The sequence below is a fragment of the Cupriavidus alkaliphilus genome (assembly GCF_900094595.1).
In the GTDB taxonomy this organism is placed as follows: domain Bacteria; phylum Pseudomonadota; class Gammaproteobacteria; order Burkholderiales; family Burkholderiaceae; genus Cupriavidus; species Cupriavidus alkaliphilus.
The window spans coordinates 1-56,599 of the sequence record NZ_FMAD01000016.1 but is presented as its reverse complement, the minus strand read 5'-3'; the positions used below and the strand labels follow the sequence as shown (position 1 = coordinate 56,599).

The 56,599-nt window shown below is 68.4% G+C and carries 49 protein-coding genes, 1 tRNA gene and 1 pseudogene (1 of these 51 cut by a window edge); 25 read left to right on the top strand and 26 right to left on the bottom strand.

Going from position 1 to position 56,599, the window contains the following annotated elements; genetic code table 11:
- The 4 genes from clpX to mnmC form a co-directional block, all read right to left on the bottom strand.
- Positions 1–870: the 5' portion of an ATP-dependent Clp protease ATP-binding subunit ClpX gene (gene clpX, locus GA0116996_RS25515; RefSeq protein WP_012352668.1), read on the bottom strand. 408 nt of this gene lie to the left of the window's left edge; only the first 870 of its 1,278 coding nucleotides appear in the window; its start codon is at positions 868–870; its stop codon lies off the left edge, out of view.
- Between the two features lie 252 nt (positions 871–1,122).
- Positions 1,123–1,773, bottom strand: a complete 651-nt coding sequence (clpP, locus tag GA0116996_RS25510) for an ATP-dependent Clp endopeptidase proteolytic subunit ClpP (RefSeq protein ID WP_011615108.1) — start codon at positions 1,771–1,773, stop codon at positions 1,123–1,125.
- Positions 1,774–1,872: 99 nt separating this feature from the next.
- Complete coding sequence (gene tig, locus GA0116996_RS25505; protein WP_092317265.1) at positions 1,873–3,228, bottom strand: trigger factor; 1,356 nt, start codon at positions 3,226–3,228, stop codon at positions 1,873–1,875.
- 230 nt (positions 3,229–3,458) lie between these two features.
- Positions 3,459–5,432, bottom strand: coding sequence for a bifunctional tRNA (5-methylaminomethyl-2-thiouridine)(34)-methyltransferase MnmC2/FAD-dependent 5-carboxymethylaminomethyl-2-thiouridine(34) oxidoreductase MnmC1 (mnmC, locus tag GA0116996_RS25500; protein ID WP_092317262.1), 1,974 nt, complete (start codon positions 5,430–5,432; stop codon positions 3,459–3,461).
- 161 nt (positions 5,433–5,593) lie between these two features.
- On the opposite strand from mnmC, the gene GA0116996_RS25495 reads away from it, so the two are divergent.
- Positions 5,594–6,451 carry a 23S rRNA (adenine(2030)-N(6))-methyltransferase RlmJ gene (locus GA0116996_RS25495; RefSeq protein WP_092317259.1) on the top strand — a complete coding sequence of 286 codons (858 nt, stop codon included), beginning with the start codon at positions 5,594–5,596 and terminating at the stop codon, positions 6,449–6,451.
- On the opposite strand, the gene GA0116996_RS25490 is transcribed toward GA0116996_RS25495, so the two are convergent.
- Positions 6,426–6,710 carry a VanZ family protein gene (locus tag GA0116996_RS25490; protein WP_167355550.1) on the bottom strand — a complete coding sequence of 95 codons (285 nt, stop codon included), beginning with the start codon at positions 6,708–6,710 and terminating at the stop codon, positions 6,426–6,428. The two genes, GA0116996_RS25495 and GA0116996_RS25490, sit on opposite strands and share 26 nt — an antisense overlap.
- A gap of 324 nt (positions 6,711–7,034) precedes the next feature.
- Between GA0116996_RS25490 and GA0116996_RS25485 the strand changes: the two genes are divergently transcribed.
- Positions 7,035–7,121 (top strand) — tRNA-Leu (locus GA0116996_RS25485).
- Between the two features lie 252 nt (positions 7,122–7,373).
- Entirely contained in the window at positions 7,374–7,826 is a 453-nt protein-coding gene (locus GA0116996_RS25480) for a hypothetical protein (protein ID WP_092317256.1), read from the top strand.
- Between the two features lie 42 nt (positions 7,827–7,868).
- Here GA0116996_RS25480 and GA0116996_RS25475 read toward each other — a convergent pair whose 3' ends face one another.
- On the bottom strand, positions 7,869–10,982 hold the full coding sequence (locus tag GA0116996_RS25475) for an efflux RND transporter permease subunit (protein ID WP_092317253.1): 3,114 nt from the start codon (positions 10,980–10,982) through the stop codon (positions 7,869–7,871).
- A gap of 4 nt (positions 10,983–10,986) precedes the next feature.
- Positions 10,987–12,195 carry an efflux RND transporter periplasmic adaptor subunit gene (locus GA0116996_RS25470; protein ID WP_141693768.1) on the bottom strand — a complete coding sequence of 403 codons (1,209 nt, stop codon included), beginning with the start codon at positions 12,193–12,195 and terminating at the stop codon, positions 10,987–10,989.
- 410 nt (positions 12,196–12,605) lie between these two features.
- Between GA0116996_RS25470 and hpnD the strand changes: the two genes are divergently transcribed.
- Together hpnD and GA0116996_RS25460 are read left to right on the top strand one after the other, a co-directional pair.
- On the top strand, positions 12,606–13,442 hold the full coding sequence (gene hpnD / locus GA0116996_RS25465) for a presqualene diphosphate synthase HpnD (protein ID WP_092317250.1): 837 nt from the start codon (positions 12,606–12,608) through the stop codon (positions 13,440–13,442).
- A 50-nt stretch (positions 13,443–13,492) separates the two neighbouring features.
- Positions 13,493–14,755: a Zn-dependent hydrolase gene (locus GA0116996_RS25460; protein WP_092317247.1), complete on the top strand. Its 1,263-nt coding sequence runs from the start codon at positions 13,493–13,495 to the stop codon at positions 14,753–14,755.
- Here GA0116996_RS25460 and GA0116996_RS25455 read toward each other — a convergent pair.
- Entirely contained in the window at positions 14,752–15,099 is a 348-nt protein-coding gene (locus GA0116996_RS25455; RefSeq protein ID WP_092317244.1) for a hypothetical protein, read from the bottom strand. The genes GA0116996_RS25460 and GA0116996_RS25455 overlap by 4 nt on opposite strands.
- A gap of 302 nt (positions 15,100–15,401) precedes the next feature.
- Here GA0116996_RS25455 and ompR point away from each other — a divergent pair, with 302 nt between their 5' ends.
- The 5 genes from ompR to GA0116996_RS25430 all read left to right on the top strand — a co-directional run bounded on the left by ompR (position 15,402) and on the right by GA0116996_RS25430 (position 19,735).
- The gene (ompR, locus tag GA0116996_RS25450; RefSeq protein WP_010810107.1) at positions 15,402–16,124 is read left to right on the top strand and encodes an osmolarity response regulator transcription factor OmpR; all 723 of its coding nucleotides are present in this window, start codon (positions 15,402–15,404) and stop codon (positions 16,122–16,124) included.
- 24 nt (positions 16,125–16,148) lie between these two features.
- Complete coding sequence (locus GA0116996_RS25445; RefSeq protein WP_018004459.1) at positions 16,149–17,498, top strand: ATP-binding protein; 1,350 nt, start codon at positions 16,149–16,151, stop codon at positions 17,496–17,498.
- A 308-nt stretch (positions 17,499–17,806) separates the two neighbouring features.
- On the top strand, positions 17,807–18,355 hold the full coding sequence (locus GA0116996_RS25440; protein ID WP_092317241.1) for a peroxiredoxin: 549 nt from the start codon (positions 17,807–17,809) through the stop codon (positions 18,353–18,355).
- A 105-nt stretch (positions 18,356–18,460) separates the two neighbouring features.
- Positions 18,461–18,982 (top strand): carboxymuconolactone decarboxylase family protein, encoded by a 522-nt coding sequence (locus GA0116996_RS25435; protein ID WP_018004462.1) that lies wholly within the window; start codon positions 18,461–18,463, stop codon positions 18,980–18,982.
- 180 nt (positions 18,983–19,162) lie between these two features.
- Positions 19,163–19,735 carry a GNAT family N-acetyltransferase gene (locus GA0116996_RS25430; RefSeq protein ID WP_092317238.1) on the top strand — a complete coding sequence of 191 codons (573 nt, stop codon included), beginning with the start codon at positions 19,163–19,165 and terminating at the stop codon, positions 19,733–19,735.
- A 2-nt stretch (positions 19,736–19,737) separates the two neighbouring features.
- Here the strand turns inward: GA0116996_RS25430 and ispF are convergent, their stop codons facing one another.
- Together ispF and ispD are read right to left on the bottom strand one after the other, a co-directional pair.
- Complete coding sequence (gene ispF, locus GA0116996_RS25425) at positions 19,738–20,247, bottom strand: 2-C-methyl-D-erythritol 2,4-cyclodiphosphate synthase (RefSeq protein ID WP_012352652.1); 510 nt, start codon at positions 20,245–20,247, stop codon at positions 19,738–19,740.
- Between the two features lie 4 nt (positions 20,248–20,251).
- Positions 20,252–20,992 (bottom strand): 2-C-methyl-D-erythritol 4-phosphate cytidylyltransferase, encoded by a 741-nt coding sequence (gene ispD / locus GA0116996_RS25420; protein ID WP_183299438.1) that lies wholly within the window; start codon positions 20,990–20,992, stop codon positions 20,252–20,254.
- A gap of 230 nt (positions 20,993–21,222) precedes the next feature.
- Here ispD and mfd point away from each other — a divergent pair, with 230 nt between their 5' ends.
- From mfd to GA0116996_RS25380, 8 genes are all read left to right on the top strand, one after another.
- Positions 21,223–24,672 (top strand): transcription-repair coupling factor, encoded by a 3,450-nt coding sequence (mfd, locus tag GA0116996_RS25415; protein ID WP_092317232.1) that lies wholly within the window; start codon positions 21,223–21,225, stop codon positions 24,670–24,672.
- A gap of 79 nt (positions 24,673–24,751) precedes the next feature.
- Positions 24,752–25,978, top strand: a complete 1,227-nt coding sequence (argE, locus tag GA0116996_RS25410; protein WP_092317229.1) for an acetylornithine deacetylase — start codon at positions 24,752–24,754, stop codon at positions 25,976–25,978.
- 180 nt (positions 25,979–26,158) lie between these two features.
- Positions 26,159–27,526 carry an amidohydrolase gene (locus GA0116996_RS25405; protein WP_092317226.1) on the top strand — a complete coding sequence of 456 codons (1,368 nt, stop codon included), beginning with the start codon at positions 26,159–26,161 and terminating at the stop codon, positions 27,524–27,526.
- A 98-nt stretch (positions 27,527–27,624) separates the two neighbouring features.
- A complete protein-coding gene (serB, locus tag GA0116996_RS25400; RefSeq protein ID WP_092317223.1) occupies positions 27,625–28,479 on the top strand; it encodes a phosphoserine phosphatase SerB in 855 nt (284 codons plus the stop codon).
- 177 nt (positions 28,480–28,656) lie between these two features.
- Positions 28,657–28,944: a hypothetical protein gene (locus GA0116996_RS25395; protein ID WP_092317220.1), complete on the top strand. Its 288-nt coding sequence runs from the start codon at positions 28,657–28,659 to the stop codon at positions 28,942–28,944.
- Positions 28,941–29,252 (top strand): hypothetical protein, encoded by a 312-nt coding sequence (locus GA0116996_RS25390; RefSeq protein ID WP_092317217.1) that lies wholly within the window; start codon positions 28,941–28,943, stop codon positions 29,250–29,252. Before GA0116996_RS25395 ends, GA0116996_RS25390 begins: the two co-directional genes overlap by 4 nt.
- A gap of 10 nt (positions 29,253–29,262) precedes the next feature.
- The gene (locus GA0116996_RS25385) at positions 29,263–30,912 is read left to right on the top strand and encodes a PepSY-associated TM helix domain-containing protein (RefSeq protein ID WP_092317214.1); all 1,650 of its coding nucleotides are present in this window, start codon (positions 29,263–29,265) and stop codon (positions 30,910–30,912) included.
- Positions 30,913–31,016: 104 nt separating this feature from the next.
- Complete coding sequence (locus tag GA0116996_RS25380) at positions 31,017–31,256, top strand: DUF2789 domain-containing protein (protein ID WP_092317211.1); 240 nt, start codon at positions 31,017–31,019, stop codon at positions 31,254–31,256.
- A gap of 13 nt (positions 31,257–31,269) precedes the next feature.
- Here GA0116996_RS25380 and GA0116996_RS25375 read toward each other — a convergent pair whose 3' ends face one another.
- The 5 genes from GA0116996_RS25375 to GA0116996_RS25355 all read right to left on the bottom strand — a co-directional run bounded on the left by GA0116996_RS25375 (position 31,270) and on the right by GA0116996_RS25355 (position 37,081).
- On the bottom strand, positions 31,270–32,493 hold the full coding sequence (locus tag GA0116996_RS25375) for a cystathionine beta-lyase (RefSeq protein WP_092317422.1): 1,224 nt from the start codon (positions 32,491–32,493) through the stop codon (positions 31,270–31,272).
- A gap of 153 nt (positions 32,494–32,646) precedes the next feature.
- Positions 32,647–33,276, bottom strand: coding sequence for a hypothetical protein (locus GA0116996_RS25370; protein ID WP_092317208.1), 630 nt, complete (start codon positions 33,274–33,276; stop codon positions 32,647–32,649).
- Between the two features lie 8 nt (positions 33,277–33,284).
- Complete coding sequence (gene bktB, locus GA0116996_RS25365; RefSeq protein ID WP_092317205.1) at positions 33,285–34,469, bottom strand: beta-ketothiolase BktB; 1,185 nt, start codon at positions 34,467–34,469, stop codon at positions 33,285–33,287.
- Between the two features lie 115 nt (positions 34,470–34,584).
- Entirely contained in the window at positions 34,585–35,964 is a 1,380-nt protein-coding gene (gene rimO, locus GA0116996_RS25360; protein ID WP_092317202.1) for a 30S ribosomal protein S12 methylthiotransferase RimO, read from the bottom strand.
- 160 nt (positions 35,965–36,124) lie between these two features.
- Positions 36,125–37,081: a tRNA dihydrouridine synthase gene (locus GA0116996_RS25355; RefSeq protein ID WP_092317199.1), complete on the bottom strand. Its 957-nt coding sequence runs from the start codon at positions 37,079–37,081 to the stop codon at positions 36,125–36,127.
- A gap of 180 nt (positions 37,082–37,261) precedes the next feature.
- On the opposite strand from GA0116996_RS25355, the pseudogene GA0116996_RS25350 reads away from it, so the two are divergent.
- Both GA0116996_RS25350 and GA0116996_RS25345 read left to right on the top strand, forming a co-directional pair.
- A pseudogene (locus GA0116996_RS25350) lies at positions 37,262–37,604 on the top strand (type II toxin-antitoxin system RelE/ParE family toxin).
- A 3-nt stretch (positions 37,605–37,607) separates the two neighbouring features.
- Positions 37,608–37,898 (top strand): addiction module antidote protein, encoded by a 291-nt coding sequence (locus tag GA0116996_RS25345; RefSeq protein ID WP_012352636.1) that lies wholly within the window; start codon positions 37,608–37,610, stop codon positions 37,896–37,898.
- Between the two features lie 52 nt (positions 37,899–37,950).
- Here GA0116996_RS25345 and phaR read toward each other — a convergent pair whose 3' ends face one another.
- The 4 genes from phaR to phaC all read right to left on the bottom strand — a co-directional run bounded on the left by phaR (position 37,951) and on the right by phaC (position 42,779).
- On the bottom strand, positions 37,951–38,502 hold the full coding sequence (phaR, locus tag GA0116996_RS25340) for a polyhydroxyalkanoate synthesis repressor PhaR (RefSeq protein ID WP_018004481.1): 552 nt from the start codon (positions 38,500–38,502) through the stop codon (positions 37,951–37,953).
- Positions 38,503–38,923: 421 nt separating this feature from the next.
- Entirely contained in the window at positions 38,924–39,664 is a 741-nt protein-coding gene (locus tag GA0116996_RS25335; RefSeq protein ID WP_012352634.1) for a 3-ketoacyl-ACP reductase, read from the bottom strand.
- 71 nt (positions 39,665–39,735) lie between these two features.
- Entirely contained in the window at positions 39,736–40,917 is a 1,182-nt protein-coding gene (locus tag GA0116996_RS25330) for an acetyl-CoA C-acetyltransferase (RefSeq protein WP_092317196.1), read from the bottom strand.
- 80 nt (positions 40,918–40,997) lie between these two features.
- Positions 40,998–42,779, bottom strand: coding sequence for a class I poly(R)-hydroxyalkanoic acid synthase (gene phaC / locus GA0116996_RS25325; protein WP_092317193.1), 1,782 nt, complete (start codon positions 42,777–42,779; stop codon positions 40,998–41,000).
- A gap of 448 nt (positions 42,780–43,227) precedes the next feature.
- On the opposite strand from phaC, the gene GA0116996_RS25320 reads away from it, so the two are divergent.
- Complete coding sequence (locus GA0116996_RS25320; RefSeq protein ID WP_092317190.1) at positions 43,228–43,455, top strand: hypothetical protein; 228 nt, start codon at positions 43,228–43,230, stop codon at positions 43,453–43,455.
- Positions 43,456–43,468: 13 nt separating this feature from the next.
- Here the strand turns inward: GA0116996_RS25320 and pgeF are convergent, their stop codons facing one another.
- Both pgeF and GA0116996_RS25310 read right to left on the bottom strand, forming a co-directional pair.
- Complete coding sequence (gene pgeF, locus GA0116996_RS25315) at positions 43,469–44,272, bottom strand: peptidoglycan editing factor PgeF (RefSeq protein ID WP_092317187.1); 804 nt, start codon at positions 44,270–44,272, stop codon at positions 43,469–43,471.
- Positions 44,256–45,518, bottom strand: a complete 1,263-nt coding sequence (locus tag GA0116996_RS25310; RefSeq protein WP_092317185.1) for an RluA family pseudouridine synthase — start codon at positions 45,516–45,518, stop codon at positions 44,256–44,258. The genes pgeF and GA0116996_RS25310 overlap by 17 nt, the downstream gene beginning before the upstream one ends.
- 17 nt (positions 45,519–45,535) lie before the next feature.
- Between GA0116996_RS25310 and GA0116996_RS25305 the strand changes: the two genes are divergently transcribed.
- Positions 45,536–46,366 carry an outer membrane protein assembly factor BamD gene (locus tag GA0116996_RS25305; RefSeq protein ID WP_082818907.1) on the top strand — a complete coding sequence of 277 codons (831 nt, stop codon included), beginning with the start codon at positions 45,536–45,538 and terminating at the stop codon, positions 46,364–46,366.
- Positions 46,367–46,455: 89 nt separating this feature from the next.
- On the opposite strand, the gene yoaA is transcribed toward GA0116996_RS25305, so the two are convergent.
- The 3 genes from yoaA to GA0116996_RS25290 all read right to left on the bottom strand — a co-directional run bounded on the left by yoaA (position 46,456) and on the right by GA0116996_RS25290 (position 49,736).
- On the bottom strand, positions 46,456–48,633 hold the full coding sequence (gene yoaA / locus GA0116996_RS25300; protein ID WP_092317183.1) for a DNA repair helicase YoaA: 2,178 nt from the start codon (positions 48,631–48,633) through the stop codon (positions 46,456–46,458).
- Positions 48,634–48,708: 75 nt separating this feature from the next.
- Positions 48,709–48,912, bottom strand: coding sequence for a DUF465 domain-containing protein (locus GA0116996_RS25295; RefSeq protein WP_092317180.1), 204 nt, complete (start codon positions 48,910–48,912; stop codon positions 48,709–48,711).
- Between the two features lie 26 nt (positions 48,913–48,938).
- Positions 48,939–49,736, bottom strand: a complete 798-nt coding sequence (locus GA0116996_RS25290; protein ID WP_092317177.1) for a hypothetical protein — start codon at positions 49,734–49,736, stop codon at positions 48,939–48,941.
- 166 nt (positions 49,737–49,902) lie between these two features.
- Here GA0116996_RS25290 and GA0116996_RS25285 point away from each other — a divergent pair, with 166 nt between their 5' ends.
- Positions 49,903–52,251, top strand: a complete 2,349-nt coding sequence (locus GA0116996_RS25285) for a Tex family protein (RefSeq protein ID WP_092317174.1) — start codon at positions 49,903–49,905, stop codon at positions 52,249–52,251.
- 57 nt (positions 52,252–52,308) lie between these two features.
- Here GA0116996_RS25285 and GA0116996_RS25280 read toward each other — a convergent pair whose 3' ends face one another.
- Together GA0116996_RS25280 and GA0116996_RS25275 are read right to left on the bottom strand one after the other, a co-directional pair.
- On the bottom strand, positions 52,309–53,679 hold the full coding sequence (locus tag GA0116996_RS25280; RefSeq protein ID WP_092317171.1) for an ATP-binding protein: 1,371 nt from the start codon (positions 53,677–53,679) through the stop codon (positions 52,309–52,311).
- A complete protein-coding gene (locus GA0116996_RS25275; RefSeq protein ID WP_092317169.1) occupies positions 53,676–54,347 on the bottom strand; it encodes a response regulator in 672 nt (223 codons plus the stop codon). The genes GA0116996_RS25280 and GA0116996_RS25275 overlap by 4 nt, the downstream gene beginning before the upstream one ends.
- A gap of 213 nt (positions 54,348–54,560) precedes the next feature.
- On the opposite strand from GA0116996_RS25275, the gene GA0116996_RS25270 reads away from it, so the two are divergent.
- On the top strand, positions 54,561–56,339 hold the full coding sequence (locus GA0116996_RS25270) for a glycosyltransferase family 39 protein (protein WP_092317166.1): 1,779 nt from the start codon (positions 54,561–54,563) through the stop codon (positions 56,337–56,339).
- Positions 56,340–56,342: 3 nt separating this feature from the next.
- The coding region (locus GA0116996_RS25265; protein WP_141693767.1) for an NAD-dependent epimerase/dehydratase family protein at positions 56,343–56,599 on the top strand (257 nt) is incomplete at its 3' end.

The following is a 56,599-nucleotide window of genomic DNA, read 5'->3' as shown; positions in this document are numbered from 1 at the left end:
CTGCGGCAGCACTTCGCTGACGTCGCGCTCTTCCTTGCTCTTGACCTGCGCGGCAAAGCCGATGCCGGTCTTGTCCGAGCGCTGCATGATGACCTTCTCCAGGCCATCGAAGGCGCCGCCGCAGATGAACAGGATGTTGGTGGTATCCACCTGCAGGAAGTCCTGGTTCGGATGCTTGCGGCCACCCTGCGGCGGCACCGATGCCATGGTGCCTTCGATCAGCTTGAGCAGGGCCTGCTGCACGCCTTCGCCGGACACGTCGCGGGTAATCGACGGGTTGTCCGACTTGCGCGAGATCTTGTCGATCTCGTCGATGTAGACAATGCCGCGCTGCGCCTTCTCGACTTCGTAATTGCAGTTCTGCAGCAGCTTCTGGATGATGTTCTCGACGTCCTCGCCCACGTAGCCGGCTTCGGTCAGCGTGGTCGCGTCGGCGATCACGAACGGAACGTTGAGCAGGCGCGCCAGCGTCTGCGCGAGCAGCGTCTTGCCCGAGCCGGTGGGCCCGATCAGCAGGATGTTGCTCTTGGACAGCTCGACGTCATCCTTCTTGCCGAGGTGCTTGAGGCGCTTGTAGTGGTTGTAGACCGCCACGGCCAGGATCTTCTTGGCCTGTTCCTGGCCGATCACATACTGGTCCAGGCTTTCGCGGATCTCGTGGGGCGTGGGCAGGTCGGAGCGCGCGGCCGCGGCGGCGTCTTTCTCGGATGCCGTGGCCTCGTCGCGAATGATCTCGTTGCACAGGTCGATGCATTCGTCGCAAATGAACACCGACGGGCCGGCAATCAGCTTCTTGACCTCATGCTGGCTCTTGCCGCAGAAGGAACAGTACAGAAGCTTTTCGCTGGATGAACCTTTTTTGTCCGCCATAGGAATCAGTCACTTTTGCAGTGCGCACACCGCGGGGCGACAGGCTCCTCGGCGATACGCTTCAAACGCATCATACGCCAAAACAATTGGCACCACCGGCGGTTCCCCCCGGCTGTGGGGCCAAGGCCCGGTTTCACAGGTTCTGATGCAAAAAACGAGGCACGGGGCCTCGTTCCGGTGTAGCCTTCGCCATTTGAGCCGAGCCGCAGTGGCTGGCCGCCCTCGCACCAGAGGCCACGGCGGCGCGCCGCATCAGCCGCGGCGGGCGAGCACCTTGTCGATCAGGCCGTAGTCGACCGCCTGGTCGCCGCTCATGAAATTGTCGCGATCGGTGTCGCGCGCAATCTTCTCGACCGGCTGGCCCGTCACTTCCGACAGGATGGTGTTGAGCCGCTCGCGCAGGTACAGGATCTCGCGCGCCTGGATCTCGATGTCCGAGGCCTGGCCGCGCGCGCCGCCCAGCGGCTGGTGGATCATGATGCGCGAGTTGGGCAGCGCCGAACGCTTGCCCTTGGCACCCGCCGCCAGCAGGAAGGCGCCCATGCTGGCCGCCATGCCCATGCACAGCGTCGACACGTCCGGCTTGATGAACTGCATGGTGTCGTAGATGGCCAGCCCCGCCGACACCGAACCGCCCGGCGAATTAATGTACAGGGACACGTCCTTGTCGGGGTTCTCGCTTTCCAGGAACAGCAGCTGTGCCACCACCAGGTTGGCGGTCTGGTCGTTGACCTCGCCCACCATGAACACCACGCGCTCCTTCAGCAGGCGCGAGTAGATGTCATAGGCGCGCTCGCCCCGGCCGGACTGCTCGACGACCATCGGCACCAGCCCCAGGCCCTGGGTTTCCAGTGCCGAAGCCTGCGTGGTGGCGAGACGGTCAAGCAAATCATTGCGGGTCATGCATGTTCTCCATGGATTCGTCGGATCGCAAGGCAATCCGGGTAACTCGGGAAGTCCCGGCCCCGCACCGTGGCGCGGGGCTGCCGGTCACTTCCGGCCTCAGGCCTGCTGCTGGTTGCCTTCGGCGGTGAGTTCCTCGAAGGACACCTTCTTGTCGGTGACCTTGGCCTTGCCGCACACGAAATTTACCACGTTGTTTTCGAGCACGTAGGCTTCCATTTCGGCCAGGCGCTGCTGGTCGCCGTAGTACCAGCGCATGACTTCCTTCGGGTCCTCGTAGCTCTTGGCGAAGTCCTCGATCTCGGCCTTGATCTGGTCGGCCTTGGCTTCCAGGCCGTTGGCCTTGACGATCTCGGCCAGGATCAGGCCCAGCTTGACGCGGCGCTCGGCCTGCTGCGCGAACATCTCGGCCGGGATCGGCATGTCCTTGGCGTTGGGCATGCCACGCTGTTCCAGGTCGCGGCGGGCCATTTCCACCAGGCGCTCCTGGTCCTGCTCGATCAGGGCCTTGGGCACGTCCAGCTCGCTTGCCTTCAGCAGCGCTTCCATGACCTGGTCCTTCAGCATGGCGTGCGTGCGGCGCTTCACTTCGCGCTCGAGGTTCTCGCGGATGTCGGCGCGCATCTTGTCGACGCTGCCGTCGGCGATGCCCAGCGACTTGGCGAAGGCTTCATTCACTTCCGGCAGGTGGGCCCACTCGATCTTCTTCAGGGTCACGGTGAACTCGGCGGTCTTGCCGGCCACTTCCTTGCCGTGGTAGTCGGCCGGGAAGGCCAGCGGGAAGGTCTTGCTTTCGCCGACCTTCAGGCCCAGCGCGGCCTGCTCGAACTCGGGCAGCATGCGGCCCTCGCCCAGCACGAACGGGAAGTCCTCGGCCTTGCCGCCGGCGAACTCTTCGCCGTCGATCTTGCCGACGAAGTCCAGCGTCACGCGGTCGCCGTTCTGGGCGGTGACGTCGGCGCCGCCGTCGCCATGCTCGCCGGCTTCGCCGCGGGCGTGGTAGTGCACGCGCTGCTTGCGCAGGATGTCGATGGTCTTGTCGACTTCGGCGTCGGTGATCTCGGTGCCGGTGCGGGTGACTTCGGCAGCCGACAGGTCGCCGATGGTCACTTCGGGGTACACCTCGAAGGTGGCGTCGAACGCCACTTCATCCTCGCCCACGCCTTCGCTCTTGATCTCGAACTTGGGCTGGCCGGCAACCTTGACGTCCTGTTCCTTGGTGATGTCGAAGAACTTGCGCGCGGCCTTGTCGAAGCGGACTTCGAACTCGACCTGCTGGCCGTACTGCTTCTCGACCATCTTCATCGGCACCTTGCCCGGACGGAAGCCCGACATCTTCACGGTCTTCGACAGGCGAACCAGGCGCTCCTGCTTTTCCTTTTCCACTTCGGCCTTGGGGATGGCCAGGGTCACCTTGCGGTCCAGCTTGCCGAGGTTCTCAATCACGTTCGACATGGTCGTAGATCCAATCCAGAAATGTAGTTGTGTTCGTAGGTGCTGCCGTCTTGTACGCGTACCGCCCGCTTTACCGCCACGGCGCCGTCGCTACAGGACGGCCAGGGCAGCGCACCGGCGAACGGAAAGCTCCGCGCAAACGGAAAACGGGGATTATCGCACGGTTTTGATTCGCTTCCGGCAGATTTTGCCCGGATCGCGCCGCAACCCTGCAGTGCGGCCGCGCCGCGCTACGCTGCCTGCCCATGGCGCAGCGCGCGCAGCAGCAGGCGTGCCGGATCCACCGCATCGGCCAGGTCTGACTCCAGCGGCAGCGGCTCGCCTTCGATCTGGCTGGCAAGCAGTTCCGCGCCCAGCGCGGCCCAGGTAAGGCCGCGCGAGGCATAGGCAAGCGCCGCATAGAGCCCTGGCAGGCGCGGCAGGTCGCGCAGGTGCGCGCCGCGCAGCGACGCCGCCTGCGCCACCGCGGCGGCCTCGTCAGGCACTTGCCCGATCAGCGGCAGCCGGTTGTGCGTGACCGTGCGCACGCCGACATAGCCCGACACATCGGCGGGATCGATTGCGGCCACCGCGCCAGCCTGGTCGGGCAGCAGCCCGGCCAACCGGGCCAGGTTGGCCGCGTGGACCGCCGGCTGCGCCACTAGCGGACCGGTGTCTTCGTCATAGCTGGAGCCGACGCGGCCGCTGCCGTCGGCCGCACGCGGCAGCAGGTAGCCGGCACCGGTCACCACGCAGTCGGGCCAGCCGCCGAGCGCATCGACCTGCGCAGCCGCCAGCGTGGTCAGCTGCCCGCGCACGCGGCGCAGGGTCCAGTGCTGCTGCGGCAGCAGTTGCTGCGCTTCATGTGCGTTGGCCAACACCAGCACCGGTGCCGACGCCAGCACAGCGCCGTCCTGCGCAAGTGCCCGCCATTGTCCGTCGACGCGCGCGATCGCGCCGACCCGGCAGCCGAAGCGCGCCGTGACAGCATCGCCGGCACGTGCTAGCTGCGCCGCGCAGATATCCGGCGGCGCGACCCAACCGCCCTGCTGGAACCACAGGCCGCCGCGCGGCACGCCGGCGTGGTGCGCCGAGGCCGCCTCGGCGGCGCTCATCCAGCGCACGAAATCCTGCGGCAAGCCCATGGCATCCAGCGCGGCGCGCTGGGCCTCGGCTTCGGCCTCGTCCTCGCCGATCTGCAGCACGCCGCAGCCGTGCCAGCCGACCCGATGCCCGGCGTCCGCCAGCGCCGCCCAGGCGCGCAGAGCATACTGGTTGCCGGCCCGCGACAGCCGCGACAGCAGGCTGTCGTCGGCCGACACATGCGCATGCATGGCCGCGGCGCGATGCGCCGAGGTCTGCCGCGCCGGACCTTCGTGCGCGTCGAACAGCGTCACGCGCCAGCCGCGGGCGGCCAGCCGCTCGGTCACGGCGCAGCCGGCCAGTCCGGCGCCCACCACGATGGCATGGCGTTCCGGCCATTGCGCCGGCAGCGGCGGCACGTGGCGGCGCGATTTCCATTGCGGGCGAAAGCGCGCGACCGTCATGTCGCGCTTGCCGCCGAAGCCGGGCACCTTGCCGACCTCGAAGCCGACCTCCTTCAGCCCGCGCCGCACAAAGCCCGCGGCGGTATACGTCGCCAGCGTGGCGCCGGGACGCGCCAGCCGCGCCAGGCCGCGGAACACCGGCACCGACCACATCTCGGCATTGCGCGCCGGCGAGAAGCCGTCAAGGTAGAAGGCGTCGGCACCGGCGGCCAGCCGCGGCAGCATCGCTTCGGCATCGCCCAGCGCCAGCGTCAGCACCACGCGGCCCTGGTCGAACGCGAGCCGGTGCAAGCCCGGCAGCGCCAGCGGCCATTGCGCCTGCAGCGCCTGTGCCAGCGGCTGCAGCCCGTCCAGGCTGGCATGCAGTTGCGCCAGCCCATCGCGCGTGAACGGATGCTTTTCGATCGAGACGAAATGCAGCGTGCCGCAGCGCTGCGGATCGTCGCGCCACGCCTGCCAGGTCGCCAGGAAATTCAGCCCCTGGCCGAAGCCGGTCTCGACGATGACAAAGTGCCGCTGGCCGGCCCACGCCCCGGGCAAGCCATTGCCGCCGAGGAAGACGTGGGCGGCCTGCGCCAGGCCGCCTTCGGTGCTGTGGTAGACGTCGTCGTAGCGGGGCGAATACGGAGTGCCCTCGGCCGACAGGATCGGCTCGGCGGGTTCGAGTGCGCGCGGCATGGATGGAAAACTCAGTGGAAGCGAATTGCCCCGGCCGGAGCACCACGTGCGTGGGAGGGACCAGGAAAAGCAACTGGCGCCGGATGGTAGCATAGCGGCCTTGCCGCGGACCGCCTCGCCGTCCGCCTCCGATCTTGCGCCGCCAGGGCGCCCTGCTCCACATGCTCAGCTATCGTCACGCCTTCCATGCCGGCAATCACGCCGATGTCCTCAAGCACGCCGTCGTGGTGCAACTGCTCGAGCACCTGACGCAGAAGGACAAGGCGTTCTGGTACATCGACACCCATGCCGGCGCCGGCCTCTATGCGCTGGACCACGCCTACGCGCAGAAGAAGTCCGAATTCGAAACCGGCATCGCGCCGCTGTGGCGCGCCGCGGCAAGCGGCACCCAGCTGCCGCCGATGCTGGACGACTACCTTGACCAGGTGCGCGCGCTCAACCCTGACGGCAACCTGCGCCACTACCCCGGCTCGCCCTGGCTGGCCTGGCAGATGCTGCGCGAACACGACCGCTTGCGCCTGTTCGAACTGCACAGCACCGAGATCCAGGTCCTGCGCGACAACTTCCGCGGCGCCGGGCGCCGCGTGATGCTGTACGACGGCGACGGCTTCGGCGGCATCAAGGCGATCCTGCCGCCGCCGCCGCGGCGCGCGCTGGTGCTGGTCGATCCGTCGTACGAAGACAAGCAGGACTACGCGCGCACCGTGCAGACCGTGCGCGACGGGCTGGAGCGCTTTGCCACCGGCGTCTACGCGGTCTGGTACCCGCAGGTGCAGCGGCGCGAAGCGCTGCAGTTGCCGGTGCAGTTGAAGGGCCTGCCGCTCAAGAGCTGGCTGCACGTGACCCTGACGGTCAAGCGCCCGGTCGAGGGCGGCCTGGGCCTGCACGGCAGCGGCATGTTCATCGTCAACCCGCCGTGGCGCCTGCAGGAATCGCTGCAGCAGGCCCTGCCCGTGCTGGTCGACCTCCTCGGGCAGGACGACGGAGCAGGGTTCACGCTCGAAGCCGAGGAGCGCTGAGCCGGCGCACCAGCCAGTTTAGCGCCATGGCCGCGCCCACGCCGACCGTGTCGGCGAGCAGGTCGAGCCAGTCGGCCTCGCGGTAGCCGGTCTGCCCTTGCAGCAGCTCGATCACGCCGCCATACACAACCAGGCCCAGCCATAGCGGCCAGCCGCGCGCGGCGTAGGCGCGTGCGCCCAGCAGGCCCAGCAGCGCAAACCCGAGCGCATGGTTGGCCTTGTCCCAGCCGGTGGTCGGCAGCGGCTGCGTCGGCGGCATCAGCGACAGCGCCAGCACGCAGCGGCAGCCCAGAACAGCAGGCGCCAGCGCAGCGGGGTCAGGGTCGGAATGGCAATCATGGGCGGGGACGGACGTTTGGAAAGCCGACAATATAGCCGCACGGGCCCGCCGGGGCGCGCTGTCGCCACGGGGCTGGATTCCCCCCGCGCCTTGCGCTACAATCCGCAACCTCGTTGCACTGCGGGCTGCCGGCGGCAGATCCGGCAAGAAGACGGCAAAGGCGGGCACTTCCAGCCGCCTTTTTTGCTTTCGTCTCCGGCAACGAGCATCGCGGCCGCCCGCCCGGGCAGCGCCGCAAGGACCGCGAGGGTGGCGAAATTGGTAGACGCACCAGGTTTAGGTCCTGACGCCAGCAATGGTGTAGGGGTTCGAGTCCCCTCCCTCGCACCACCCGCCTTCCAAGTGGCGGGCTGACAACCTCCCCCCTGAAGACTTCGATCGGCTTTGATCGGCCATGCGGCAACCGCTGCGTGTCGAAGCGATGACGCACGCGTTCGCGGCGCTTGCCGCAGGTGGTAGAACACCTGAGTGGCACCGCCTTTCGCGGACCCCTGCGGCGATCTATGCTGAAGATGTTGGCGCCGCCGCGCGCACTGCGCAGCCGGTGCCCAATATCATCGCTCAGCCCTGATCGGAGGGCATATGAAATTCCATGCCTTGCTGTTGGCAGCGTCGATGGCCGCTGGCTGGACATCGTTCGCACAGGCCGCCGGATGCCAGTACGACATGCAGTGCAAAGGTGAGCGGATCTGCCACCACGGGCAATGCGTCTATCCCGAAGTGGAAGAGTCGGCTGAAGCGGGCGGTCCACCAAAGGCCGGTGCTGCCGCAGCGGCTGCCGCGCCGGCGGCGGAGGTGACCCCGGTGCCGACCACTTCGGTTGCCCCGATCGCCCCTGCCACGATAACCGGCACCACGGCCGGCACCACGGTCAAACGCAGCCCCAACCCGCCACCGCCGCGCGGTTGCTGCACCGTGGCCGGCAAGCTGAAGCTGTCGCCGGCCTCGGCGTCGGACACCAGCCTGGCCAGCGGCGATGCCTGCCAGGGGCTGACTGCCTCCGGCAAGCCGGTTCCCGGCACGATCTGCAACTAGGCGCAGGCCTGTTGCAGTGGCGCAGGACCCTGGCGCCGGCCGTCACATGGCCACGGCGCCCGGTCCGTCCTCGGGCCGCCGCACGCGGAACCATGCCGCGTACAGCGCCGGCAGGAACAGCAGCGTCAGCACCGTGGCGATGATCAGTCCGCCCATGATGGCCACCGCCATCGGCCCCCAGAACATCGAGCGCGACAGCGGGATCATCGCCAGCACGGCCGCGGCGGCCGTCAGGATGATCGGGCGGAAGCGGCGCACCGCGGCTTCGACGATGGCGGTCCACTGCGGCACGCCGGCGCGGATGTCCTGCTCGATCTGGTCGACCAGGATCACCGAGTTGCGGATGATCATGCCCAGCAGCGCGGTGATGCCCAGTTGCGCCACGAAGCCCATCGGCGCGCGCAGCAGCAACAGCGTGGCGGCGGCGCCGATCAGCCCCAGCGGGCCGGTCAGGAACACCATGGCCGCGCGCGAGAAGCTGTGCAGCTGCAGCATCAGCAGCGTGAAGATGATGAAGATGCACAGCGGCAGCTGCGCCGCGATGGAAGCCCCGGCCTTGCCGCTTTCTTCTTCCGCGCCGGCCACGGTGATGCGGTAGCCCGGCGGCAATTGCGCGCGCAGCGGGTCCAGTTTTGGATTGATCTGCGCGGTGACGGTCGGACCCTGGATGCCGTCGACCACGTCGGCTTGCACGGTCACGCCGAAGTCGCGGTTCTCGCGCCAGACCACGCCGGGCTCGGAGCGCAGCGTCACGCGCGCCACCTGCGTCAGCGGCACCACGCGCCCGCTGCTGGTCGGCACCAGCATGTTGTTCAGGTCCGAGATCGCGTCGCGCTCATTGCGCGGCGTGCGCATCAGGATGTCGATCAGCTTGTCGCCATCACGGTACTGCCCCACCGGCACCCCGCTCAGCACCGTCTGCGTGACGCGGGCGATGGCCTGGGTGGTCACGCCCAGCGCGCGCGCCTTGTCCTGGTCGATCTCCAGGCGCAGCATCTTCACATTCTCGTTCCAGTTGTCGTTGACGCCGACGGTGTTGGGGTTGGCGCGCATCTCGGTCTTGACCTGGTCGGCCAGCCGGCGCACGGCGGCGGCATCCGGGCCGATCACGCGGAACTGCACCGGATAGGCCACCGGCGGTCCGTTGGGCAGCAGCTTGACGCGCCCGCGCAGGTACGGAAACTCGGCATCGAGCAGCTGGATGATGCGCCGGCGCAGCGCGTCGCGCACTTCGGTGCTGGCCGGCATCACGATCACCTGCGCCACGTTGGTCTGCGGGAAGATCTGGTCCAGCGGCAGGTAGAAGCGCGGCGCGCCGGTGCCGACGAAGGTGGTCAGGCTGGCGACCTCCTTGTCCTTGCCGATCCGTTGCTCGAAGCGTTTCGCTTCGGTTTCCATCTGCGCAAAGCTGGTGCCCTCCGGCATCCACAGCTCCACCATCAGCTCCGGGCGGCTGGAATCCGGGAAGAACTGCTTTTCGACGAACTTGAAGGCGTAGATGCCCAGCGCGAATGCCACCAGCGTGATCGCGATCACCAGCTTGCGCCAGGTGACGCACCAGTCCACCAGCCGGCGGAAGCGCGCGTAGAACGGCGTGTCGAAGACCTCGTGGGCCTCGCCCGCGCCCGGGCCGCGCGTCTTCAGCAGCAGGTAGCCCAGGTAGGGCGTGAAGTAGACCGCGGCCAGCCACGACAGCACCAGCGCCAGCGCCGTCACCGCGAAAATGGCGAAGGTGTACTCGCCCACCGTCGAACGTGCCAGCCCCACCGGCAGGAAGCCGGCCGCGGTGATCAGCGTGCCGGTCAGCATCGGCATCGCGGTCGAGGTATAGGCGAAGGTGGCGGCCTCCATCTTGGAAAAGCCCTCTTCCAGCTTGCGTACCATCATCTCGACCGCGATGATGGCGTCGTCGACCAGCAGCCCCAGCGCCACGATCAGCGCGCCCAGCGAAATCTTGTGCAGGCCGATGCCAAAGATGTTCATGAACAGGAACGTCACCGCCAGCACCAGCGGGATGGTCAGCGCCACCACCAGCCCGGGGCGCACGTCGAGCCGCAGCGGCCGCGTGTGCAGGCCGAGCGAGACAAAGCTGACCGCCAGCACGATCACCACCGCCTCGATCAGCACCCGCACGAACTCGCCCACCGAGCGCTGCACCGCCTCGGGCTGGTCCTGCACCTGGTCCATCTCGATGCCCACCGGCAGCTGGCCGCGCAGCCGCTCGAAGGCGCTGCGCAGGTTCTTGCCCAGCTCGATGATGTCGCCGCCCTTCTGCATTGAAATGCCCAGCCCGATCACGTCCTTGCCGTTGAAGCGCATGCGCTGCTGGGTGGGGTCGACATAGCCGCGGTAGACGTGGGCGATGTCGCCCAGGCGGATATTGGCGATGCCGTTGGGCCCGCGCAGCACCAGGTTTTCCAGGTCTTCGACGCTGGCGAACTGGCCCGACAGGCGCACTTGCAGGTTGTCGCTCGGGGTCACCAGCACGCCGCTGCCGGTCAGGTTGTTCTGCTGCGAGATCTGGTCGGCGATGGCGTTGATGTCCAGCCCCAGCTGGGCAAAGCGCGCCTGGTTGAATTCGATGTAGACCTTCTCGTCCTGCAGCCCGATCAGCGACACCTTGGCCACCGACGGAACGCGCAGCAGTTCCTGGCGCACCAGGTCGGCATATTCGCGCAGCTCCTTGTAATTGAAGCCATCGGCCGAGAGCGCGTAGATGGTGCCGTAGACGTCGCCGAACTCGTCGTTGAAGAAAGGCCCGCGCACGCCGGTCGGCAGGGTCTGCTGGATGTCGCCGATCTTCTTGCGCACGGTGTACCAGACCTGCGCGGTCTCCCGCGCGGGCGAGGTGTCCTTGAGCTGGAAGATCACCGTAGTTTCGCCGGGCTTGGAGAAGCTGCGGATCTTGTCCGCATAGGGCACTTCCTGCAGCTGGCGCTCAATCTTGTCGGTGACCTGGACCGCGATCTGCTCGGCGGTGGCGCCGGGCCAGAAGGCCTGCACCACCATCACGCGGAAGGTAAATGGCGGATCCTCGTCCTGGCCCAGCTGGAAGAACGCCAGCAGGCCGCCAAGCAGCAGCACCACCAGCAGGTAGCGGGTCAGGGGCTGGTGTTCAAGCGCCCAGCGCGACAGGTTGAAGCGGGAATGGTCCATCCGCTCACCCCTGCTTCGGGGTGGCGGCCGCCGCCGACGCCGGCGCGACGGTCTGCAGCGGGCGTACCTTCTGGCCCGGGCGCAGCAGGTGCACGCCCGCGGTGACGATGGTCTGCCCCGGCGCCAGGCCCTGGCGCACTTCGATCTCATTGCCGAAGGCCTCGCCCAGCGTCACCGCCACCGGCTTGACCGTGCCGGAGGGGGCATCGTAGATCCAGACCATGTCGCGGCCCTGCTCCTGCAGCAGCGCGGTCAGCGGCACGCGCAGCGCCGGCGTGGCGCCGTTGCGCACGAAGGTCACCACCGCGGTCATGCCCAGCTTGAGGTCGGCCGGCGGGTTGGGCACGCTCACGCGGGTGGCGTAGGTGCGCGTGACGGGGTCGGCCGCGGCGGCGATTTCGCGCACGCGGCCGGGCAGCGCGCGCTGCGGCTCGGCCCAGGTATGGACGGTCACGTCGGTCAGGCCGCGCAGCAGGCCGACCTGGTCCTCGGGCAGGCCGATGGCCACTTCCTTCTCGGCCGTCTGCGCCACCCGCACCACCGGCTGGCCGGGGGTGACCACCTGGCCCACTTCGGCGTCGATGGCGGTGACAACGCCGTCGGCGTCGGCATGCAACACGGCATATGCGGTCTGGTTGGACTGACTGCGCAGCCCGGCCTCGGCCTGGCGCAGCCGCGACTCGGCGGCATCGAAACTGGCCTGGCGCCGGTGCTGCTCGGCGGCGCTGATAAAGCCCTTGGCGAACAGGTCGTTGTAGCGCTTCAGGTCGGCCGCGGCGAGGTCGCGGTCGGTGCGGGCGGCCTCGAACTGGGCGCGCGAGCCGGCTTCGGCCAGCGACAGGTCTGCCGGGTCCAGCCGAGCCAGCGGCTGGCCCTTGCTGACCACGGCGCCGACATCCACCAGCCGCGCGGCGATCTTGCCGCCGACACGGAAGCCAAGGCGCGACTCCACGCGCGGGCGCACGTCGCCGGAAAACTCGAAGATGGTCTTGCCGCTGTGCGGGCTGAGCTGCATCATGCGCACCGGGCGGATCTCCGGCGCGGGCTCGGGTGCCTTGCCGCAGCCGGCCAGGACCAGCGCAGCGGCCAGCGACAGCGCCGCCACGGCCGTGCCGCGGCGGGGGCGCCTGGCCTGCCGGTGCGGCGAGGTGACGACGGGGGTGACTGGGATATCTGCAGCCGCAACTTCCGGCACTTGGCAAAGCACTGGCATCGGTAGGCAACAATTCGGAATGGGTACAACTGCTGGGCGGGCCGCGCTCCACCGCGGTTCACGCCGCCCGATCGGGCAGGCAGAGGTGGCAGCCTGACGGTGGCCGGCGGATGGCCGGAAGCCGGCACGGGCGCTAAATAACTTGCCGGTCAGTAATATAACGACCGCCTTCGGGTGCGTCAAACGGCAGGCGACGAAACGTCTGGAAGGAAGCGTCAGCGGCGCTTCGGAGCGGCGAACCGCGCCGGACGCGCCTGGGCCAACCCGGTCGCGGTGCTACAATCCGGCGCGCCGCTGGCGCACCGCTGCCGCACTGCAAGGCGGCCGCCCCCACCGGCCCGGTATCCCGCTTATCTGCGATTTACCGCGGTTTCCCCGCGGTTTCCACCTTTCTTCGACCCGAGACCGGCGTGACGCCCGATCAGTATTGCCAAGAGAAAGTCGCCCAGAGCGGCTCGAGCTTCTATTACAGCTTCCTGTTCCTGCCGGCCGAGCGGCGCCGCGCCATCACCGCGCTGTACGCCTGGTGCCGCGAAGTCGACGACGTGGTCGACGACACCCATGACGCCGGCCTGGCGCACCAGCAGCTCGACTGGTGGCGCGCCGAGCTGCGCCGCCTGTTCGACGGCGCGCCGACCCACCCCACCACCCAGGCCCTGCAGCCGCATGTCGCCAGCGCCGGCCTGAGCCAGGCCGAGATGGCCGAGGTGCTGGAGGGCATGGAAATGGACCTGACCCAGACCCGCTACCTGGACGAGGCTGGCCTGGCGCGCTACTGCCACTGCGTGGCCGGCGTGGTCGGCACGCTCAGCGCGCGCCTGTTCGGCTACACCGATCCGCAGACGCTGGTGTTTGCCGAAAAGCTGGGCCAGTCGCTGCAGCTGGTCAATATCCTGCGAGATGTCGGCGAGGACGCGCGGCGCGGGCGCATCTACCTGCCGGTCAATACGCTGCAGCAATTCCAGGTGCCGGCTTCCGAGATCCTCAAGGGCGAGCATTCCGCTCGCTTTGTCGCGCTGATGCAATACCACGCCGGCCGGGCCCGCGCGCTGTACCATGAAGCGCTGGCGCTGCTGCCGCGGCAGGACCGCCGCGCCCAGCGCGCCGGCCTGCTGATGGGCGCGATCTACCACGCGCTGCTCGACGAACTCGAAGCCAGCCAGTTCCAGGTGCTGAACCAGCGCATCGCGCTGACGCCGCTGCGCAAGCTGTGGATCGCCTGGAAGACCTGGGTGCGCAACAGCTAGCGCGCCCACCGCTCCGCCTTTTCCGACCACCCGCCCCAAGCCGTACCGCCATGACGCAGACCTCCGCCTCCCTCGGCGACACCATCCTCGCCCATGCCGACGAACTCGCCCGTTTCTCCGACATGGAGGGCGGCCTGACCTGCGCCTACCTGACGCCCGCCCACCGCGCCGCGCAGGCCATGCTGGCGCAGTGGATGGAAGCCGCCGGCATGCAGGTGCGCACCGATGCCATCGGCAATGTCATCGGCCGCTACGCCGCCGATCCCGCGGCCGGCGATGCGCGCGTGCTGCTGACCGGCTCGCACTTCGACACCGTGCGCAATGGCGGACGCTATGACGGCCGGCTTGGCATCCTGCTGCCGATCGCCGTGATCGGCGCGCTCAACCAGGCCGGCATCCGCCTGCCCTACCACGTCGACGTGGTGGCCTTCGCCGAAGAGGAAGGACTGCGCTTCAAGACCAGTTTCCTGGCCAGCAGCGTGCTGGCCGGCCGCTTCGACGCCGCGCTGCTCGAACGCCAGGACGCCGACGGCATCACCTTGCGCGAGGCGCTGGCCGCATCCGGCCTGCCCGGCGCCGGCGCGCTGCAGGCGCTGCGCGACGCGGCGCTCGACCCGGCGTCGCTGCTGGGCTTTGTCGAAGTGCATATCGAACAGGGTCCGGTGCTGCTGCACCACGAGCTGCCGCTGGGCGTGGTCACGCAGATTGCCGGCAGCAGCCGTTTCTCGGTGCGCGTCGAAGGCCTCGCCAGCCACGCCGGCACCACGCCGATGGGCATGCGCCGCGACGCCGCCGCGGGCGCGGCCGAGATGATCCTGCTGGTGGAGCAGCGCTGCACGGCAGCGCCGACGCTGGTCGGCACCGTGGGCCAGCTGCAGGTGCCGGACGGGTCGAGCAATGTCATCCCCGCGGCCTGCACCTTCTCGATGGACATTCGCGCCGGCGAGGACGCCGTCCGCGAGGCCGCCATCGCCGACATCGTCGCCGGCATCGCGCAGATTGCCGAACGCCGCGGCCTGAGCGCGCAGGTGGAGCGCGTGCCGCCGGTCAACAACGCGCCGTGCGCGCGCTGGCTGATGGATCAGTTCGGGGCGGTGCTGAAGAAGCGCGGGCTGCAGGCGTTCGAGCTGCCGTCCGGGGCCGGCCATGACGCCATGATGATGCAGCGGGTCACCGACGTGGCGATGCTGTTCGTGCGCTGCGGCAACGGCGGCATCAGCCACAACCCGCTGGAAACCATCACCACCGAAGATGCGCAGCTGGCCGCGGAAGTCTTCGTGGATTTCCTGCGCCACTTCCAGCCGCGCGGCTAGCCGCCCTGGTAGATGTCGCGTCCGAAGTCGTAGAGGTTCTTGCGCAGCCGGCGGCGTTCATCCGGCGACAGCCGCGAGCCGCCGCGTTCTTCGCCGCGCCGGCGCTCGGCCTCGCGCTGCTCGGCGCGATGGCGCTCGGCACGGGCGCGCGCTTCGCGCTGGCTGTTGCCCGGGTCGCTCGCCTGTGCCGACGGATAGCGCTTGAGCAAGTTGGCCATACCCGCCGATTGCGCCAGCGCCGTCCCGCCCGGCATGCACAGCGCCAGCACGGCCAGCGCCAGCGCAAGGCATGCGCCGGCGATACCATGCTGCGGATGCCCGTGCCGGGTTCGGTTCACTTTCATTGATAATGGCGGTCTTGGCTTCTTGAAAAGGCAGTGGTTGGACTGCCCCGAAGCCGGGAATTCCGGTACCCCGCCCGGCACCGCGCCCTCTGCAAGCATTGCGCCAGCGAGCGCTGGACGGGCTGGCGGAAGCCGTGGATCGTCCGGCGCAAATGCGTGGAAAACTGCCGCGCACGGCGCCGAAATGGACGGATTGCGCAGTGTAATCGCACGATTGATGCACACTGCCATACCACGGGGTAAAGTATGTAACGTTTTGTTAAGCCATTTTGAGCGAAAGCGATAGTCGCTAAGATACCGCCATGGAAAATACCAGCCACAAGATTCTTGTCGTCGACGATGACCCGCGTCTGCGCGATCTGCTGCGCCGCTATCTGGGCGAACAGGGTTTTACCGTGCTGGTGGCGGAGAACGCCACCGCGATGAACAAGCTCTGGCTGCGCGAGCGTTTCGACCTGCTGGTGCTGGACCTGATGATGCCCGGCGAAGACGGCTTGTCGATCTGCCGCCGGCTGCGCGGCGCCAACGACCAGACCCCGATCATCATGCTCACCGCCAAGGGCGAGGACGTGGACCGCATCGTCGGCCTGGAGATGGGCGCCGACGATTACCTGCCCAAGCCGTTCAACCCGCGCGAGCTGATCGCGCGCATCCACGCGGTGCTGCGCCGCAAGGGCCCGGCCGAAGTGCCCGGCGCCCCGTCCGAAACGCCCGAGACCTTCGCCTTCGGCGACTTCGTGCTGAACCTGGCCACGCGCACGCTGACCAAGAACGACGAGGAAATCACGCTGACCACCGGCGAGTTCTCGGTGCTGAAGGTGTTCGCGCGCCATCCGCGCCAGCCGCTGTCGCGCGAGAAGCTGATGGAAATGGCGCGCGGCCGCGAATACGAAGTGTTCGACCGCAGCCTGGACGTGCAGATCTCGCGCCTGCGCAAGCTGATCGAGCCGGATCCCAGCAACCCCCGTTTCATCCAGACGGTGTGGGGCCTGGGCTACGTCTTCATTCCCGATGGCGTGAAATAACCGATTGCGGCCGCTGTTCCTATCGTGGCGACCGTAATCGGCCGTACCGCAACGCGGTTCTTTGGTTCGCTGTTCTGGCGGACCTTCATGCTGATCGCCCTGCTGCTGGCTATCTCGCTGGGGATCTGGTTCCAGAGCTACCGGCTGTTCGAGCGCGCCCCGCGCGCGCAGCAGATCGCCATGCAGGTAGTCAGCGTGGTCAAGCTGACGCGCGCGGCGCTGCTGTATTCCGACCCCGCGCGGCGCCGCTTCCTGCTGCTGGACCTGGTGCAGAACGAAGGCATCAAGGTCTATCCGCGCGAGAAGGACGACGACTTCGCCGCGCCCACCGCCAATCCGTTCCTGACCTCGCTGGTGCAGCAGGAGATCCGCAGCCGCCTGGGCGAGGACACCGTGCTCGCCACCACCGTCAACGACATTCCCGGCGTGTGGGTCAGCTTCGAGATCGAGGGCGACGACTACTGGGTCGCGATCAGCCCGGAACGCTTCGAGCGCGTGCCCGGCATCCAGTGGCTGTGGTGGAGTATCGCCGCGCTGCTGCTGTCGATCATCGGCGCGGCCTTTATCACCGCGCGCGTCAACTACCCGCTCAAGCGGCTGGCCAATGCCGCGCGCGCCATCGGCGCCGGCGGCGACCCGCCGCCGCTGCCCGAGCATGGCGCCAGCGAAGTGGCGCTGGCCAACCACAGCTTCAACCAGATGGTGCGCGACCTGCGCCAGCTCGACGACGACCGCGTGGTGATGCTGGCCGGCATCTCGCATGACCTGCGCACGCCGCTGACGCGGCTGCGGCTGGAAACCGAGATGTCGCCGATGGACGGCACCACGCGCGACGCCATGATCGCCGACATCGAGCAGATGGACGCCATCATCGGCCAGTTCCTCAACTACGCGCGCCCGCCGCTTGAAACCGTCGAGCCGGTGGACCTGTCGGCACTGGTGCACGACGCGGTCGGGGTCTATGCCGCGCACGACGACGTGCGCGTGCATGTGCGTGCCAACGAGCCGGTGATGGCGGTGGCCAATCGCATGGAAGTGCAGCGGATCCTCGACAACCTGGTCGAGAACGCGCGCCGCTATGCCAAGGACGAGCAGACCGGCATGGCCGTGGTGGAAATCTCCACGCGCGTGGACGACAAGGAAGCGGTGCTGACCGTGGCCGACCATGGCAACGGCGTGCCCGACGGCCAGCTGTCGCTGCTGACACGGCCGTTCTACCGGCTCGACGCCGCGCGCAGCGAGGCCAAGGGCGCCGGGCTGGGCATGTCCATCGTCAATCGCATCATGCAGCGCAACGGCGGCCGGCTGCTGCTGGCCAACCGCGCCGCGCCGGCCACGGGGCTGGTGGTCAGCGCGTGCTTCCGCCGCGCGTGAGCGGCGCTGCAAGCAGCTTGATTTCCCCGCGGTCGTCACCAACTTGCCATATGTGGTGTCACCGCGCATGGCATACTGGCCCATCGCAGCGGCGGCGCGCTGGCGCGTCCATGCGCACATGCTCTTGCCCTGCGTTGCCATGCCTTTGCCTATCGGGCCGTTTGAGAATATCAATTAGCCCGGGCCCGGATGATGACGCATAATCACGTTTTGTCGCGGTACGCCGCCGCAACAGCCGTATCACCGGTCCCACGCCGGGGCTCGCGGCAGCGGCGCCGCTCTCATTGCAACCGTATCAGGAGAAGTCTATGAAGACCGTTGGTGACAAGCTCGAAGCGTTCCACGTCGTCGGTGTCAAGCCGGGGTTCAACAATCACGAAGAGAACGGCCAGTCGGCTTTCGAAGACATCACTGAGAAGTCGTTCGAAGGCAAGTGGAAGATCATCTACTTCTACCCGAAGGACTTCACCTTCGTGTGCCCGACCGAAATCGTGGCCTTCGCCAAGCTGAACGGCGACTTCGCCGACCGCGACGCGATCGTGCTGGGCGGCTCGACCGACAACGAGTTCGTCAAGCTGGCATGGCGCCGCGAACACAAGGACCTGAACAAGCTGAACCAGTGGCAATTCGCCGACGTGACCGGTTCGCTGATCGACCAGCTGGGCGTGCGTGACCACGCCGCCGGCGTTGCCCTGCGCGCGACCTTTATCGTCGACCCGGAAAACACGATCCAGCACGTTTCGGTGAACAACCTGAACGTCGGCCGCAACCCGGACGAAGTCCTGCGTATCCTGGACGGCCTGCAGACCGACGAGCTGTGCCCGTGCAACCGTGCCGTTGGTGGCGCCACGCTGTAATTTCTGACCGTCGCCAGACGCCGTGGCGATCCGCGGAGGGCCCCGCCCTCCGCATCGAAACCCGCTTGCGCGGGTTTTTTGAGCCTCGATCGATAGGAGAAATAAATGGAATTCCTCAGCACGATTAAGAACCTCATCCCCGACTACGCCAAGGACATCCGCCTGAACGTGGACGGCACCATCGCCCGTTCCTCGCTGGAAGGTAACGATGCGGTCGGCGTGGCGCTGGCGGCCGCATTCGCGGCGCAGAGCAAGGTGCTGGTGGACGCCATCCGCAATGCCGGCGTGCTGTCGCCCGAGGAAACCAACGGCGCGCTGACCGCGGCCGCGCTGATGGGCATGAACAACACCTGGTACCCGTATGTCGAGATGGCCGATGATCCGGACCTGGCCACCCAGCCGGCCGGGCTGCGCATGAACGCCTACGCTACCCATGGCGGCGTGGACAAGCGCCGCTTCGAGATGTACGCGCTGGCCGCATCGATCGTGGGCAAGTGCCACTTCTGCGTGAAGTCGCACTACCAGCTGCTGAAGAATGAACAGGGCATGACCGCGCAGCAGCTGCGCGACGTCGGCCGCATTGCCGCGGTGATCGTGGCCGCCGCCAACGTGATCGCGGCCCAGTAAGGCATCTGCGCGCCCCCGCGCCCTCCCTGGCGGCCCGGCAACGGGCGCCGTAGCACAACAGCCGGCAGCTTCCCATCGGAACTTGCCGGCTGTTCCCATCCTGCAACCGTCATGGCCGCATCCTGCGCGGGCGCGGCGATCCGCCTACAATCCAGGCAGGAACCGCACTTTCAGCCTGCCATGACCCTGCCTTCGCCGACTTCCCCCCGCTTCCATTACCGCCTGGCGGCGGTGCATGACTGGGGCGATATCGCCGCCGTCACGCAACAGGCCTACGGGCAATACGAGCTGGCCATCATGGAAGATTGCCGCGCCTCGTTCCAGCGCGGCATGCAGGCCGTGCTGGCAACCAGCCACCCGGACATGGAATGGTGGGTGGCGGAGACCGATCACGGCATCATGGGCGCGGTGCTGTTCTGCCACCCGGGCGCGACACTGCCGGCACTGGACGGCAGCACCATCACCCTGACCCAGCCCGAAGCACGGCTGCTGTCGGTCAGCCCGCAGGCGCGCGGCCTGGGGCTGGGGCGCACGCTGATGCAGATCTGCATCCAGCGCGCGCGCGACATCGGCGCATCGACGCTGGTGGTGCGCACCATGCCCGAAATGGCGTCGGCCAACCGGCTGTGCCAGCAGATGGGATTCACCAAGCGCACCGAGGCCGGCGCGCGCAGCGGCGCGATGGCGCGACTGATCGACTACACCTACGCCATCCCGCCCGAAGACGCGGCGCCCGACACGCCGCGCCCCTGAGTTCAGTCCTGCGCGTCCGCCACCGAGGCACGCCAGAGCAACACCGCGGCCTGCGCCACGATTCCTTCCTGGCGCCCTTCGAAGCCCAGCTTTTCGTTGGTCTTGGCCTTGACGTTGCAGCGCCCGCGCGCAATCGCCAGGTCTTCGGCCAGGTTGGCCACCATGGCGCCGATATGCGGCGCCAGCTTGGGCGCCTGCGCGATCACCGTGGCATCGACGTTGCCGATCTCATAGCCGGCCTCGCGCACGCGGCGCGCCGCCTCGCGCAGCAGCGCGCGGCTGTCGGCGCCGGCGAACTGCGCGTCGGTGTCGGGGAAATGGCGGCCGATATCGCCCAGCGCGGCCGCGCCGAAGAGCGCATCGGTGACCGCGTGCAGCAGCGCATCGGCATCGGAATGGCCCAGCAGGCCACGGTCGTGCGGGATCTCGACCCCGCCCAGGATCAGCTTGCGGCCGGGCACCAGCGCGTGGACGTCATAGCCCTGTCCCACCCGGATATCGAAAGGCATCATGCGGTCATGCTCCTTTGGCGTGGTTGCCCAGCAGCACTTCGGCCAGCGCGAAGTCCTCCGGGTAAGTCACCTTGAAATTGCGCAGCGAGCCGTTGACCAGCCGCGGATGCAGGCCCAGGCGCTCGATCGCGCTGGCCTCGTCGGTCACCACCGCGCCGGCCGCCATGGCGTCCTGCAGCGCCTGGCGCAGCACGCCCAGGCGGAACATCTGCGGCGTCTGCGCCTGCCACAGCCCTTCGCGCGGCACCGTGGCACCGATGCGGGCATCGTCCTGGGCCCGCTTCAGCGTATCCGGCACCGGCACCGCGAGGATGCCGCCGATGGCGGCGTCCGGGTCGTCGTCGCCGTCGCTTTCCACCGCGCGCACCAGCGCGTGGATCATCGCCGGGGTCAGTCCCGGGCGCGCGGCATCGTGCACCAGCACCCAGTCGGCGTCGGTCGCGCCCAGCTGCGCCAGGTGGTGCAGGCCGGCCAGCACCGACGCATGGCGGCTGTCGCCGCCGACAAAAGCGGTATCGAAGCGCAGCCCGGCAAACGCGGCCGCGCCGAAGCGCGATTCCAGCGGCATGTCGTCGGGCGCCAGCACCAGCGCGGTGGCGTTGATGGCGTCGCACGCCGAGAACGCCGCCAGCGCGTACCAGATCATCGGCCGGCCGGCCACGGTCTGGTATTGCTTGGGCACGGTGCCGCCGGCGCGGCTGCCGGTACCGGCACAGGGAATCAGGGCAAAGCGGCGAGCGGACACAGGATCGGCGAGGAGTGAAAGAAGCGCGGGCTGCCGGCCAATCGCGAAGCAAATGCTCTGGCAAGCGGGCGGCAGCGGGACAACCGGTGCGCATTCTATAATACGGCCCTTGCCCGTCGCCATGCCGCGTCTGCGTATCCGGCTGGCGCCACCGGCACCTGAAGTCCCCTGTTCCGACCCCCGCCCGCAATGCCGGCGGGGCGTCGTCGTTTTGAACGCCCCCTGCCGACATGCCTGACGCCACGCCCGCCTTTCCCTTTGTCAACCTGCCGCTGGTCAAGCCGGGGCTGCGCCACAGCGTGGCCGGCCTGCGCGGCTCGGCCGATGCGCTGGCGGTGGCCGCGTACGCGCGCCAGCACCGCGAGCGCGCGCCGATGCTGGCGGTGGTGTGCTCGCATGCCGTCGACGCGCAGCGCCTGGCCGAGGAAATCCCGTGGTTTGCGCCGGAGTTGCGCGTGCGCCTGCTGCCCGACTGGGAAACCCTGCCCTACGACAGCTTCTCGCCGCACCAGGACCTGGTCTCCGAACGGCTGGCGACGCTGCACGACATCCAGAGCGGCCAGTGCGACGTGATGCTGGTGCCCGCCACCACCGCGCTGTACCGGCTGGCTCCGCCGGCCTTCCTGGCCGCCTACACCTTCTTCTTCAAGCAGGGCGAGCGGCTCGACGAGGCCGGGCTCAAGGCGCAGTTCACGCTGGCGGGCTACGAGCATGTCAGCGCGGTGATGCGGCCGGGCGAATACAGCGTGCGCGGCGGGCTGATCGACCTGTACCCGATGGGCTCGGCGCTGCCGTACCGGATCGACCTGTTCGGCGACGAGATCGAGACCATCCGCGCCTTCGATCCGGACACGCAGCGCAGCCTGTATCCGGTCAAGGAAGTGCGGCTGCTGCCCGGGCGCGAGTTCCCGCTCGACGAAGCCGCGCGCACCGCCTTCCGCGGCCGCTGGCGCGAGGTGTTCGAAGGCGACCCGACCAAGTCGCCGATCTACAAGGACATCGGCAACGGCGTGCCGTCGGCCGGCATCGAGTATTACCTGCCGCTGTTCTTCGAGCACAGCGCGACCGTGTTCGACTACCTGCCCGCCGACACCCAGCTGGTGTTCGCAGGCAATATCGACGAGGCCATCCGCCGCTTCTGGGCCGACACCACGCAGCGCTACAACTTCATGCGCCACGACCGCGAACGTCCGCTGCTGCCGCCCGCGGACCTGTTCCTGTCCGAGGAGCAGTTCTTCGTCGCGGCCAAGCCGATGGCGCGGCTGGTGCTGCAGGTTGAAGCCGGCGCGGACCAGCCGGCGTTCTCGGCGATCCTGCCCGACGTCGCGGTCAACCGCCGCGCCGAGGACCCGCTGGTCAACCTGGAGTCGCTGCTGCTCGACAAGCAGACCCGCGTACTGATGTGCGCCGACTCCGCCGGCCGGCGCGAGACGCTGCTGCAGCTCTTTGCCGAAAGCGGCCTGCGCCCGCATCCGGTCGAAGACTTTGCCGCGTTCCTCGCCGGCGACGCGCATTTCTCGATCGCGGTGGCGCCGCTGCAGAGCGGCTTCGCGCTGCCGCAGGCGCACCTGGCCTTTGTCACCGAAGCCGAGCTGTACGCCGGCACCGCGCGCCGCACCGGCCGCCGCAAGCAGGAGCAGGCCTCGGCCGTCGACTCGATGGTGCGCGACTTGGCCGAGCTGAAGATCGGCGATCCGGTGGTGCACAGCGAGCACGGCATCGGCCGCTACCAGGGCCTGGTGACGCTCGACATGGGCCAGGGCGACGAGGAATTCCTGCACCTGGACTACGACAAGGGCAGCAAGCTCTATGTGCCTGTGCACCAGTTGCACGTGATCTCGCGCTATTCCGGCGCCGATCCCGATACCGCGCCGCTGCACCACCTGGGCTCCGGCCAGTGGGACAAGGCCAAGCGCAAGGCCGCGCAACAGATCCGCGACACCGCCGCCGAGCTGCTCAACCTGTACGCGCGCCGCGCCGCGCGCGAAGGCTTCGCCTTCCCGCTCTCGCCCAAGGACTACGAGACCTTCGCCGAGAGCTTCGGCTTCGAGGAAACCCCGGACCAGGCCGCCGCGATCGCCGCGGTGATCGCCGACATGACCTCGGGCAAGCCGATGGACCGGCTGGTGTGCGGCGACGTCGGCTTCGGCAAGACCGAAGTGGCGCTGCGCGCGGCCTTTGTCGCGGTGCTTGGCGGCAAGCAGGTGGCGATGCTGGCGCCGACCACGCTGCTGGCCGAGCAGCATTTCCAGACGCTGTCAGACCGCTTCGCCGAATGGCCGGTGCGCATCGTCGAGCTGTCGCGCTTCAAGACCAAGAAGGAGATCGACGCGGCCATCAGGCAGATCAACGAGGGCAGCGTCGACATCGTCATCGGCACCCACAAGATCCTGTCCGACCAGGTGAAATTCCAGCGCCTGGGCCTGGTCATCATCGACGAGGAACACCGCTTCGGGGTGCGCCAGAAGGAGGCGCTGAAGTCGCTGCGCGCCGAGGTCGACGTGCTCACGCTGACCGCCACGCCGATTCCGCGCACGCTGGGCATGGCGCTGGAAGGGCTGCGCGATTTCTCGGTGATCGCCACCGCGCCGCAGAAGCGGCTGGCGATCAAGACCTTCGTGCGGCGCGAGGAAGACGGCGTGATCCGCGAGGCCATCCTGCGCGAGCTCAAGCGCGGCGGCCAGGTCTACTTCCTGCACAACGAGGTCGAGACCATCGAGAACAAGCGCGCCCGGCTTGCCGAGCTGGTGCCCGAGGCACGCATCGCGGTCGCGCATGGCCAGATGCACGAGCGCGAGCTGGAACGCGTGATGCGCGACTTCGTCTCGCGCCGCGACAATATCCTGCTGTGCACCACCATCATCGAGACCGGCATCGACGTGCCGACCGCCAACACCATCCTGATCCACCGCGCCGACAAGTTCGGGCTGGCGCAGCTGCACCAGCTGCGCGGCCGCGTCGGGCGTTCGCACCACCAGGCCTATGCCTACCTGCTGGTGCATGATGTCGACGGCCTGACCAAGCAGGCGCAGCGCCGGCTCGAGGCGATCCAGCAGATGGAGGAACTGGGCTCGGGCTTCTACCTGGCCATGCACGACCTGGAAATCCGCGGCGCCGGCGAGGTGCTGGGCGACAAGCAGTCGGGCGAGATCCACGAGATCGGCTTCCAGCTCTACACCGACATGCTCAACCACGCGGTCAAGGCGCTGAAGGCCGGCAAGGAGCCCGACCTGATGGCGCCGCTGGCCGCCACCACCGAGATCAACCTGGGCACGCCGGCGCTGCTGCCCAACGACTATTGCGCCGACGTGCACGAGCGCCTGTCGCTGTACAAGCGGCTGGCCAACTGCGAGACCCCGGAGCGCGTCGACGACATCCAGGAAGAGCTGGTCGACCGCTTCGGCCGGCTGCCGGCGCAGGCGCAGGCGCTGGTCGAAACCCACCGGCTGCGCATCGCCGCGGCGCCGCTGGGCGTGCGCAAGATCGACGCCGGCGAAGCCACCATCAGCGTGCAGTTCGTGCCCAACCCGCCGATCGATGCGATGCGCATCATCGACCTGGTGCAGAAGAACCGCCATATCAAGCTGGCGGGTCAGGACAAGCTGCGCATCGAGGCCAAGATGCCGGACGTGGCGGTGCGCGCGCAGACCATCAAGCATACGCTGCGGCAACTGGCGTAGCGCCGGCGCCGATCCCGCATGGACGCGGCGCGCGGCCGGGTGTAGCATCGATTCCTTAACAAGTTAGCGATATCGCCCCATGCCGACCCAAGCCGCCCCAGCCGGATCCTCCCGCCAGCCCGTCCCTGAAACCGCCGCGCGCGGCAGCGCGCTGGAATGGACCCAGCGGCTGGTCGCCTACGACACCACCAGCCGCAACTCCAACCTGGGCCTGATCGAGTCGGTGCGCGACCATTTCCTGGCCAAGGGGTTGAAGCCGCATCTGAGCTACAACCCGCAACGGGACAAGGCCAACCTGTTCGTCACCGTGCCCGCGGCCAACGGCGCCACCAATGGCGGCATCGTGCTGTCGGGCCACACCGACGTGGTGCCGGTGGACGGCCAGGCCTGGACCACCGACCCGTTCAAGCCGGTGGTGCGCGACGGCAAGCTGTACGGCCGCGGCACCTGCGACATGAAAGGCTTTATCGGCACCAGCCTGTCGCTGCTGCCGGCCATCCTCGACGCCAGGCTGCGCGAGCCGGTGCACTACGCGCTGTCGTTCGACGAAGAGATCGGCTGCATGGGCGCGCCCTACCTGCTGGCCGAATTGCGCGAGCGCGGCGTGACTCCCGGCGGCTGCATCGTCGGCGAACCCACCAGCATGCGCGTGATCGTCGCGCACAAGGGCATCAACGCCTACCGCTGCTGCGTGCGCGGCCAGGCCGCGCATTCGTCGCTGACGCCGCGCGGCGTCAATGCCATCGAATACGCGGCGCGGCTGATCTGCTTCATCCGCGACATCGCCGACGAGTTCAAGGCCAACGGCCCCTACGACCAGGCCTTCGACGTGCCCTACACCACCGCGCAGACCGGCACCATCCAGGGCGGCATTGCGCTCAACACGATCCCGGCGCTGTGCGAGTTCGTGTTCGAGTTCCGCAACCTGCCGGGCGTCGATCCGGAAGCGATCTACGCGCGCATCCAGGCCTATGCCAATGACGTGCTGCTGCCGAAGATGCGCGCCGAACATGCCGATGCCGACCTGACGCTGAGCAAGATCGCCGCCGCGCCGTCGCTCGACGTGGCCGAGCAGGAAGCCATCACGCAGCTGGTGCGCGCGCTGACCGCGGACCGCGACACCAGCAAGGTGGCCTACGGCACCGAGGCCGGGCTGTTCCAGCGCGCGGGCATTCCGGCGGTGGTATGCGGGCCTGGCGACATCCAGCAGGCGCACAAGCCGGATGAGTTCGTCGCGCTGGAGCAGCTGGCTGCGTGCGAGGCCTTCCTGCACAAGGTGGTGGACAGCCTGCGCGTGACGGCCTGAGCAGCTGACGCGGCTTTGTCGCTTGCACTTCGTCGAAACGCCCGCCCTCACCCCAGCCCTCTCCCGCAAGCGGGAGAGGGCTGGGGTGAGGGCCAGCGCCTGCAGCACTGCAAGCGCCTCGCTCACAAGCAGGCAACCATACCGCCAGCACCAAACCAACAACAACGAAGGAGATCCTGCATGGCCGCACGTCGCACCGCATCCCGTTCCACCACCCGCTTTGCCCTCGCCACCCTGGCGCTGGCCACCGGCCTGCTCTGCAACACCGCGCAGGCCCAGACGCAAGGCGCCGAAGCCCTGCACGCCCAGATCGAAACCCGCGCCAAGGCCGTCGAGAAACAACTCATCGCCTGGCGCCGCGATATCCACCAGCATCCGGAGCTGGGCAACTACGAGACCCGCACGGCCAAGCTGGTGGCGGAGCACCTGCGCAAGCTGGGCATGGAGGTGAAGACCGGCGTAGCCAAGACCGGCGTGGTCGGCGTGCTCAAGGGCGGCAAGCCCGGCCCGGTGGTGGCGCTGCGCGCCGACATGGACGCGCTGCCGGTGAAGGAGCGCGTCGACGTGCCGTTCGCGTCGAAGGCCAAGGGCCAGTACCTTGGCAAGGAAGTCGATGTGATGCACGCCTGCGGCCATGACACGCATGTGGCGATTCTTATGGCCACGGCCGAGGTGCTGGCCGGCATGAAGGGCCAGCTGCCCGGCTCGGTCAAGTTCATCTTCCAGCCGGCCGAGGAAAGCCCGGCCGACTTCGAGCCCAACGGCTCGAACATGTGGGGCGCCAAGCAGATGGTGGCGGAAGGCGTGCTCGACAATCCCAAGGTCGATGCCATCTTCGGCCTGCATGTGACCAGCGGCATCGAATCGGGCAAGCTGGGCTGGCGCAGCGGCGCCTCGATGGCGGCGGCCGACCAGTTCTGGATCGACGTCAAGGGCCGCCAGACGCACGGCGCGCGGCCGTGGGGCGGGATCGACCCGATCGTGGTGGCGTCTCAGATCGTGATGGGCCTGCAGACCATCCAGAGCCGCCAGGTCAACGCCATGCTGGAACCGTCGGTGATCACCGTGGGCACCTTCCACGGCGGCAACCGCATGAATATCGTGCCGGAAAAGGTCGAGATGATGGGCACCATCCGCACCTATGACGAAGGCATGAAGAAGGACATCCATGCCCGCATGAAACGCACCACCGAGGCGATTGCGTCCAGCGCCGGGGCCGAGGCGAATTTCCGCGTGGTCGAACTGTACAACGCCACCATCAATCAGCCGGCGCTGACCGAGAAGATGGCGCCCACGCTGCAGCGCGTGGCCGGCGACGGCAACTGGATGATCACGCCCAAGGCCACTGCCTCCGAGGATTTTTCGTTCTACCAGGAGAAGGTGCCGGGCCTGTTCTTCAATCTCGGCGTGACGCCCAGGGGGCAGGACGTGACCAAGGCGCCATCGAATCACTCGCCGGAGTTCTATGTGGATGAGCCGGCGCTGATCAACGGCGTGCGCGCGCTGTCCAGCCTGACCGTCGACTACATGGTGATGGCGCAGCGCTGATTCGCCCGGGGGCGCCGCGGGGGGCTACAATAGCGCTTTTGCCGCGTAGCAGCCCCCGCCTTGCCGACGACCGCGCAAGCGCCCGATTTTCGCCCGCCATGCCCCTGATCCTGCAGAGCCTCGCCCCGCTTGTCCCCGCCGACCTCGACACCGCCCGCACCCTGGCCCGCGCCTCCGCGCTGGTGCCGCGCAGCGACACCGTGGCCGTGGCCGAGGACTGCGCGCCGCTGACGCCGGCGCTGCGCGACGCGCTCGACGACTTCTGCGGCCCGCGCGCGATCGACTGGGCGGTAGTGCCGGCCGGGCGCAAACTGTCCGACTTCCGCCTGGTGGCGATGGACATGGACTCGACCCTGATCACGATCGAGTGCATCGACGAGATCGCCGACTTCTGCGGCCTCAAGGCCGAGGTCTCCGCCATCACTGAAGCCGCCATGCGCGGCGAGATCGCCGATTTCAACGAAAGCCTGCGCCGCCGCGTGGCGCTGCTCAAGGGGCTGGACGCCGCCGTGCTGGAGCGCGTCTATGCCGAGCGCCTGCGGCTTTCGCCGGGCGCCGAGCGCATGCTGGAGACGGTGCGCGCGCTGGGCCTGAAGACGCTGCTGGTTTCCGGGGGCTTCGTGCACTTTACCGACCAGCTCAAGCCGCGCCTGCAGCTCGATTTCACTCGCGCCAACACGCTCGAGATCGTCGACGGCAAACTGACCGGCAACGTCGTCGGCGAGATCGTCAACGCCGACGTCAAGGCCCGCACCGTGCAGGAAATCTGCGCGCAGATCGGCGCCACGCCGGACCAGGCCATCGTCATGGGCGATGGCTCGAACGACCTGAAGATGATGGCCGTGGCCGGACTATCGGTGGCGTTCCGCGCCAAGCCGGTGGTACGCGCGCAGGCCAGCGTCGCATTCAACCACGTCGGGCTCGACGGCCTGCTGGCGCTGTTCCCGCACTGATTCCCGCCAGGCGCCTTGCCTTCTGAAGCGTCCGCCGCGCGCGGACGCTTCACGCGCGCCGTCGCCGCGCGTGCCTTTCCAGGTGCAGTGAAGTCCTCGCCGGTCGCGCATCATCTGCGCTTGCGCGGACAAATGCGAATCATTATTATTAATGTTTCGTTGATCTGACATTGCCCCATGCAAGTTCTGGCCGTCCTTCTTGGCCTGGCTGCGGCCGCGTGCCTGTACCTGGCCGCGCCCAACCAGGTGTTGCTGCCGCCCGGCGCCCTCTCCCGGCCGCGGCTGGCCGGCTGGCTGGGGCTGGCGCTGACCTGCGCCAGCACCTGGCTGTGGAGCCTGACCGACGGCTGGCCGGTCGCGATTGCCGCCAGCCTGGTCACGGTACCGTGCGCGTTGTCGGTGTGGCCGTTCATCGGCACCTATGCCGCGCGCAGGCGCCACGGCGAACGGGAGCAGCGGGCATGAGCGCGGACGCATCCGGAATGGGCACCAAGTGGCTGGCCGGCGCACTGCTCGGCCTGCCGCTGGCGCTGGTGCTGTGCACGCTGGCAATCCTGGCCCTGCCGGGCGGCTGGCAAACCGGCATCGTCGCGGCGGTGGCGGCCTGCCTGCCAGTGTGGGTCGCGATCATCAGCGCCAGCCTGCTGTTCCGTTCCAGCCGCAGCGCGTGGCTGTGGCTGGGCGGCGCCAACGTGCTCGGCTTCGGCGCGCTCTGGGCGTTGCGCCTGGCCGGTCTGGCGCCGGCCGCACTGGCCGCGCTGCCCACTCCCTGAGACTGCCATCATGAAAACCGCAACCCTGCGCCTGTACCAGACGCTGCATACCTGGGTCGGCCTGATGGCCGGCTGGGCCCTGTTTATCGCCTTCTTTGCCGGGGCCATCACCGTCTTCCACCACGAACTGCATGTCTGGCAGTCGCCCGCGCGGCTCAAGGGCAGCGCGCCGGTCGAGGCCAGGGCCGACCCGGCCGCGGTCGACCGCTTCATGCAGAAGCTGGTCGCGATCCACCCCGAAGCCGCGGCCAGTGCCTACGTGATCATGCCCTCGGAGGGCGAGCCGAATATCTCGGCCTACTGGCAGGACAAGGCCGGCGAGTGGCAGATGACCACCGACGCGCGCCTGGCCGGCAATGCCGCGATGCAGCGCGACACCTCGCGCGACCACGTCATGGGCGAGCTGTCGGCGTTCCTGAACAGTTTGCACTATTCGCTCGGCATCCCGGTCGGCGGCATCTATTTCATGGGCGCGATCTCGGTGCTGTACGGGCTGGCGCTGGTGTCCGGCGTGCTGCTGCACCTGCCACGGCTGAAGAAAGACCTGTTCGCGGTGCGCCCCGGGCGCAACCTCAAGCGTTTCTGGATGGACACCCACAACGTGCTGGGACTGTTCAGCCTGCCCTTCCACCTGGTCTTCGCCATCACCGGCGCGCTGTTCTGCCTGTCGCTGGTGCTGATGATGGTGTTCAACACGCTTACCTTCAACGGCCGCCTGTTCGAGGCGGTGCCGACCGCCACCACCGCGGTGCCGGAAGTTGCCGTTGCAGGGCGCGCGGTGCCGACGCTGCCCACCGCGACGCTGATGCAGATCGCGCGCGAACACGGCGGCGAGCGCTTTACGCCGGAGTCGTTCCGCTTCCAGCGCTACGGCGACGCCAACGCCGTGGTCGAAGTGCGTGGCACCAGCACGCGGGCGCTCGGCAACCTGGGCTCGGTCGGCATCCACGCCGCCAGCGGCGAACCCAATGCCGGCCAGCTGACGGCCAACCAGACCGCCGGCGCGCGCGACAGCAACCACGGGCTCTACAGCGCGCTGTACGCGCTGCATTTCGGCACCTTCGGCGAACTGCCGGTGCGGCTGGTCTACCTGCTGGCCGGTCTGGCGGGGGCTTTCCTGTTCTATTCGGGCAACCTGCTGTGGATCGAGTCGCGGCGCAAACTGCGCCAGGCCGAGCAGCCGCGCGTGCATCGCCTGCTGGCGCAGGCCACCGTGGGCGTGTGCATCGGCTGCTGCATCGGCGTGGCGCTGTGCTTCCCGGCGGCGCTGCTGTGGCCCGAGCGCGCCGTCAGCCAGACTTATTTCACCGTGTTCGGCCTGGCCTGCGCCTGGGCGCTACTGCGCCCGCCGGTGCGCGCCGCGGTGGAGCTACTCTATGCCGCCGCGCTGGCCGCGCTGACGGTGCCGCTGTCGAACGCGGTCCTGACCGGCGACCACCTGCTGCACAGCATCCCCAGCGGGCACTGGATCATCGCCGGTTTCGACCTCGGCGCGATCGCGCTGGCCGCGGGCTTTGTCGCGCTCGCCCGCGCCACCGCGCGCCGTGCCCGCAGCGGACCGGCAGAATCGGTCTGGGCCATGCCGCGCGCAGGGCTGGCGCAACCCGCTGCCGGCGCTGCCGCCGCGGCCAAGGCGATGTCCGGCACCGAGACGCGCTGAGGCGCCTCGCCGGCACCATAAGAAAACGGACGCCGCGGCGTCCGTTTTTTGTTGTCTGGGCTGCCCTACACTAGCAGAGGCCAACCACCGGGAGCCCGACCATCATGGAACCGACCTTCCACCAGTTTTCAGAATTGTTCGACCAGCTCGGCCTGGCGTCCGACGAAGCCAGCATCCGCGCCTTCATCGGCAAGCACGCGCCGCTGCCCGATACCCTCGAACTGGCCGAAGCCCCGTTCTGGACCCCAGCCCAGGCCGCCCTGCTGCGCGACGAGCTGCTCGACGACGCCGACTGGGCCGAAGTCGTCGACCAGCTCAACCTGGCACTGAGACAGCCAGCCTGAGCTTGCTGGCCGATCAGGCGGCCAATGTGGCCTCGATCGCCTGGCGCAAGTCGGCGATCAGGTCGCGCGTGTCTTCCAGGCCGATATACAGCCGCACCAGCTCGCCGGTATCGTGCCAGCCGGCCGGCGGCCAGGTGCCCGCCGGGCGCATGCCCTGCACGTGGTACGGCACCGCCAGGCTGTGCGCGCCGCCCCACGACCAGCCGATGGCGAACAGCTGCAGGGCCTCGACGAAGGCATCGACCTGCTGGCGCGTATAGCGCTCGCGCAGCACGATGGCGAACAGCCCGCTGGCGCCGGTGAATTCGCGCCGCCAGTTGGCGTGGCCGGGACAATCCGGCAGCGCGGGATGCAGCACGCGCGCCACCTCCGGCCGCTGGCGCAGCCATTCGGCCACCTCGCGCGCGGCGCGGTCATGGGCGGCCAGCCGCACCGGCAGGCTCGGCAGCGCGCGCAGCACCAGGTGGCAGTCGTCGGCGGACACGCCCCAGCCCATCAGCATGCGGGCGCGCTTGAGCCGGCCGTGCAGGGCGTCGTCGCAGGTCAGTACCGCGCCCATCAGCACGTCGCTGCCGCCGGACTGGTACTTGGTCAGCGCCTGCACCGAGATGTCGATGCCCAGCTCGAACGGGCGCAAGTAGACGCCGGCCGACCAGGTATTGTCGATCGCGGTCAGCACGCCGCGCGCGCGCGCCGCGGCGACGATGGCGCCGCAGTCGGGCACCTCCATCGTCACCGAGCCGGGCGCCTCCATCCAGATCAGCCGCGTGTTGGGCTGGATCAGCGCGGGCAACGCGGCCGCGTCCATGGGGTCGTAGTAGCGCACGGTCACGCCGAAGTCGCGCGCCAGCCACTCGCCGTGGTCGCGGTTGGGGCCGTAGACGTTATGCGGCACCAGCACGTCGTCGCCGCTCTTGAGCAGCGCGAAATACACCAGCGAGATCGCCGCCAGGCCCGACGGCTGCAGCAGCGTGTGGCGCGCGCCCTCGAGCAGCGACAGGTGCTGGCACAGCGCCTCGCTGGTCGGGGTGGCATGCAGGCCGTAGCGCCAGTAGGTGGTGGCGCCGTCGCCATGCGCGCGCAGTTCGGCGAGGTTGCGGAACACCACGGTCGAGCCGCGGTGCGTGGCCGGGGAAAACGAGGCAAAGCCGGGGGCGATGTCCAGCTCGGGCTGGACCGCGACGGTCTGCAGGTAATGGGCGGGGGATGCGGGCTTGTCGGACGTTGAATCGGACACGGCAGTTTCCTTGCTGGCTGCCGGCCGGCCGCCGAACGTGGCGTGCGGCACGGTCAGGCATGAGACGCGATGAGCCTCCGAGCTTACCAGCAAATGCCGCCCGCGCCACCGGGATGCTTCAGCGCGTGGCGCCGGAAAAGGCTTACCAGGGTCTTACCAGCCCGAAATCGACGATTTCGGCGGCGGCGGCGCGTAGGTGACGCCGCTGTTGGGCGTCATGTCGAACGGTGGAATCACCAGCATGCCGAGCGGGCGGATGAAGAATGGGAGCACGATGGCCGGGTTGAAGGCATCGGTCCAGGTGCCGCGCACGGCGCCGCTGGCGTCGATGGTGCCTTCCCAGTTGCCGGACACCCGGGTGCCGTCGTCGGACTCCTCCATCAGGAAGGCGCCGTCCTCCCACTCGCCCGCCAGTAGCCGCACGCCGGCGCCACGGCCGCTGTACTCGCCGCGCACGCTGTCGCGTTCGTCGGGCTTGGGGCCCAGGCGCAGGCGCACCGGCTGGTCGCCGACCTTGCCGACATAAACCGGCAGCGACGCGTACTCCGGCCGCGGTGCCAGCGGCCTGGCGGGGCCGGTCGACAGTGCCGCGCCGCTGGCACCGCGGCGGGCCTCGCCGTCGCGGATGGCCTGGTTCAGGCCCAGCGCTTCAGCGCCAGCGGCGCCGTTCACCGGGCCGGTCGAAAGCTCGGTGGCCGGGGCAGCCTGCGCCGCGCCCGCCAGGGCGAGCACGGCGGCGGCACCAAGGGTCGTGCAAAGTCGGGTCAGCCGGGCCACGCGCAAGGCAATCCTCAGATCCGTTCGAAGATGGCGGCAATGCCCTGCCCGCCGCCGATGCACATCGTCACCAGTGCGTAGCGGCCCTGCACGCGGTTCAGCTCATGCAGCGCCTTCACCGTGATCAGCGCGCCGGTGGCGCCGATCGGGTGGCCCAGCGAGATGCCCGAACCGTTCGGATTGACCTTGGCCGGGTCAAGGCCGAGCGCCTTGCTGACCGCGCAGGCCTGCGCGGCAAAGGCCTCGTTGGCTTCGATCACGTCCAGGTCCGACACCTGCAGGCCGGCACGCTCGAGCGCAATCTTGGTCGCCGGCACCGGGCCGATGCCCATGGTCTTGGGGTCGACGCCGGCATGGCCGTACGACACCAGGCGCGCCAGCGGCTTCAGGCCGCGGCGCTCGGCCTCGGCACGCTCCATCATCACCACCGCGGCGGCGGCGTCGTTCAGGCCCGAGGCATTGCCGGCGGTGACGGTGCCGTTTTCCTTGACGAAGACCGGCTTGAGCTTGGTCATGTCGTCGATGGTGGCGTCATGGCGCACGTGCTCGTCGGTGTCGAACGTCACATCGCCCTTGCGGCCCTTGCTCACCACCGGGACGATCTGGTCCTTGAAATAGCCGGCCTTGATGGCGGCGGACGCGCGGCGGTGCGATTCCAGCGCGGCCTCGTCCTGCTGCGTGCGCGAGATGTCGTATTCCTTGGCGACGTTCTCGGCGGTCACGCCCATGTGGATGCGGTGGAACGGGTCGTGCAGCGCACCCAGCATCATGTCGACCAGGCCGGCATCGCCCATGCGCGCGCCCCAGCGTGCCGCCGGGGCCAGGTACGGGGCGCGGCTCATGCTTTCGGCACCGCCGCCGATGGCGATGTCGGCATCGCCCAGCAGGATGGTCTGTGCGGCGCTGACGATGGCCTGCAGGCCCGAGCCGCACAGCCGGTTGACGGTCAGCGCCGGGGCATTGATCGAAACGCCCCCGTTGACGGCCGCGACGCGGCCCAGGTACATGTCGCGCGGCTCGGTCTGGATCACGTTGCCGAACACCACATGGCCGACATCGTCGCCCGACACCTGCGCGCGGGCCAGCGCCTCGCGCACCACCAGCGCGCCCAGCTCTGCCGGCGCCACGTCCTTCAGGCTGCCGCCAAAGGTTCCGATCGCGGTACGGACACCGCTCACTACTACGACTTCACGCGTCATGACTGTCTCCATGTGGGTTATGTTGCACCGCACAGTATAGCGGTGCCGCAGCCGAAGCGAACGATCGTACTTTTACCTAATGGCGCCCTGCCCTGCATCGTCCGGCGGGACTAGCTCAGAGCTCGCCCCACAGGTCGTGGCCATCGGCGCCGGTGATCTTCACGTCGACGAACTCGCCCGCGCGGTAGCGTTGCGAAGTCCGTTGCGGCGGCGCGATATAGACCAGGCCGTCGATTTCCGGCGCATCCGCCGACGAACGGCCGATGCCGCCGTCCTGGTTGACCTCGTCGACCAGCACGCGCAGGGTCTGGCCGACCTTGCGCTGCAGGCGGCGGGCGGACACCGCCTCGGCCACCTCCATGAAACGGGCGCGGCGTTCCTCGCGCACTTCGTCGGGCAGCGCGCCCGGCAGGTCGTTGGCCGTGGCGCCCTCCACCGGCGAGTACGCGAAGCAGCCGACGCGGTCCAGCTCGGCCTCGGCAATGAAATCCAGCAGCGTCTGGAACTCGGCCTCGGTTTCGCCCGGGAAGCCGGCGATAAAGGTGCTGCGGATGGTCAGTTCCGGACAGATCTCGCGCCACGCGCGGATGCGGTCCATGGTCTTCTCTGCATTGGCCGGGCGCTTCATGCGCTTGAGCACGTCCGGGTGGGCGTGCTGCAGCGGCACGTCCAGGTACGGCAGCACGTGGCCGTTGTTCATCAGCGGGATGATCTCGTCGACGTGCGGGTAGGGGTACACGTAATGCAGGCGCACCCAGGCGCCGTACTGCGCGGCCAGCTCGCCCAGCGCCGCGACCAGCTCGGTCATGCGGGTCTTGAGCGGGCGGCCGTTCCAGAAGCCGGTGCGGTATTTGACGTCGACGCCGTAGGCGCTGGTGTCCTGCGAGATCACCAGCAGTTCCTTGACCCCGGCCTTGAACAGGTTCTCGGCCTCTAGCATGACCTCGGCCACCGGGCGCGAGACCAGGTCGCCGCGCATCGACGGGATGATGCAGAACGAGCAGCGGTGGTTGCAGCCTTCGGAAATCTTCAGGTAGGCGTAGTGCTTGGGCGTGAGCTTGATGCCGGCGGCCGGCACCAGGTCGGTGAACGGGTCGTGCGGCTTGGGCAGGTGCGTGTGCACCGCCTGCATCACCTCGCCCAGCGCGTGCGGGCCGGTCACGGCCAGCACCTTGGGATGCACCGACGACACGATGTCGTGGCCAGCGGCATCCTTTTTCGCGCCCAGGCAGCCGGTGACAATGACCTTGCCGTTCTCGGTCAGCGCTTCGCCGATCGCGTCCAGGCTTTCCTGCACCGCTTCGTCGATAAAGCCGCAGGTGTTGACCACGACCAGGTCGGCGCCGTCATAGGTGCCGCTGATGGCATAGCCCTCGGCGCGCAGCTGGGTAATGATCTGCTCCGAGTCGACCAGCGCTTTCGGGCAGCCAAGGGAAACGAATCCCACACGCGGACTATGGTCTTTCTGGATCGTTGCTTCTGAGGGGTTTTTCACTTTGGAATCCGAATGTGGGGCAAGGCGCGGCGGCCGGACCGTCGGTCACTGAGACAAGGCCGCCAGGCGCGAAACAGGCAATCGCGCATTTTAACCGTTTGCCGGAATTTGCCGGCGCCTGACGCACGACATGCTGCATCGGCCCGCGGTCAGGCCGACGTCACTTCGCGCTTTGCAGGCCTTGCAGGACCTGCGCGATCTGCAGCGAGTCCTGCATGCGCCGGATCGCCGCATGCAGTTCGCCCGCCTGCGGCCAGGTCCGCTTGAGATAGCTGAGCCAAAGCTTGACGCGTCCGTGCTCGTGGCAAGAGGCGATGCGGGCATGCAGCTTGTTCAGGTAGGCCGCGATCTGGCCCAGCACCAGCGGCCATTCTTCGTCCGACGGCGTGCCGGGCATCAGCCCGCGAATGCGCAAGGCCAGGAACGGGTCCGAGACCGCGCCGCGCCCGATCATGACGTCGGCGCAACCGCTGGCTTCGCGGCAGCGCGCCCAGTCCGCGACGGTCCAGACCTCGCCGTTGGCAATCACGGGGATGTCCACGGCCGCCGCAATGCGCGCGATCCAGTCCCAGTGGGCCGGCGGCCGGTAGCCGTGGTCGCGCGTGCGGGCATGCACCACCAGCGAGGCCGCGCCGCCTTCCGCCAGCGCGGTGGCGCAATCGATGGCCAGCGCGGTATCCGAGACACCCAGCCGCATCTTGGCAGTCACCGGAATATTGGCCGGTACCGCGGCGCGCACCGACGCCACGATCCGGTTCAGCAGCGCCGGATTGGTCAGCAGCATCGCGCCGCCGCCATGCCGGTTGACGACCTTGGCGGGGCAGCCGAAGTTCAGGTCGATGCCATGCGGCGACAGGGTTGCGGCATAGGCGGCATTGCGCGCCAGCCACCCGGGATCGCTGCCGAGCAGCTGGATCACCATCGGCGTGCCGCTGCGGGTGTAGCCGCCGGACAGGATCTCGGGCGTGTCGCGCTCATAGACCCGCGCCGGCAGCAGCGACCCCGTCACCCGCACGAATTCCGACACGCAGCCGTCGTAGCCGCCGGCATCGGTCAGCACATCGCGCAGCACATAATCGGCAAGCCCTTCCATCGGGGCCAGGAACAGCCGGCTCATGGCAAGCACCGCGCCGCGGGCACCGGCGCCGGACAGGAGGATTGGAGAACGTTGGACATGGGACGCCGCGCAAACAAGGCGAGTCCCAAACTGAGCCGCCGCTGAAAGATGCGATACAGAGGCCCCGGACGGGGCAAAGCGCGCATTCTACCTGCTTTGGGATTAGGCGGTTTTTCGGGAATCGGTGATTTCAGGGTTGTAGCCTACGGGCTACGGTGTGGTACGCTCAGCATACGCACAACCCATACTTTTTGATCGCTGGTACTCCGCCTTGCGCGACAACGCCGCCAGGATTCGCATCCAGGTCCGAATCGACCGCATGCTGAACGGAAATCCAGGCGATGTGAAAGCCCTTGGCGGTGGCATCTGTGAAATGCGGGTGGATCATGGTCCCGGCTACCGCATCTATTTTCAGCGACGCGGCGAAATTCTTGTCGTGCTTCTCTGCGGCGGCAACAAGTCCACCCAGCACGCTGATATCGACCGGGCACGCCACCTCGCGGCGAACCTTGACCTGGAGTGAGTCATGAAAGAACCTACCCGCCCTTGGGACTCGGCCGCACAACTGCGCAACGAAACGGAAATCGCCGCCTACCTGGACGCCTGCCTGGCCGAAGCCGGGGACGACGATCGTTTCATTGCTTACGCGCTCGGCGTGGTCGCACGCGCCCGCGGCATGACGCGGCTGGCCCGCGAAACCGGCCTGTCGCGCGAAAGCCTTTACCGTTCGCTGTCTGGCGAAGGCAATCCGGAGTTCGGGACGATCTGGAAGGTGATGCGGGCGCTGGGCATTCGCCTGCATGCGAGCGCCGGCTGAACGCCGGCACATGGTGCGGATGCGGCGGGCGACCGCCCGCCGCGGCTTGTTGCTACTTCTTGTCCGGCTGGTTGAACGGGAACGTGCCGAACATGTTCTTGGCCTGGTTCTGCATCTGCTCCTGCATCTGCACGAACAGGTTCTTGCTCTGCTCGATGTAGTTGCTCATCATGCCCTGCATCATCGGGCCCTGCATGTTCATGAACTGCGACCACATGTCGGGGCTGAACGCTTCACCGGAGTAAAGGCCCTTGGAGTTCTCGGCCAGCTTGTTCTGGATGTCGATGAAGGCCTGGATGTTCTTTTCCAGGTAGGTGCCCATCATGCCCTGCATGGCATGGCCGTAGAAGCGGATGATCTGCGACAGCATCGCGCTGGAGAACATCGGCACGCCGCCGGTCTCTTCTTCCAGGATGATCTGCAGCAGAATGCTGCGCGTCAGTTCGTCACCGGACTTTGCGTCGACGACCTTGAATTCCTCGGAATCCATCACCAGCTGCTTGACGTCGGCCAGGGTGATGTAGGTGCTGGTCTGGGTATCGTAGAGCCTGCGATTGGGATACTTTTTGATCAGTCGCTCTGCGCCTTTTTTGGTCGTGGCCATCGGTGCTCTGTCCTTGTGTCGTCGCTGATTGCGCGCTGCTGCACCGCATGGGGTGCAGTGCGCAAATCGGTACCGCCCGCGCCATCTGCTGTTATCGTGCCGGCCGTCTTGCGGCTGTTCGCGCATGGCTGCGCGCCGCGGCCCGCCGTCTCGCCCCCGCGAGGGCCATGCTGCACGACTATGGTGCTGGCTGCGCCGCTGCCCTGATTCTATGCCCAACAAAGCACTAAGAAAAGCGACTGGACTTAAGGAAAACCCGGTAAACGGGCGCGCCGCGGAGCCAATGCCGCATGCCTGGAAATGATTCGCGGGCCATCACGGCCCGCGAAACCGACGGCGAAATCCTGCGCCCGCCGCCTTGTGCGCCGCGCTGGCTGCACCGCAAAACGCGGCCCGCCGGCGCGGCTGGCTGAGCGCCGGGTCAGCCCATGTGCAGGCCGCCGTTGAGCGAGAAGTCGGCGCCGGTCGAGAAGCCGGACTCCTCGGACGCCAGCCAGGCGCAGATCGATGCGATCTCTTCCGGCTCGCCCAGGCGCTTCACCGGGATCGTGCCGACGATCTTGTCGAGCACGTCCTGGCGGATGGCCTTGACCATGTCGGTGGCGATATAGCCCGGCGACACCGTGTTCACCGTCACGCCCTTGGTCGCCACTTCCTGCGCCAGCGCCATGGTGAAGCCGTGCAGGCCGGCCTTGGCGGTGGAGTAGTTGGTCTGGCCGAACTGGCCCTTCTGCCCGTTTACCGACGAGATATTGACGATGCGGCCCCAGCCGCGGTCGGCCATGCCGTCGATCACCTGCTTGGTGACGTTGAACAGCGAGGTCAGGTTGGTGTCGATCACCGCATCCCAGTCGGCGCGGGTCATCTTGCGGAACACCACGTCGCGCGTGATGCCGGCATTGTTGATCAGCACATCGACTTCGCCGACCTCGGCCTTGACCTTGTCGAAGGCCGCCTTGGTCGAATCCCAGTCCGCCACGTTGCCTTCGGAGGCGACGAAGTCGAAGCCCAGGGCCTTCTGCTGCTCCAGCCACTTTTCACGGCGCGGCGAGTTGGGGCCGCAGCCGGCCACCACGCGAAAGCCATCCCTGGCCAGCCGCTGGCAGATGGCGGTCCCGATACCACCCATGCCGCCGGTCACATACGCAATGCGCTGAGTCATGTCCACTCCTTGATTGGCTTTTCGTTATTTGCCGCCGGGCCGCGCCATGCGCGCGCCCGGCGCACCCCTTCTTAATTGCGCTCGACCGCCAGCGCCACGCCCATGCCGCCGCCGATGCACAGCGACGCCAGGCCCTTCCTGGCATCGCGGCGCTTCATTTCGTGCAGCAGCGTCACCAGGATACGGCAGCCCGACGCGCCGATCGGGTGGCCGATGGCGATGGCGCCACCGTTGACGTTGACCTTGGAGGTATCCCAGCCCATCTGCTGGTGCACCGCCAGCGCCTGCGCGGCGAAAGCCTCGTTGATTTCCATCAGGTCCAGGTCCTGCGGAGTCCAGCCGGCGCGCGACAGCGCGCGCTTGGACGCCGGCACCGGGCCCATGCCCATCACCTTCGGGTCCACGCCGGCGTTGGCGTAGCTCTTGATGGTGGCGAGCGGGGTCAGGCCCAGTTCCTTGGCCTTGGCGGCCGACATCACCACCACCGCGGCGGCGCCGTCGTTCAGGCCCGAAGCGTTGGCCGCGGTCACGGAGCCGGCCTTGTCGAAGGCCGGCTTGAGGCCGGACATGCTGTCGAGCGTGGCGCCGTGGCGCACGAACTCGTCGGTCTTGAACGCCACCGGATCGCCCTTGCGCTGCGGGATCAGCACCGGCACGATCTCTTCGTCGAACTTGCCGGCCTTCTGCGCGGCTTCGGCCTTGTTCTGCGAGCCCACCGCGAATTCATCCTGCGCTTCGCGCGTGATGCCGTATTCCTTGGCCACGTTCTCGGCGGTGATGCCCATGTGGTACTGGTTGTACACGTCCCACAGGCCGTCGACGATCATGGTGTCGACCAGCTTGGCGTCGCCCATGCGGAAGCCGTCGCGCGAGCCCGGCAGCACGTGCGGGGCGGCGCTCATGTTCTCCTGGCCGCCGGCGACCACGATCTCGGCGTCGCCCGCCATGATGGCGTTGGCGGCCATCATCACTGCCTTCAGGCCCGAGCCGCACACCTTGTTGATGGTCATGGCCGGCACCATCGCCGGCAGGCCGGCCTTGATGGAAGCCTGGCGCGCCGGGTTCTGGCCCGAGCCGGCGGTCAGCACCTGGCCCATGATCACTTCGCTGACCTGCTCCGGCTGGATGCCGGCACGCTCAAGCGCGGCCTTGATCACCACGGCACCCAGTTCCGGCGCCGGGATCTTCGCCAGCGAGCCGCCAAATTTGCCAACCGCGGTACGGGCCGCGGATACGATGACAACGTCAGTCATGGTGTAGTCCTCTCAATGGAAACGGGGACCCGCAGCCCGCCGGCGCCCGCGCTGGGCGCACGCCGGCGGGGTTGCGGGCATCAAGCCTTGGCTTTGACGTATCGCCCAGGCGCGGGTTCGATCGCAGGATAGCGCGCGTTGCCGTACTCCGCAGGCGCGGCGCGCTTGGCGCCGGCATGGCTGGCCAGCCATGCCGACCAGTCCGGCCACCAGCTGCCGGGATGCTCGGTGGCGCCGGCCAGCCATTGCTGCGGCGACGCCGGCAAGGCGTCGTTGGTCCAGTGGCTGCGCTTCTTCTTTACCGGCGGATTGATCACGCCGGCGATATGGCCGGACGCGCCCAGCACGAAGCGCAGCTTGTTCTTCAGCAGCGCGGTCGAGGCATAGGCCGCGGTCCACGGCACGATATGGTCCTCGCGCGAGCCGTAGAGGTAGGTCGGCACGTCGATGCTGCCCAGGTCCACCGGCGCGTCGCATACGGTCAGCTTGCCGGGCACCTTCAGTTCGTTCTGCAGGTAGGTGTGGCGCAGGTACCAGCAGTACCACGGCCCCGGCAGGTTGGTCGCGTCGCCATTCCAGAACAGCAGGTCGAACGGCACCGGGGTATTGCCCTTCAGGTAGTTGTCGACCACGTAGTTCCACACCAGGTCGTTCGGACGCAGGAACGAGAACGTGTTGGCCAGTTCCAGCCCGCGCAGCAGCGCGCACGGCGCGCCGGCACCGCCGCCCAGCGTGGCTTCGCGCAACTGCACGTGGCCCTCGTCGACGAAGACGTCGAGGATGCCGGTGTCGGCAAAGTCCAGCAGCGTGGTCAGCAGCGTCAGGCTCGCCGCCGGATGCTCGCCACGCGCGGCCAGCACCGCGAGCGCGGTGGAAATGATGGTGCCGCCGACACAGAAGCCCAGCACGTTGATCTGGTCTTCGCCGCTGATGTCGCGCGCGACTTCGATGGCGCGGATGGCGGCGTGCTCGATGTAGTCGTCCCAGGTGCGCGACGCCATGCTGGCATCGGGATTGCGCCACGACACCAGAAACACCGTATGGCCCTGCTCCACCGAATACCGCACCAGCGAACTTTCGGGCTGCAGGTCAAGGATGTAGTACTTGTTGATGCAAGGCGGCACCAGCAGCAGCGGGCGCGCATGAACCTTGGCGGTGAGCGGCTTGTACTGCAGCAGCTGGAAGTATTCGTTCTCGTAGACCACCGCGCCTTCGGTCACCGCGACATTGCGGCCCACTTCGAACGCGGTCTCGTCGGTCTGCGAGATCTTGCCCCGCGTCAGGTCTTCCATCATGTTGCGCACGCCGGCGCGCAGCGATTCGCCGCCCGATTCGATCAGCAGGCGCTGCGCTTCGGGATTGGTGGCAAGGAAGTTGGCGGGCGACATCGCGTCGACCCACTGCGAGATCGCAAAGCGGATGCGCTGGCGCGTCTTGGCATCGGCCTCGACGGCATCGGCGAGTTCGGTCAGGGCGCGGGCGTTGAGCAGGTAGAAAGCGGCGGCGTAACGGTACGGCACGTTGTTGCGCCACGCGTCGCCGGCAAAGCGCCGGTCGTGCAGCGGGCCGGTGCCGTCGGGCTTGCCCTCGGCCAGCGCCTGCCACAGCGCGGCGAAGTCCTTCATGTAGCGCTGCTGGATGTCGGCCAGCTGTGCCGGCGCGATCTTCACGCCTGCCAGCGAATCGAGGCCCGGGATGCCGGCCATCATGCCGGATGCGGCCGCGTGGCCGTTGCCTTCATTGCCCTGCCACTGGCGGGACCATTCCAGCCAGGTGGCTGGATCGAATGGCCCCGGCGTGAACTTGGGTGGTTGGGACTTGCCTTCCTGCGTGGAAGCTGCCGCACCTTTGCCGGTCGCCATGATCAGTTTTGTCTCTCTGCCGTCACTATTCGAACCGGCTCCGGGCATTGCCCTGGCCGGCGCTCTGCATGGGGAGATGCTATCCGAATGGACCCGGCTGCGGCCCTCCCCGCAGCGGGAGGGTCAGCCGGCACATCTGCCCTGGAACTGGCCTGGAACCCCGGGTCGCACAAACCTGCGGCCAGGGCTTGCATCCATTCCGATAGCGGCTCCCTTTTATCCGGCGGGCGCGGCTCCTGGGTTGCCAGCGCCATGCGTTATGCTTGCCGGAAAAACCTGGGAATCGTCAGCGATTCCGAGACATTCGAGGCCATTGTTGCCTTGCAACGCGCGCGCTGTCAATGCGGAAATCCGCCCCGGCGCCGCGCGCTGCCCGACCTACCGGACGGTAATGCAGCACACGCACCTGCCGAGGCCATCGAGCATAGTCGAGAAGGATGAAATTCTGATGTACATCGTGGCCATTGGCTGGCTCTACGTGGCGCTGATGATGGCGATCACCGAGCACAACGTGGTGGCGGGGGTCGCCACCTTCCTGATGTATGGGGTCGCGCCGGTCGCGCTGGTGCTCTACATCATGGGCACGCCCGGCCGGCGCCGGCGCAAGGCCGAGGCCGAACGCGCGGCGGAGAAAGGCGCCCCGGCGAGCGAGGCAGCGAAGCGCGCGGACGACTAAGGCGGCGCCGCGCTCAGTCGGCCAGCCAGACCAGGCTGGCCATGCGGCCGGTCACGCCGTCGCGCCGGTAGGAGTAGAAACGCTCGGCATCGGCAACGGTGCAGGCATCGCCGCCGTGGATGTCGACGCAGCCTGCGCGGGCCAGGCGCGTTCGCGCCAGCGCATAGATGTCGGCAAGGTACTTGCCAGGGGCCCCGGCGCGGAACGCCGCGGCCACCGCGGTCTGTTCGCCCGGGCGTGCCTGCGCGAGAAAGGCCTCGCGCACCTCGGCGCCGACCTCGAAGGCGTCGGCACCGATCGCCGGACCCAGCCATGCCAGCCAGCGCGTGGCCGCGCCGCCGGCGGCCGCCTGCATCCGCGCCAGCGTGGCCTCGATCACGCCATGGCACAGGCCGCGCCAGCCCGCATGCGCGGCCCCCACCACCGTCCCCTGCGCATCGCACAGCAGCACCGGCAGGCAGTCGGCCGTCATCACGGCGCAGACATGGCCCGGCGTGAGCGCCAGGCTCGCATCGGCCTGCGGCACGGGATCGCCCGCTGCGGCCACATGGTCGACCGTCGCGACCGCGCAGCCGTGCACCTGTTCCAGCCATTGCGGCATCGATGGCAGGCACGCGGCCAGCCGGGCGCGGTTGCGCGCGACGTGGGCCGGATCGTCGCCAACGTGGGTACCCAGGTTCAGGCCGCCGGGCATGCCGCCGGCCAGCCCGTACGGCCCGTGGCTGACCCCGCCCTGGCGCGTGGTCGACAATGCGCGCACGCGCGCCGGCGCCGGCCAGTCCGGCACCAGCCAGGCGGGATCAGGCGTCGCGCTCATCGCCGTCACTGTCGTCATCGTCATCGTCGCCGGCGTATTCCCAGTGGGCCTCGCCGCCTTCCCACACTTCGTCCCAGGCCTCGTCTTCGTCGTCGGCCTGCGCGCTCTCGAAGTCGAGTGCATCGATCAGCGCCTGCAGGTCCTCGGGCGGCTGCGCGGTCCACGACATGTGCTTGCCGGTCGCCGGATGCACCAGGCCGAGCTTGTACGCATGCAGCGCCTGGCGCTCGTAGGGCACCGGCAGCGGCACGCGGATCGCGGGACGCTGGCCACGCTGGGTGGCGCGGAAATAGACCGGGTCGCCCACCAGCGGATGCCCGATCGATTCGAAATGCACGCGGATCTGGTGGGTGCGGCCGGTCTCGAGCTTGCACATCACCATCGACACGAAGCTCCGCCCCAGCGGCACCGTCGCCAGCGTGCGGAAATGCGTGCGCGACGGCTTGCCGCTGGCGGTCTGCACGATCGCCATGCGGGTGCGCTCGCGCGGGTCGCGGCCGATGGGCGCGTCGATGGTGCCCTCATCATAGGTGCGACCCCAGACCAGCGCGATATAGGTGCGCTTGACCGTGCGCGCCTGCAGCTGCCGCACCAGGTCGGTCTGCGCCGTCAGCGAGCGCGCCACCACCATCAGCCCCGAGGTCTCCTTGTCGAGCCGGTGCACGATGCCCGCGCGCGGCAGCGACGCGGCGCCGGGGTCGCGATGCAGCAGGCCATTGAGCACGGTGCCGCTCCAGTTGCCGGCGGCGGGATGCACCACCAGCCCGGCGGGCTTGTTGATCACCAGCAGGGTGTCGTCCTCGTAGACCACGTCGAGCGGCACGTCTTCGGGCGCAAAGGCCGACGATTCCGGCGCGGCCTGCGGCTGCACCTCGATCCGGTTGCCCATCTGCACCGCGTCGCGCGGACGGCGCACCTGGCCGTCGACACGCACCGCGCCGCTCTCGATCCATTGCTGCAGGCGGCTGCGCGAAAACTCGCTGAAGTGACGCGCCAGCAATTTGTCGAGACGCTCGCCATGCGAGGCACTGTCCACCTCCAGCGACAGGGTCATGGCCGCGTCGGCCGCTTCGGCGGCGCCGCTGGGCGCGCCGGCGGCATCGTCGAATTCTTCCTCGCTGGCCTCGAAATCGGCCACCACCGCGGCGGCGCGCACCCGTTCGGGTGGCAGTCCTCCCACGCCATCTCCGGCTTCCGGGTTGGGCTGGGGGCTTGGGCTATAATGCTTGACGCTATTTTTCTTCATCCGGGATACGATTGCCCATGCAATTGCAGAGCATGAAACGCGCGCGCTGGCGCACGACAATTGGAGCGGTTCTGCTCGCAGGCGGCTGCGTCATGCTGTCGGCATGCGGCCTGCTCGCGGACCAGCCCGACGAGACCGCCGGCTGGTCGGCCAACAAATTATATTCGGAAGCCAAGGATGCCCTCGATGGCGGCGACTACACCCGCGCCGTCAAGCTGTATGAAAAGCTCGAGGGCCGCTATCCGTTCGGGCGCTATGCGCAGCAGGCGCAGATCGACACCGCCTACGCCAACTACAAGGACGGCGAGACCGCGGCCGCGCTGGCGGCGGTGGACCGCTTCATCCAGCTGCACCCGAACCACCCCACCATCGATTACGCCTACTACCTGAAGGGGCTGATCAACTTCAACGACAACCTCGGCTGGCTGGGCCGCTTCTCGGGCCAGGACCTGAGCGAGCGCGACCCCAAGGCGGCGCGCGCCGCCTACGATGCCTTCCATACGCTGATCACGCGCTACCCGGAAAGCAAGTACACGCCTGACGCCACGCTGCGCATGCAGTACATCGTCAACTCGCTGGCCCAGCATGAAGTGCATGCCGCGCGCTACTACTTCCGGCGCGGCGCCTACCTCGCCGCGGTCAACCGCGCCCAGCAGTCGCTGAAGGACTACGACGGCGCGCCGGCCAACGAAGAGGCGCTGTACATCATGATCCGCTCGTACGACGCGATGGGCATGAAAGACCTACGCGACGACACCGCGCGCGTGATGGAGAAGAACTTCCCGGAGAGCGACTTCATCAAGTACGGCGCGCGCCGCAAGGACAAGTCCTGGTGGGAAGTGTTCTGACGCCGCCGCGCCGGCAGCAATAAAAAACGGGACGTGTCGGATGACCGTCCCGTTTTTCTTTTGCCGCGATCCGTCGCGATCCGTCGCGATCAGTCGGCGGCCGCATCCCCGGCGCCGGGCTCGACCTGCTGCCCGGCGGGCGCACCGCGCAGCGACTCGAGGAAGCGCACCACCGTTTCCGCCTCGCGCGTGCGCGTGAACGGCGGCAGGCTCTGCCAGATCTGGCGCCCGTAGGGCTTCTCGACCAAGCGCGTATCGAAGATCGCCAGCACGCCGCGATCCGACTCGGAGCGGATCAGCCGCCCCGCCCCCTGCTTGAGCGTGATCACCGCATGCGGCAGCTGGTGCACGGCAAACGGGCTCAAGCCCTTCTTCTGCAGCACTTCCATGCGCGCGGCCAGCACCGGATCGTCGGGCGGCGCGAACGGCAGCTTGTCGATGATCACCAGCGACAGCGCCTCGCCGCGCACGTCCACGCCTTCCCAGAAGCTCTGGCTGCCCACCAGCACCGCATTGCCCAGCTCGCGGAAGCGGTCCAGCAGTTCGGTGCGGCTGGCCTGGCCCTGCACCAGCAGTGGCAGGTTCAGGCCGCGTTCGGCAAAGGCATCGTAGAGCAGGTCCGAGGCGCGCTGCACCGCGCGCAGCGTGGTGCACAGCAGGAAGGTGCGCCCGCCGGCCGCCTCGATCAGCGGCAGCGCGGCCTGCACCACCGCATCGGTGAACTGCGGCGACTGCGGCGCGGGCATGTCGCGCGGCACGTACAGCAGGCCCTGTTTGGCGTAATCGAACGGGCTCGGCAGCGTCAGCGAGCGGTCCTTGTCGAGCCCCAGCTGCGCGGCGTAATGGGTGAAATTGCCCTTCACCGACAGCGTCGCCGAGGTGAAGACCCACGCGCGCGGCTGGCCGCCGCGCTGCCGCGTGAAGATCGGCGCGATCGACAGCGGCGTGCGGTGCAGCTGCACGGTATGCGAAAACACCTCGACCCAGCGCACCGTTTCCGGGCCTGCGGACGGCGCGGCCTCGCCCTGCTCCTCGCCGTCGGTTGGCTGCGGTGCCGGCGCGGCCGCGGCATCGGTGCGCCAGGCGGCCAGCTTGTTTGCCAGCTCGAGCGCGCGGCGATGGCATTGCTGCAGCGATTCGGCGCGCTCGGCCTGGCTTTCAAGCATCCCGACGAAGTCCGACAGCGCCGCGTCCAGCGCATCGAGGGTCTCGTTGAAGGGTTCGGCGATGCGGCGGTCGGCTTCGATCTGGCCCAGTGCCAGGCGCGCGTTGTCCTTGCCGAAGGCCAGGCGCAGGTCGCGCGCGGCGCGTTCCAGCGGCGCGCCCAGCGCCACCCAGTCGACCGCATCGCGCGCATGCGACAGGCCCTCGGCCACGGTGTCGCGCGCGATCTCCAGCAGCTGGCTGGTCGACAGGGTCTCGCCGAAGAACAGCGTCGCGGTCTCGGGCAACTGATGCGCTTCGTCGAAGATCACGGTGTTGGCGGCGGGCAGCAGCTCGGCCATGCCGGTGTCGCGCAGCACCACATCGGCGAAGAACAGGTGGTGGTTGACCACCACCACGTCGGCCTGCTGCGCTTCCTTGCGCGCGCGCATCACGAAGCAGTCCTTGTAATACGGGCATTCCGAACCGAGGCAGTTGTCGCGCGTGGAGGTCACCATCTGCCACACCGGGGCGTTCTCCGGCACCGACGCCAGTTCCGCCTTGTCGCCGGTGGCGGTTTCCTTGATAAAGCGCCCGATCTCGCGCAGCCACGCCGCATCCTGGCGCGAGGCCAGGCGCCCGCCGGCCTGCGCGCGCTCCAGGTGGTAGTGGCAGACGTAGTTGGCGCGCCCCTTGAGCAGCGCCACCGAGACCGGCACGTTGAGCGCGTGGCGCACGGTCGGAATGTCGCGCAGGAACAGCTGGTCCTGCAGGTTCTTGGTGCCGGTGGACAGGATCACCTTGCCGCCCCACAGCATCGCGGGCACCAGGTAAGCGTAGGTCTTGCCGGTGCCGGTGCCGGCCTCGACGATGACGGCGTCGTTCTGCGCGATCGCGCCGGCGACGGCCTCGGCCATCTTGTGCTGCGAGGCACGCGGGCGGTAGCCGGGAATGGCCTGGGCCAGCGTGCCGGTATCGGCAAAGATGGTGGCAAGCTCGGCGCCGCGGCTGGCAGCGGCATCTGCCTGCATGGCGTGGGCAGGCGCCGCGGCCTCGCTGGGGTCGCTCGGGGCGCTCGGGTCGCTGTCCAGGGACAACTGGCGGGAATCGGGAAGATCGGACAAGGTGGGGAATGTTGTATGGGCTGCGGCAAACCGGCGGCGCTTGCCGGCATCGCCGCGCCCGGGGCGCGACGGCGCTCAGGCCGGCACGTCGGGTTCGAGCTGAAGCTGCAGCAGCGTGATGGCGTCCTTCAGCTTGAGCCGGCGCTTCTTCAGCCGGCGCAGCTGCAATTCGTCATGGACCGCATCGTCGGCCAGCCGGTCGATCAGGAAGTCGAGATCGCGGTGCTCGATCTGCAACTCCATGATGCGCCGTTCGAGGGTATTCAGGTTGCTGTCCATCCATGCCTCCGCTGCCATCACCCGGCTCAGAAGCCGAACGGGCGCGGCGCCGACGCCGGGCCGCCCTGTTGCTGCTCCCGGGCCTTGGCGCGCCGCTCTTCCAGCGCCTTCTGGCGCTGCTCGAGGTCGCGCTGCTTGTCTTCGTACGCCTTCACGTTCTCCTGGCGCTGGCGGGCCTGTTCCGCGCCCTTCTGCTGCGCCTCGCGCATGCGGGCATCGAAGTCGGACTGCTTCTTTTCATAGGCCTGGGCGTTGGCGGCACGCTGCGGGGCGTCGGCCTGTCGCTGCGCGTCGCGCAGCTGCTGTTCCTGCTGTTTTTTCTCGTAGGCCTCGCGGCTGGACTGCTCGCTGGCGGCGCGCTGCGGCTGGCTGGCCTCGAACTCGGCACGGCGCAGGGCCTGCTCGCGGTCGCGCTCGGCGGCGCGGTGGGCGCGCTCGGCCTCGCCCACTTCCAGCTCGCGCTTGCGCAGCACCTGCAGCTCCTCGCGCTGGATTTCCTTGGCGTTGTCGATGCAGCGGGTGACGAAGAACTTGCTGTAGCACTCGCGCTCGGCGGCGGCAAAACGGTAGTTGGTCCAGGCGCGCGAGTCCCCGATGGCCTTGCGCTCGGCGGCAAAGTCACGCGCGGCGGCGGGTGCGGCGCTGGCGGCGGGCGCCGATGCCTGCGCCTGCGCCGCGCGCAGCGGCATCAGCGCGGCACAGGCCGCCACGGCCACGGCGGCCAGGGCACCGCGGCGGATCAGGATGAAATCGGGCACGTTGGCGAAGGATGGCATGGCCGGGAGGGTGGCCTTGGCGGCGGCCGGGCGGGGCTTGACGATCATGTCCGGATTCTAGCATCCGGGCCGGAGCGCGGCCTGCCCGCCGGCCCCTGCGCAGGTGCGGGCAACGCCTCCCGCCGGAGCCACGGCGCCGGCCCCGCCGGAGGCCAGCGCGCTTGTGGCAAAATGCCCCGCTTTCGACTGACTGCGTCTCACGCTGCGTTCCACGATGTCCAACCTGCCCGCATCCGTCTCGCAAAAGATCGTTTCGCTCATCGCGGCCGAACTGTCCGTGCAGCCCCGCCAGGTGGCCGCGGCCGTGGCGCTGCTCGATGAAGGCGCCACCGTCCCCTTCATCGCCCGCTACCGCAAGGAGGTCACCGGCAACCTCGACGATACGCAGCTGCGCAACCTGGAAGAGCGCCTGCTGTACCTGCGCGACATGGAAGACCGCCGTGCCGCGATCCTGGCGTCGATCGAGGAACAAGGCAAGCTCACGCCCGAGCTGCAGGCCGCGATCGAAGCCGCGCAAACCAAGCAGGCGCTGGAAGACCTCTACCTGCCTTACAAGCCCAAGCGCCGCACGCGCGCCCAGATCGCGCGCGAATGCGGGCTGGAACCGCTGGCGCTGGCCTTGCTGGCCGATCCCACGCTCGACCCGCAGACCGAGGCGGCGAAGTACGTCAACGGCAACCCCACCGCCGACGGCGGCGTGCCCGACGTCAAGGCCGCGCTCGACGGCGCGCGCGACATCCTGTCGGAGCAGTTCGGCGAAACCGCCGAACTGCTGGGCAAACTGCGCGAGCACCTGTGGAACAACGGCGTGGTCGCGTCGACCGTGATGGAAGGCAAGGAAACCGCCGAGGAAGAGAAGTTCCGCGACTACTACGCTTACAGCGAAACCATTCGCACGGTGCCGTCGCATCGCGCGCTGGCGCTGTTCCGCGGCCGCAATGCCGGCGTGCTGATGGTCAAGCTGGGGCTGGGCGAAGAGCAGGACGCGCTGGTGCCGCATCCGTGCGAAGGCATGATCGCGCGCCATGTCGGCATCCAGCAGCTGGGCCGCCCCGCCGACAAGTGGCTGGGCGACGTGTGCCGCTGGTGCTGGCGCGTCAAGGTGCAGCCGCACCTGGAGACCGAGCTGCTGACGCAGCTGCGCGAGACCGCCGAGAGCGAGGCCATCAAGGTGTTCGGCCGCAACCTGCACGAGCTGCTGCTGGCGGCGCCGGCCGGCCCCAAGTCGGTGATGGGGATCGACCCGGGCATCCGCACCGGCTGCAAGGTAGCGGTGGTCGACAGCACCGGCAAGCTGCTGGAAACCGCCACCATCTATCCGCACGAGCCGCGCCGCGACTGGAACGGCTCGCTGGCCGTGCTGGCGCGCCTGGCAAGGCAGCACGGCGTGGCGCTGGTCTCGATCGGCAATGGCACCGCCAGCCGCGAGACCGACAAGCTGGTGCAGGACCTGATGAAGCAGATGCCCGAGCTCAGGCTGACCAAGATCGTGGTCAGCGAGGCCGGCGCCTCGGTCTATTCGGCGTCGGAGCTGGCCGCCAAGGAATTCCCGGACCTGGATGTGTCGCTGCGCGGGGCGGTGTCGATCGCGCGCCGGCTGCAGGACCCGCTGGCCGAGCTGGTCAAGATCGATCCCAAGTCGATCGGCGTGGGCCAGTACCAGCACGACGTCAACCAGCGTGAGCTGGCGCGCGCGCTGGACGCGGTGGTCGAGGACTGCGTCAACGCCGTCGGCGTCGACGTCAATACCGCCTCGGCGCCGCTGCTGGCGCGCGTGTCGGGCCTGAATTCGGTGCTGGCGCGCAATATCGTCGAGTTCCGCGACGCCAACGGCGCCTTCGCCAACCGCAATGCGCTGAAGCAGGTGCCGCGCCTGGGCGACAAGACCTTCGAGCAGGCCGCGGGCTTCCTGCGCATCAACGACGGCGACAATCCGCTCGACCGCTCGTCGGTGCACCCGGAAGCGTATCCGGTGGTGCAACGCATCCTGGACCACGTCAAGAAGGGCCTGCGCGATGTGATGGGCAACCGCGAGGCGCTGCGCGGCCTGTCGCCGGAAAAGTTCACCGACGATGCGTTCGGCCTGCCCACCGTGCGCGACATCCTGTCCGAACTGGAAAAGCCGGGCCGCGACCCGCGCCCGGAATTCAAGACCGCGACCTTCCAGGAAGGCGTCGAGGACGTCAAGGACCTGCAGCCCGGCATGGTGCTCGAAGGCGTGGTCACCAACGTGGCCGCGTTCGGCGCGTTTGTCGATATCGGCGTGCACCAGGACGGCCTGGTCCATATCTCGGCGCTGTCGAACAAGTTCGTCAAGGACGCGCATGAAGTGGTCAAGGCCGGCCAGATCGTCAAGGTCAAGGTGATGGAGGTCGACGTCAAGCGCAACCGCATCGGCCTGTCGATGCGGCTGGACGACGAGCCCGGCCAGGCCGCGGCGCGCGCCGGTGGCGGCGACCGTGGCGGCCAGCGCAATGGCGGCGGCAAGGGCTTCGGCGGCGGCCGCCGCGAGCCGGAGCCGGCCGGCGCCATGGCCGCCGCCTTCGCCAAGCTCAAGCGCTGAGCGCGCCTGCTTCGGCCACGACGCCCCGCACGGGAAGCCGTGCGGGGCGTTGTCTTTTCAGCCGCCGTGGACGATGCGCACGGCCAGGCCTGTGCCGGTGCCGGCTCCACCCTGAGCCTGGTCCACGCGGTTGGCAAACGCCATCTCCAGCCCATGCAGCCGCGCCACCCGACGCGCGATGGAAATGCCCAGGCCGTGGCCCTGCTCGCGCTGCCCGGCGCCGCGGAAGAAGCGGTCGCCGAGGCGCGCCAGCAGCTCCGGCGCGACCCCGGGGCCCTGGTCGCGCACGGTGACGCTGTCGGGCCGGAACTCGACCCGCACCAGCGCGCCCGGCGGGCTGTAGCGGATGGCGTTGTCGAGCAGGTTGCGCAGCAGCAGCGACAGCAGCGCGGGGTCGCCCGCGACGGGCAACGGCGACTGGCCTTGCGGCGGCCAGGCCAGTTCCACGTCGACCTGCTTCTGCTGCGCCAGCGCCAGGCAATCGGACAGCGCCTGCTGTGCCACCGTCACCCAGTTGACCGGCTGGCGCGACGGCAGCCCGGCGGCGTCTTCGAGCCGGCTCAGCGTCAGCAGCTGCGACACCAGCCGGCCGATGCGGTCGATGCCGGCCGCGACATTGGCCTGCGCCAGCGCGCGTTCGTCGCGATCGGGCGAGCGTTCGGCGATTTCCCACTGTGCCTTGAGCGCGGCCAGCGGCGTGCGCATCTCGTGCGCGGCATCGGCGGTCAGGCGCCGCTCATGCTCGATCGAATCGGAAACGCGCGCCAGCAGCCGGTTCATCGCATGCACCAGCGGCACCAGTTCGCCGGGCACGGCATCGAGCCCGAGCGGACGGCGATCGTCCGCGGCGCGCGCCTCGATATCCGCGGACAGCGTGCGCACCGGCGCCATCGCGCGTCGCATGAAGCCGATCAGCAGGCCGATCAGCAGCGGCAGGCCCACCGCCCACGGCAGCACCTGCGCGGCGATGTAGGACAGAATCAGCTCATTGCGCTCGCCCAGCTGCTGGCCCACGCACACGCGCCAGCCGGTATCGGGATCGTCGAGGTAATAGAGCCGCCAGCGCTGCCGCTCGAGCGTGACGTCGGTAAAGCCCTTGACGCCCTCGGCGCGCGGCAGCTTGTCGCCGTCGGGATCGATATGCAGCGGCTTGCCGTCGGGCAGCCACGCGGCGATGGCCAGGTCGCCCAGGCCGGCGTCGCCCAGGTCGCCCTGGTCGAGCCGCGGCACGCGCGCGCGCGACATGCCGGCGCCGATGTCGACCAGCGGCACCACCGACTGCATCTGCAGCGCCATGCGCACCATGTCGGTGTCATAGAGCTCGTTGATCTCGTGCCGCGCCCGCACATAAGTCATGCCGAGTGTCAGCAGCCATACCACCGGCGCGGCCACCAGCACCGCCAGCACCAGCCTGCGCTGCAACGTCATGCGCAGTCCTCGGCCGCGCCCAGCGTGTAGCCGGCGCCGCGGAAGGTGCGCACGATCTTCGGATGGATCTTGCGGCGCAGGTGGTGGATATGGACCTCGAGCGCATTGCTCTCGATGCCGCCCTGCCAGTCATAGAGCTTGTCGCGCAGCACCTCGCGCGTCAGCAGACGGTTGGGATGGGCCAGCAGCAGCTCCAGCAGCATGGCTTCGCGGCTGGTCAGCTCGACCGGCTTGCCCTGCCAGTACGCCTGGCGCGCGGCCGGGTGGAAGCTCAGCGCGCCGTGCTGCCACACCGGCGCGGACATGCCCGCCGCACGGCGCGTGACCGCGCGCAGCCGCGCCGCCAGCTCGTCGAGCGCGACCGGCTTGACCAGGTAGTCGTCGGCACCGGCATCGAGCCCGCCGATGCGGCTGTCGACGGCATCGCGCGCGGTCAGGACGATCACCGGGATGCGGCTGCCGCGCGCGCGCCAGCGTGCCAGCAGGGTCATGCCGTCATCGCCGGGCAGGCCCAGGTCCAGCACCACGGCATCGTAGTGGGCGAGCGCGAGCGCGTGGTCGGCATCGGTGCCGTTGCGGAACCAGTCAACTGCGTAGTCGAGCAGCTGCAGGCCGCGGCGCAGGCCGTCGCCCAGCATCGGGTCGTCTTCAACGATAAGGAGTCTCATGCTCTGGAGTGGCCTGGAGGTATCACGGCAGCTGCTGGGACAAAAGGCGCGGCCGCTTAATGTGCCGTTAAGGTTCGCAAATTATGCTCCGCACACGTTTCCGGCACTGTCCGTACAACGCGGCGCACCGCGCCGGCGTGGACATGCTCCGCTCGCGCCGGCCTGCCCGCGCTTGCCCGCGCCCGATTTTCCGCCCATTCCGAGCCACCCCGCATGCCCCAGCATTCCGATCGCCTTGCCGCCGAGCCCGGGCCTATCGCCGCCAGGGCTGCCTTGCGCGTGGACGGCATGCCGGCGCTGGCACCGGCGCTGGTAGTGCTGGCCTTTGCGCTGCTATGGTTCGGCACGCTCGGCATGCGCCACCTGCTCGGTCCCGATGAAGGCCGCTATGCCGAGATCGCGCGCGAGATGCTGGGCAGCGGCGACTGGGTCACGATCCGCTACGACGGCCTGAAGTACTTTGAGAAACCGCCGTTCCACATGTGGATGACGGCGCTGTCGTACGCCCTGTTCGGCATCGGCGACTGGCAGGCGCGGCTGTGCGTGGCGCTGGCGGGCGCAGCGGGGCTGGGGGTATCGATGCTGGCGGCCGCACGCTGGTTCGGCGCCCGCGCCGGGCTGATGGCCGGGCTGGTGCTGGCCAGCGCGCCGATGTGGAACATCGCGGCGCATTTCAACACGCTCGACATGACGCTGTCCGGCGCCATGGCGTGCGTGCTGGCCACCCTGCTGCTGGCGCAGCATCCGGCGGCGACGCCCGCCGCGCGCCGCCGCTGGATGCTGGCGTGCTGGGCGGCAATGGGCGTGGCGGTGCTGACCAAGGGGCTGGTCGGCGTAGCGCTGCCCGGGCTGGTGCTGGTGCTCTACACCGGCGTGACGCGCGACCTGTCCCTGTGGCGGCGCCTGCATGCGCCCGCCGGGATCGCGCTGATGCTGCTGGTGGCGGTGCCGTGGTACTGGCTGGTGGCGCAACGCAACCCGGAATTCCTGCGTTTCTTCTTCATCCATGAGCACTGGCAGCGCTATACCTCGACCGTGCACGCGCGCACCGGCGCGCCGTGGTATTTCGTGCCGCTGCTGGCGGGCGGATTCCTGCCATGGCTGGGCTTGCTGCCGGGCATGGTGCGCGCGGTGACGCAGCGCGCCGGGGTGGCGCATGCAGCCGGCATTGCCCTGCCGTTCCAGCCCGCGCTGATGGCGGCGATATGGGCGCTGTCGATCTTCGTGTTCTTCAGTCTGTCGGGTTCGAAACTGCCGGGCTATATCGTGCCGATGTTCCCTGCGCTCGGCATCCTTGGCGGCGTGGCGCTGACGCAGAGCTGCGAGCGGACCTGGAGCCGGCAATTGCGCGCCATGCTGCTGCTCGGCGCCATTGGATTGCTGGCAAGCCCGCTGGTGGCCAAGCTGGATGCCAACAACACCCCCAACGCGCTGTACCGCAACTATGCAATCTGGGCAGCGCTGGCATGCGCGCTGGTGCTGGCAAGCGCCGCCGCGGCGCTGTGGCTGCTGCGGCGCCGGGGCCGCATGGCCAGTGTCACGGGCTATGCCTTCGGCATGCTGCTGGCATTTTCCATCGCGCTGCTCGGGCACGAAGCCATCGGCCGTGCGGCTTCGGGCATCGACCTGGTCGCGCCGATCGCGCGCGTGCTGCGGCCCGGCATGCCGCTGTACGGCGTCGGCATGCTCGACCATACGCTGCCGTTCTACCTGCGCCATCCGCTCACCATGGTGGCGCAGGCTGACGAACTCGCCTTCGGCGCCGCGCAGGAGCCGCGGAAGTGGGTGCCGACCGTCGCTGCCTTCGCCGACGCCTGGCAGCATGGGCCGCGCGCCGTCGCGCTGCTGTCGCCGCAAGCGTTTGCCGAGCTGAGCGCGCGCGTCCCCATGCATGTCGTCGCACGCGACTGGCGCCGCGTCGCAGTGTCCAACTTTCCCCTGGCCGGGCGCGAGGCGCGCCGGCTTGTTTCCGACTCCCCTGCCATTCCTTAACGCATGCCAGTCAAGAAAGTACTCATCCTCGGCGTCAACGGCTTTATCGGCCACCACCTGACGCGCCGCATCCTGGAAACCACGCCGTGGGAGGTCTACGGCATGGACATGAACACGGACCGCCTGGGCGACCTCGTCGACCACCCGCGCATGCACTTCTTCGAGGGCGACATCACCATCAACCGCGAGTGGATCGAGTACAACATCCGCAAGTGCGACGTGGTGCTGCCGCTGGTCGCCATCGCCACCCCCGCCACCTA

Coding starts and splice junctions, on each gene's coding strand:
- GA0116996_RS25480 (WP_092317256.1), top strand. CDS start 7,374: ATGAAATTCCATGCCTTGCTGTTGGCAGCGTCGATGGCCGCTGGCTGG.
- GA0116996_RS25460 (WP_092317247.1), top strand. CDS start 13,493: ATGACGCAGACCTCCGCCTCCCTCGGCGACACCATCCTCGCCCATGCC.
- GA0116996_RS25385 (WP_092317214.1), top strand. CDS start 29,263: ATGAAAACCGCAACCCTGCGCCTGTACCAGACGCTGCATACCTGGGTC.
- serB (WP_092317223.1), top strand. CDS start 27,625: ATGCCCCTGATCCTGCAGAGCCTCGCCCCGCTTGTCCCCGCCGACCTC.
- GA0116996_RS25290 (WP_092317177.1), bottom strand. CDS start 49,736: ATGATCGTCAAGCCCCGCCCGGCCGCCGCCAAGGCCACCCTCCCGGCC.
- GA0116996_RS25380 (WP_092317211.1), top strand. CDS start 31,017: ATGGAACCGACCTTCCACCAGTTTTCAGAATTGTTCGACCAGCTCGGC.
- GA0116996_RS25305 (WP_082818907.1), top strand. CDS start 45,536: ATGCAATTGCAGAGCATGAAACGCGCGCGCTGGCGCACGACAATTGGA.
- GA0116996_RS25435 (WP_018004462.1), top strand. CDS start 18,461: ATGGAATTCCTCAGCACGATTAAGAACCTCATCCCCGACTACGCCAAG.
- GA0116996_RS25475 (WP_092317253.1), bottom strand. CDS start 10,982: ATGGACCATTCCCGCTTCAACCTGTCGCGCTGGGCGCTTGAACACCAG.
- mfd (WP_092317232.1), top strand. CDS start 21,223: ATGCCTGACGCCACGCCCGCCTTTCCCTTTGTCAACCTGCCGCTGGTC.
- GA0116996_RS25285 (WP_092317174.1), top strand. CDS start 49,903: ATGTCCAACCTGCCCGCATCCGTCTCGCAAAAGATCGTTTCGCTCATC.
- GA0116996_RS25270 (WP_092317166.1), top strand. CDS start 54,561: ATGCCCCAGCATTCCGATCGCCTTGCCGCCGAGCCCGGGCCTATCGCC.
- ompR (WP_010810107.1), top strand. CDS start 15,402: ATGGAAAATACCAGCCACAAGATTCTTGTCGTCGACGATGACCCGCGT.
- pgeF (WP_092317187.1), bottom strand. CDS start 44,272: ATGAGCGCGACGCCTGATCCCGCCTGGCTGGTGCCGGACTGGCCGGCG.
- GA0116996_RS25335 (WP_012352634.1), bottom strand. CDS start 39,664: ATGACTCAGCGCATTGCGTATGTGACCGGCGGCATGGGTGGTATCGGG.
- GA0116996_RS25470 (WP_141693768.1), bottom strand. CDS start 12,195: ATGCCAGTGCTTTGCCAAGTGCCGGAAGTTGCGGCTGCAGATATCCCA.
- GA0116996_RS25390 (WP_092317217.1), top strand. CDS start 28,941: ATGAGCGCGGACGCATCCGGAATGGGCACCAAGTGGCTGGCCGGCGCA.
- GA0116996_RS25310 (WP_092317185.1), bottom strand. CDS start 45,518: ATGAAGAAAAATAGCGTCAAGCATTATAGCCCAAGCCCCCAGCCCAAC.
- GA0116996_RS25330 (WP_092317196.1), bottom strand. CDS start 40,917: ATGACTGACGTTGTCATCGTATCCGCGGCCCGTACCGCGGTTGGCAAA.
- GA0116996_RS25440 (WP_092317241.1), top strand. CDS start 17,807: ATGAAGACCGTTGGTGACAAGCTCGAAGCGTTCCACGTCGTCGGTGTC.
- mnmC (WP_092317262.1), bottom strand. CDS start 5,432: ATGCCGCGCGCACTCGAACCCGCCGAGCCGATCCTGTCGGCCGAGGGC.
- phaC (WP_092317193.1), bottom strand. CDS start 42,779: ATGGCGACCGGCAAAGGTGCGGCAGCTTCCACGCAGGAAGGCAAGTCC.
- GA0116996_RS25395 (WP_092317220.1), top strand. CDS start 28,657: ATGCAAGTTCTGGCCGTCCTTCTTGGCCTGGCTGCGGCCGCGTGCCTG.
- GA0116996_RS25345 (WP_012352636.1), top strand. CDS start 37,608: ATGAAAGAACCTACCCGCCCTTGGGACTCGGCCGCACAACTGCGCAAC.
- clpP (WP_011615108.1), bottom strand. CDS start 1,773: ATGACCCGCAATGATTTGCTTGACCGTCTCGCCACCACGCAGGCTTCG.
- GA0116996_RS25405 (WP_092317226.1), top strand. CDS start 26,159: ATGGCCGCACGTCGCACCGCATCCCGTTCCACCACCCGCTTTGCCCTC.
- GA0116996_RS25490 (WP_167355550.1), bottom strand. CDS start 6,710: ATGCCGCCGACGCAGCCGCTGCCGACCACCGGCTGGGACAAGGCCAAC.
- GA0116996_RS25430 (WP_092317238.1), top strand. CDS start 19,163: ATGACCCTGCCTTCGCCGACTTCCCCCCGCTTCCATTACCGCCTGGCG.
- tig (WP_092317265.1), bottom strand. CDS start 3,228: ATGTCGAACGTGATTGAGAACCTCGGCAAGCTGGACCGCAAGGTGACC.
- GA0116996_RS25455 (WP_092317244.1), bottom strand. CDS start 15,099: ATGAAAGTGAACCGAACCCGGCACGGGCATCCGCAGCATGGTATCGCC.
- GA0116996_RS25280 (WP_092317171.1), bottom strand. CDS start 53,679: ATGACGTTGCAGCGCAGGCTGGTGCTGGCGGTGCTGGTGGCCGCGCCG.
- argE (WP_092317229.1), top strand. CDS start 24,752: ATGCCGACCCAAGCCGCCCCAGCCGGATCCTCCCGCCAGCCCGTCCCT.
- ispF (WP_012352652.1), bottom strand. CDS start 20,247: ATGATGCCTTTCGATATCCGGGTGGGACAGGGCTATGACGTCCACGCG.
- GA0116996_RS25355 (WP_092317199.1), bottom strand. CDS start 37,081: ATGAGCCGGCTGTTCCTGGCCCCGATGGAAGGGCTTGCCGATTATGTG.
- GA0116996_RS25295 (WP_092317180.1), bottom strand. CDS start 48,912: ATGGACAGCAACCTGAATACCCTCGAACGGCGCATCATGGAGTTGCAG.
- GA0116996_RS25495 (WP_092317259.1), top strand. CDS start 5,594: ATGCTCAGCTATCGTCACGCCTTCCATGCCGGCAATCACGCCGATGTC.
- bktB (WP_092317205.1), bottom strand. CDS start 34,469: ATGACGCGTGAAGTCGTAGTAGTGAGCGGTGTCCGTACCGCGATCGGA.
- phaR (WP_018004481.1), bottom strand. CDS start 38,502: ATGGCCACGACCAAAAAAGGCGCAGAGCGACTGATCAAAAAGTATCCC.
- GA0116996_RS25320 (WP_092317190.1), top strand. CDS start 43,228: ATGTACATCGTGGCCATTGGCTGGCTCTACGTGGCGCTGATGATGGCG.
- GA0116996_RS25275 (WP_092317169.1), bottom strand. CDS start 54,347: ATGAGACTCCTTATCGTTGAAGACGACCCGATGCTGGGCGACGGCCTG.